This is a genomic window from Bacillus sp. JNUCC-22 (genome assembly GCF_018861275.1).
GTDB classification, from domain to species: domain Bacteria; phylum Bacillota; class Bacilli; order Bacillales; family Bacillaceae; genus Bacillus; species Bacillus velezensis.
This window is the reverse complement of record NZ_CP076408.1, coordinates 1,517,503-1,575,173: the sequence shown is the minus strand read 5'-3', so window position 1 is coordinate 1,575,173 and position 57,671 is coordinate 1,517,503. Positions and strand designations below refer to the sequence as shown.

General features: G+C 48.1%; 51 protein-coding genes, 2 riboswitches and 1 other annotated feature (2 of these 54 only partly in view). Of the genes, 1 reads left to right on the top strand and 50 read right to left on the bottom strand.

Features of this window, described 5'->3' with window-relative positions; all coding sequences use genetic code 11:
* The 7 genes from priA to JNUCC22_RS07905 all read right to left on the bottom strand — a co-directional run.
* Positions 1–1,264, bottom strand: the 5' portion of a protein-coding gene (gene priA / locus JNUCC22_RS07935; protein ID WP_216062253.1) for a primosomal protein N'. 1,148 nt of this gene lie to the left of the window's left edge; 1,264 of the gene's 2,412 nt are visible here — the first part of the coding sequence; the start codon lies at positions 1,262–1,264; the stop codon falls past the left edge of the window.
* Positions 1,261–2,481, bottom strand: a complete 1,221-nt coding sequence (gene coaBC / locus JNUCC22_RS07930; RefSeq protein WP_150941205.1) for a bifunctional phosphopantothenoylcysteine decarboxylase/phosphopantothenate--cysteine ligase CoaBC — start codon at positions 2,479–2,481, stop codon at positions 1,261–1,263. The genes priA and coaBC overlap by 4 nt, the downstream gene beginning before the upstream one ends.
* Before the next feature lie 90 nt (positions 2,482–2,571).
* Entirely contained in the window at positions 2,572–2,775 is a 204-nt protein-coding gene (gene rpoZ, locus JNUCC22_RS07925) for a DNA-directed RNA polymerase subunit omega (RefSeq protein ID WP_003154346.1), read from the bottom strand.
* Positions 2,776–2,778: 3 nt separating this feature from the next.
* Entirely contained in the window at positions 2,779–3,393 is a 615-nt protein-coding gene (gene gmk, locus JNUCC22_RS07920) for a guanylate kinase (RefSeq protein WP_003154347.1), read from the bottom strand.
* A 7-nt stretch (positions 3,394–3,400) separates the two neighbouring features.
* A complete protein-coding gene (gene remA, locus JNUCC22_RS07915) occupies positions 3,401–3,670 on the bottom strand; it encodes an extracellular matrix/biofilm regulator RemA (RefSeq protein WP_003154355.1) in 270 nt (89 codons plus the stop codon).
* 76 nt (positions 3,671–3,746) lie between these two features.
* A complete protein-coding gene (locus JNUCC22_RS07910; protein WP_007409745.1) occupies positions 3,747–4,622 on the bottom strand; it encodes a YicC/YloC family endoribonuclease in 876 nt (291 codons plus the stop codon).
* Positions 4,623–4,703: 81 nt separating this feature from the next.
* On the bottom strand, positions 4,704–7,376 hold the full coding sequence (locus JNUCC22_RS07905; RefSeq protein ID WP_216062252.1) for a calcium-translocating P-type ATPase, SERCA-type: 2,673 nt from the start codon (positions 7,374–7,376) through the stop codon (positions 4,704–4,706).
* 119 nt (positions 7,377–7,495) lie between these two features.
* Here JNUCC22_RS07905 and JNUCC22_RS07900 point away from each other — a divergent pair, with 119 nt between their 5' ends.
* The gene (locus tag JNUCC22_RS07900; protein WP_216062251.1) at positions 7,496–9,202 is read left to right on the top strand and encodes an Rqc2 family fibronectin-binding protein; all 1,707 of its coding nucleotides are present in this window, start codon (positions 7,496–7,498) and stop codon (positions 9,200–9,202) included.
* Positions 9,203–9,644: 442 nt separating this feature from the next.
* Here the strand turns inward: JNUCC22_RS07900 and JNUCC22_RS07895 are convergent, their stop codons facing one another.
* The 43 genes from JNUCC22_RS07895 to JNUCC22_RS07685 all read right to left on the bottom strand — a co-directional run.
* Complete coding sequence (locus tag JNUCC22_RS07895) at positions 9,645–10,133, bottom strand: precorrin-2 dehydrogenase/sirohydrochlorin ferrochelatase family protein (RefSeq protein WP_106080020.1); 489 nt, start codon at positions 10,131–10,133, stop codon at positions 9,645–9,647.
* Positions 10,114–10,899 carry a sirohydrochlorin chelatase gene (locus tag JNUCC22_RS07890; protein WP_007409741.1) on the bottom strand — a complete coding sequence of 262 codons (786 nt, stop codon included), beginning with the start codon at positions 10,897–10,899 and terminating at the stop codon, positions 10,114–10,116. The genes JNUCC22_RS07895 and JNUCC22_RS07890 overlap by 20 nt, the downstream gene beginning before the upstream one ends.
* Positions 10,900–11,673 (bottom strand): uroporphyrinogen-III C-methyltransferase, encoded by a 774-nt coding sequence (cobA, locus tag JNUCC22_RS07885; RefSeq protein ID WP_216062250.1) that lies wholly within the window; start codon positions 11,671–11,673, stop codon positions 10,900–10,902.
* A gap of 124 nt (positions 11,674–11,797) precedes the next feature.
* Entirely contained in the window at positions 11,798–12,391 is a 594-nt protein-coding gene (cysC, locus tag JNUCC22_RS07880; protein WP_003154363.1) for an adenylyl-sulfate kinase, read from the bottom strand.
* Positions 12,392–12,404: 13 nt separating this feature from the next.
* Positions 12,405–13,553 (bottom strand): sulfate adenylyltransferase, encoded by a 1,149-nt coding sequence (gene sat, locus JNUCC22_RS07875; RefSeq protein WP_039063057.1) that lies wholly within the window; start codon positions 13,551–13,553, stop codon positions 12,405–12,407.
* A 48-nt stretch (positions 13,554–13,601) separates the two neighbouring features.
* Entirely contained in the window at positions 13,602–14,666 is a 1,065-nt protein-coding gene (locus tag JNUCC22_RS07870) for a sulfate permease (RefSeq protein WP_007611311.1), read from the bottom strand.
* Between the two features lie 12 nt (positions 14,667–14,678).
* A complete protein-coding gene (locus JNUCC22_RS07865; RefSeq protein ID WP_003154369.1) occupies positions 14,679–15,380 on the bottom strand; it encodes a phosphoadenylyl-sulfate reductase in 702 nt (233 codons plus the stop codon).
* Positions 15,381–15,506: 126 nt separating this feature from the next.
* Positions 15,507–15,611, bottom strand: a riboswitch (SAM riboswitch).
* Positions 15,612–15,711: 100 nt separating this feature from the next.
* A complete protein-coding gene (gene pyrE / locus JNUCC22_RS07860; RefSeq protein ID WP_007611309.1) occupies positions 15,712–16,344 on the bottom strand; it encodes an orotate phosphoribosyltransferase in 633 nt (210 codons plus the stop codon).
* Positions 16,341–17,060 (bottom strand): orotidine-5'-phosphate decarboxylase, encoded by a 720-nt coding sequence (gene pyrF, locus JNUCC22_RS07855; protein ID WP_216062249.1) that lies wholly within the window; start codon positions 17,058–17,060, stop codon positions 16,341–16,343. The genes pyrE and pyrF overlap by 4 nt, the downstream gene beginning before the upstream one ends.
* The gene (locus JNUCC22_RS07850) at positions 17,029–17,964 is read right to left on the bottom strand and encodes a dihydroorotate dehydrogenase (protein ID WP_216062248.1); all 936 of its coding nucleotides are present in this window, start codon (positions 17,962–17,964) and stop codon (positions 17,029–17,031) included. The genes pyrF and JNUCC22_RS07850 overlap by 32 nt, the downstream gene beginning before the upstream one ends.
* Positions 17,964–18,734, bottom strand: a complete 771-nt coding sequence (locus JNUCC22_RS07845) for a dihydroorotate dehydrogenase electron transfer subunit (RefSeq protein ID WP_020955796.1) — start codon at positions 18,732–18,734, stop codon at positions 17,964–17,966. Before JNUCC22_RS07845 ends, JNUCC22_RS07850 begins: the two co-directional genes overlap by 1 nt.
* A complete protein-coding gene (gene carB, locus JNUCC22_RS07840) occupies positions 18,731–21,946 on the bottom strand; it encodes a carbamoyl-phosphate synthase (glutamine-hydrolyzing) large subunit (RefSeq protein ID WP_020955795.1) in 3,216 nt (1,071 codons plus the stop codon). Before carB ends, JNUCC22_RS07845 begins: the two co-directional genes overlap by 4 nt.
* Positions 21,931–23,025 (bottom strand): carbamoyl phosphate synthase small subunit, encoded by a 1,095-nt coding sequence (locus tag JNUCC22_RS07835; RefSeq protein ID WP_007409730.1) that lies wholly within the window; start codon positions 23,023–23,025, stop codon positions 21,931–21,933. The genes carB and JNUCC22_RS07835 overlap by 16 nt, the downstream gene beginning before the upstream one ends.
* Positions 23,022–24,308: a dihydroorotase gene (locus JNUCC22_RS07830; protein WP_169509891.1), complete on the bottom strand. Its 1,287-nt coding sequence runs from the start codon at positions 24,306–24,308 to the stop codon at positions 23,022–23,024. Before JNUCC22_RS07830 ends, JNUCC22_RS07835 begins: the two co-directional genes overlap by 4 nt.
* The gene (locus JNUCC22_RS07825) at positions 24,292–25,206 is read right to left on the bottom strand and encodes an aspartate carbamoyltransferase catalytic subunit (protein ID WP_216062247.1); all 915 of its coding nucleotides are present in this window, start codon (positions 25,204–25,206) and stop codon (positions 24,292–24,294) included. Before JNUCC22_RS07825 ends, JNUCC22_RS07830 begins: the two co-directional genes overlap by 17 nt.
* 142 nt (positions 25,207–25,348) lie before the next feature.
* Positions 25,349–26,659 (bottom strand): uracil permease PyrP, encoded by a 1,311-nt coding sequence (gene pyrP, locus JNUCC22_RS07820; protein ID WP_007409727.1) that lies wholly within the window; start codon positions 26,657–26,659, stop codon positions 25,349–25,351.
* Positions 26,660–26,813: 154 nt separating this feature from the next.
* A complete protein-coding gene (pyrR, locus tag JNUCC22_RS07815; protein WP_003154392.1) occupies positions 26,814–27,359 on the bottom strand; it encodes a bifunctional pyrimidine operon transcriptional regulator/uracil phosphoribosyltransferase in 546 nt (181 codons plus the stop codon).
* Positions 27,360–27,547: 188 nt separating this feature from the next.
* Entirely contained in the window at positions 27,548–28,462 is a 915-nt protein-coding gene (locus tag JNUCC22_RS07810) for an RluA family pseudouridine synthase (protein ID WP_039063050.1), read from the bottom strand.
* 1 nt (position 28,463) lies between these two features.
* The gene (gene lspA, locus JNUCC22_RS07805) at positions 28,464–28,925 is read right to left on the bottom strand and encodes a signal peptidase II (RefSeq protein ID WP_003154398.1); all 462 of its coding nucleotides are present in this window, start codon (positions 28,923–28,925) and stop codon (positions 28,464–28,466) included.
* A 101-nt stretch (positions 28,926–29,026) separates the two neighbouring features.
* Positions 29,027–29,398: a TraR/DksA family transcriptional regulator gene (locus JNUCC22_RS07800; protein ID WP_039063049.1), complete on the bottom strand. Its 372-nt coding sequence runs from the start codon at positions 29,396–29,398 to the stop codon at positions 29,027–29,029.
* A 150-nt stretch (positions 29,399–29,548) separates the two neighbouring features.
* Positions 29,549–32,314: an isoleucine--tRNA ligase gene (gene ileS / locus JNUCC22_RS07795; protein WP_007409724.1), complete on the bottom strand. Its 2,766-nt coding sequence runs from the start codon at positions 32,312–32,314 to the stop codon at positions 29,549–29,551.
* 51 nt (positions 32,315–32,365) lie between these two features.
* Positions 32,366–32,594: a binding site (T-box leader), on the bottom strand.
* Positions 32,595–32,655: 61 nt separating this feature from the next.
* The gene (gene divIVA, locus JNUCC22_RS07790) at positions 32,656–33,150 is read right to left on the bottom strand and encodes a septum site-determining protein DivIVA (protein WP_003154406.1); all 495 of its coding nucleotides are present in this window, start codon (positions 33,148–33,150) and stop codon (positions 32,656–32,658) included.
* A 94-nt stretch (positions 33,151–33,244) separates the two neighbouring features.
* On the bottom strand, positions 33,245–34,015 hold the full coding sequence (locus JNUCC22_RS07785) for a YlmH family RNA-binding protein (protein ID WP_061046801.1): 771 nt from the start codon (positions 34,013–34,015) through the stop codon (positions 33,245–33,247).
* A gap of 61 nt (positions 34,016–34,076) precedes the next feature.
* A complete protein-coding gene (locus JNUCC22_RS07780) occupies positions 34,077–34,355 on the bottom strand; it encodes a YggT family protein (RefSeq protein WP_003154408.1) in 279 nt (92 codons plus the stop codon).
* A gap of 6 nt (positions 34,356–34,361) precedes the next feature.
* Complete coding sequence (gene sepF, locus JNUCC22_RS07775; RefSeq protein WP_007409719.1) at positions 34,362–34,820, bottom strand: cell division protein SepF; 459 nt, start codon at positions 34,818–34,820, stop codon at positions 34,362–34,364.
* Positions 34,817–35,509, bottom strand: a complete 693-nt coding sequence (locus JNUCC22_RS07770; RefSeq protein WP_007409718.1) for a YggS family pyridoxal phosphate-dependent enzyme — start codon at positions 35,507–35,509, stop codon at positions 34,817–34,819. Before JNUCC22_RS07770 ends, sepF begins: the two co-directional genes overlap by 4 nt.
* A gap of 4 nt (positions 35,510–35,513) precedes the next feature.
* On the bottom strand, positions 35,514–36,350 hold the full coding sequence (pgeF, locus tag JNUCC22_RS07765) for a peptidoglycan editing factor PgeF (protein ID WP_014304972.1): 837 nt from the start codon (positions 36,348–36,350) through the stop codon (positions 35,514–35,516).
* Positions 36,351–36,504: 154 nt separating this feature from the next.
* Positions 36,505–36,756, bottom strand: a complete 252-nt coding sequence (locus JNUCC22_RS07760) for a YlmC/YmxH family sporulation protein (protein ID WP_003154415.1) — start codon at positions 36,754–36,756, stop codon at positions 36,505–36,507.
* Between the two features lie 60 nt (positions 36,757–36,816).
* Positions 36,817–38,097, bottom strand: a complete 1,281-nt coding sequence (locus JNUCC22_RS07755) for an acetylornithine deacetylase (protein ID WP_025284699.1) — start codon at positions 38,095–38,097, stop codon at positions 36,817–36,819.
* A gap of 76 nt (positions 38,098–38,173) precedes the next feature.
* Positions 38,174–38,278: riboswitch (TPP riboswitch) on the bottom strand.
* A gap of 4 nt (positions 38,279–38,282) precedes the next feature.
* Entirely contained in the window at positions 38,283–39,080 is a 798-nt protein-coding gene (locus JNUCC22_RS07750) for an ABC transporter ATP-binding protein (protein WP_160223036.1), read from the bottom strand.
* Between the two features lie 128 nt (positions 39,081–39,208).
* Positions 39,209–39,991, bottom strand: a complete 783-nt coding sequence (gene sigG / locus JNUCC22_RS07745; protein WP_003154420.1) for an RNA polymerase sporulation sigma factor SigG — start codon at positions 39,989–39,991, stop codon at positions 39,209–39,211.
* Between the two features lie 140 nt (positions 39,992–40,131).
* Positions 40,132–40,851, bottom strand: coding sequence for an RNA polymerase sporulation sigma factor SigE (sigE, locus tag JNUCC22_RS07740; RefSeq protein WP_007409714.1), 720 nt, complete (start codon positions 40,849–40,851; stop codon positions 40,132–40,134).
* A 57-nt stretch (positions 40,852–40,908) separates the two neighbouring features.
* Positions 40,909–41,838 (bottom strand): sigma-E processing peptidase SpoIIGA, encoded by a 930-nt coding sequence (spoIIGA, locus tag JNUCC22_RS07735; RefSeq protein ID WP_072589077.1) that lies wholly within the window; start codon positions 41,836–41,838, stop codon positions 40,909–40,911.
* 216 nt (positions 41,839–42,054) lie between these two features.
* Positions 42,055–46,350 carry a S8 family peptidase gene (locus JNUCC22_RS07730; protein ID WP_216062246.1) on the bottom strand — a complete coding sequence of 1,432 codons (4,296 nt, stop codon included), beginning with the start codon at positions 46,348–46,350 and terminating at the stop codon, positions 42,055–42,057.
* A gap of 271 nt (positions 46,351–46,621) precedes the next feature.
* Entirely contained in the window at positions 46,622–47,770 is a 1,149-nt protein-coding gene (ftsZ, locus tag JNUCC22_RS07725) for a cell division protein FtsZ (protein WP_003154424.1), read from the bottom strand.
* Positions 47,771–47,805: 35 nt separating this feature from the next.
* Positions 47,806–49,119, bottom strand: coding sequence for a cell division protein FtsA (gene ftsA, locus JNUCC22_RS07720; protein WP_007611286.1), 1,314 nt, complete (start codon positions 49,117–49,119; stop codon positions 47,806–47,808).
* Between the two features lie 549 nt (positions 49,120–49,668).
* Positions 49,669–50,457, bottom strand: coding sequence for a cell division protein FtsQ/DivIB (locus tag JNUCC22_RS07715; RefSeq protein ID WP_007409710.1), 789 nt, complete (start codon positions 50,455–50,457; stop codon positions 49,669–49,671).
* Between the two features lie 128 nt (positions 50,458–50,585).
* Positions 50,586–51,497: a UDP-N-acetylmuramate dehydrogenase gene (gene murB / locus JNUCC22_RS07710; protein WP_015388267.1), complete on the bottom strand. Its 912-nt coding sequence runs from the start codon at positions 51,495–51,497 to the stop codon at positions 50,586–50,588.
* Between the two features lie 25 nt (positions 51,498–51,522).
* A complete protein-coding gene (murG, locus tag JNUCC22_RS07705) occupies positions 51,523–52,614 on the bottom strand; it encodes an undecaprenyldiphospho-muramoylpentapeptide beta-N-acetylglucosaminyltransferase (protein ID WP_014417719.1) in 1,092 nt (363 codons plus the stop codon).
* Between the two features lie 116 nt (positions 52,615–52,730).
* A complete protein-coding gene (gene spoVE, locus JNUCC22_RS07700; RefSeq protein WP_003154430.1) occupies positions 52,731–53,831 on the bottom strand; it encodes a stage V sporulation protein E in 1,101 nt (366 codons plus the stop codon).
* A 58-nt stretch (positions 53,832–53,889) separates the two neighbouring features.
* A complete protein-coding gene (gene murD, locus JNUCC22_RS07695; protein WP_082997978.1) occupies positions 53,890–55,245 on the bottom strand; it encodes a UDP-N-acetylmuramoyl-L-alanine--D-glutamate ligase in 1,356 nt (451 codons plus the stop codon).
* Complete coding sequence (mraY, locus tag JNUCC22_RS07690) at positions 55,246–56,220, bottom strand: phospho-N-acetylmuramoyl-pentapeptide-transferase (protein ID WP_007409707.1); 975 nt, start codon at positions 56,218–56,220, stop codon at positions 55,246–55,248.
* 107 nt (positions 56,221–56,327) lie between these two features.
* Positions 56,328–57,671, bottom strand: partial view of a UDP-N-acetylmuramoyl-L-alanyl-D-glutamate--2,6-diaminopimelate ligase gene (locus JNUCC22_RS07685; protein ID WP_216062245.1) — the 3' portion only. It continues 129 nt past the right edge of the window; the window shows 1,344 of its 1,473 coding nt (coding positions 130–1,473); its start codon lies beyond the right edge, outside the window; the stop codon is at positions 56,328–56,330.

Sequence of the window (57,671 nt, the reverse complement as noted above, 5' to 3'; positions counted from 1 at the left end):
CGACCGGACAGCTGTGATGCTCGGCCCGGCGGATGGCTACGTCCTTTGCATGATACCGCGGCATTTCCTCCTGCTTATAGGAAGATTCGTGCTCTTCATCAATAATGATCATGCCGAGATTTTCAAACGGGGCAAAGATGGCCGATCTGGCTCCGACGACAAGCCGGACTTCCTTGCGCTGAATCTTCCGCCATTCATCGTATTTTTCACCTGTGGATAATCCGCTGTGCATGACCGCAACCTGTGAGCCGAAGCGGCCTTTAAAACGGTTGACCATTTGCGGTGTCAACGAGATTTCCGGAACGAGCACGATGGCTTCTTGTCCTTTTGCCAGCACTTTCTCAATGGATTGCAGGTAAATTTCCGTTTTGCCGCTTCCCGTGACGCCATGAAGCAGAAAGACGTGATGGACATGATCGGCTACAGCTTGTTTAATCGGCTCAAAAGCGGCCTGCTGCTCTTCTGTAAGAGAGAGCGGCTCTGTTTTTTTGAACATTCTGTCCTGATAAGGATCGCGGTAAACCTCCTCAAAGCTTTCCGTAAGAAGCCCCTTTTTAAGAAGCGTTTTCAGCGTCGCGGAACTGGAATCGGTCTTTTTGCAAAGTTCGGCCGCGGAAATCTTTGCTCCCCCGCCGATAAAATAAGTAAGCACGGCGAGCTGTTTAGAAGCCTGCTTTGTCAATGAATCTGCGTGCCGGGCGAGTTCTTCTTTGTCCGCCCCCGCTTCGATCATGCGGATCATTTTTTTATTCGTTTTTTGGGCGACTTTATATGTGACATCAATGCTTCCTTTGCGCACGAATTTTTGAAGTGACGAAAGAATGCTTTCATCGGTAGTATCCGAGTACAGAAGACTTTTTTGATTCCTGAAAAGCTGTTTGATGTCCGGTGTCAGCGCTTCTTCGTCAACGACTTTCAGCTCTTTCTCGTACTTCGCCTTCAGTGCGGCGGGCAGCATTGCCTGAAGCGCCGTGATTTTAAACGACAGCGTTTTGTCAGAAAGCCATGAAGACAGCTGCATCAGTTCCTCAGTCAGAACGGGCGTCAAATCAAGAAGCTTCTCGACTTCCTTCATTGAGCCGCCGTTTAATTCAGACGAATCTTTCAAACCGGTCACAAATCCTTGAAGCTTGCGCGGGCCAAACGGGACAATCACCCGCATGCCGACTTCGATCATCCCTTTTAAATGATCGGGAATTTTGTAATCAAAGGGTCTGTCAATGTTTTTGGAGCTGACATCGACAATGACTTCTGCTACATTCATACGGGTTTTCGGTCCTCGGCTTTCAAAGCGGTCATTTCCTTCAGCATTTCAAAGGAAACGTCAAGTTTAGACATAAGCGCAAGCTCCCGTTTTCTTCCGTCCCGGAAATAGAAGGTGACGACATTCGTATCCGTGCCAAATCCGGCCCCTTCTGCTTTCACATCATTCGCAACGATCATATCAAGGTTTTTCTGTTCGAGTTTTCTGCGCGCATAGCGTTCGACGTCTTGCGTTTCAGCCGCAAATCCGACCAGCAGCTGGTGTGTTTTCCGTTCGCCGAGTTCTTTCAGTATGTCTGCCGTACGGTTGAATTCGATCACGAGCGAACCGTCTTTCTTCTTCATTTTGTGATCAGAAACAGCCGCCGGCGTAAAATCGGCCACGGCCGCCGTCTTAATCACCATGTCGCATGAATCAAACACAGAAAGCACGGCTTCTCTCATATCAGCTGCCGATTGCACAGGAAGAAACTGATACAGCCCGACTGGCGGCTCTATTGACACCGGGCCTGAAATCAGCGTCACCCGCGCCCCGAGACGGACGGCGGCTTCAGCAGCGGCATAGCCCATTTTGCCGGTGGATTTATTTGTGAAGAAGCGGACAGGGTCCACGGCTTCGCGCGTCGGACCGGCCGTAATGACCATATGTTTTCCTTTCAGCGGCGCATCGTCTTCAGGCTCCTTAAAATGCTCTCTGACACGCTCAACAATAAGCTCCGGCTCCTCCAGCCTTCCTTTGCCGACATATCCGCATGCCAAATAGCCTTCACTCGGCTCGATAAAGCGGACCCCGTCCTGATAAAGCACAGAGATGTTCCGTTTCACCGCCGGATGATCATACATATGGACATTCATCGCAGGCGCCACCCAGACCGGGGCCTCAGCCGCCAGCACCGTCGTTGTAAGCATATCGTCAGCAATTCCGTTGGCAAGCTTGCCGATGATATTTGCCGTAGCGGGCGCGACAATAATTAAATCCGCCCAGTCAGCGGCATCAATATGAGAAATCACCTTCGGATTTTGTTCATTAAATGTATCTGTATATACTTCATTCCGGCTCAGCGCCTGAAATGTCAGCGGAGAAACAAACTCACGCGCGGACTCAGTCATAATCACTTTGACGTTTGCGCCGGCCTGAACCAGCTTGCTCGTGAGTGCGGAAGCTTTATAAACGGCAATTCCTCCGCTTACGCATAGCAAAATGTTTCGGTTTTTCATGAAGTCTTCTCCCCTTTATGAAAGCATTGGACAAATCCCAAACGGAAAAAAATAACAACCTATGTAGAGATAGGTTGCTACGTGTGCTTGTTATTCGCTGTCTTCTCTTTCAAACGAAAGCAGGCCCGCGTCAATTTCTTCTAAAGCTTTGCCTACATATTTGTGAGAAATGGTATGTTCAATCTGCTGGTCTTTTTTGATCTGCATTTCACGCGCGCGTCTTGCAGACACGGTCACCAGCGTATATTTAGAATCTAATTTATTCATTAAAGAGTCAATTGACGGATCTAACATAAGTTATTCTACCTCCAGCATTTTCTTATATCTCGGAGCGACGCGTTCACGTTTTAAGTGCTCGGCGAGAACGATTGCGTTAATCTTATCACAAGCCGTTTGGATATCGTCGTTTTCAACGACATAATCATACGCGTCCATCATTTCGATTTCAGCTTTTGCGGCATTCATTCTGTTTTCGATTAAATCGTCGGTTTCAGTCCCTCTTGTCACGATTCTGTTTTTCAGCTCAGAAAGACTCGGCGGCGCTAAGAAGATAAACAGGCCTTCCGGAAATGCATTCCGCACTTGGAGCGCGCCCTGCACTTCAATCTCTAAGAAGACGTCTTTTCCTTCTTGAAGCGTCTGTTCGACATAATCAACGGGCGTCCCGTAATAGTTGCCGACATATTCTGCCCACTCAAGCAGTTTGTTGTTTTCAATCATGCGTTCGAATTCATCTCTAGATTTAAAGAAATAATCGACGCCATCGACCTCGCCCTCTCTCGGGTTTCTCGTCGTGACTGAAATTGAGTATTCAAATTTCGTGTCCTGTTGTGAAAATATTGCTTGCCGAACCGTTCCTTTTCCAACTCCGGAGGGACCTGAGAGAACGATTAATAACCCTCTTTCTTTCATGCGGCAATTACCCCTGCCCTTCATCCATAATTTCTTCTTTCACAGAAAGTCTGTGTGCAACTGTCTCAGGCTGGACGGCAGATAAGATAATGTGATCACTATCCATGACGACAACTGCACGGGTTCTTCGTCCGTATGTAGCGTCTATTAGCATTCCGCGGTCTCTTGCATCCTGGATCATTCGCTTTATTGGCGCAGACTCCGGGCTGACAATCGAAATCATCCGATTGGCGGAGATGATATTGCCAAATCCGATATTAATCAGTTTAATCGTCATCTTCTACGTTCCCCCTGTAAAATAGACGTCTCTAGTGTAACCTGAAGAGGCCGTCTGTAAACAATACGCACAGTCGCTATTCTATATTTTGCACTTGTTCCTTCAATTTTTCAATAGAACTTTTCATTTCAACGACAAGCTTTGTGATTTGATGATCATTGGCTTTTGAGCCGATCGTGTTCGCTTCTCGGTTAAGCTCCTGAACAAGGAAATCAAGTTTGCGGCCGACTGCCCCGCCTTCTTTTAATATATCACGGAATTGAACAAAATGGCTCTTCAATCTGGTAATTTCTTCCGTTATATCAGAACGATCGGCGAAAATGGCGCATTCCGTGATCAGCCTGCTTTCGTCGAGCGCATCCTCCGTCCATTCCTTCATTCGGGCGTAAAGACGCTCGCGGTATTGAATAACAACGGCCGAAGCGCGCTCTTTCACCTGTTCGGACAGCGTCTCAAGCCGCTCAATGTGCAGAAAGCAGTCTTCCGCCAAAAGCCGTCCTTCTTTTTCCCTCATGTCACAAAGTTCCTTTACAGCCAGCTCAGCGGCTTCCCTGATGACTTCTTCAAGCTTGTCATCACGCATCTGTTCTTCGTGTATCTGCGCAATATGTTCAAATTTAAAGAACTCCATTGCATCGGGTTCTGCGGCCAGGCTGTAGCGCTCTTTCATGACGCGTGCGGCGCTCACATATTCATCAAGGAGCTCCCAATCGATGTTCAGGCTTCTTTTTATGAGCGCGTCACTGTTTACAGTGAGAAACAGCTCTACTCTTCCGCGCTGTATATGCTGCAATATCGTTTGTTTCAGCTTATCCTCTACATATAGCAAAGGCCGTGGCAGGCGGGCGTTCACTTCTTTGAACCGATAATTGACGGATTTCAATTCAACGGTTGCCGAGAGATCGCCTTTTGTGCTGCTTGCGCTGCCGAAGCCTGTCATACTCCGTATCATATGAAACACCCAATTCTTTCCCGTTATCAAAATAAAAGGGCAATAGACATGCTATTACCCCTAAGATTATATCATATGGAATTATTTTTTTCTTGTCAAAAGTGAACCCGCCAGCAAAAAAGTAGGTATGCCCGACATACCGATAATCAGCATCCAATCGCCCGGCGTAATCGGCACTGTTTTGAAAATCGGCTGCAGCGGCGGATAATAGATGACGATGACCATCAGGAAGATAGAAGAAATGATGGCCCCGAGCAGATAGATATTTTCAAACGGATTCCGGGAGAAAACAGACGTTTCGCTCCGGCAGTCAAACACGTGTATAAGCTGAGCCAGGACAAGAGTCGCGAATGCAACAGTCTGTGCGTAGGGCAGATTTTCAGGATTGCGGTGATAGACGATGATAAACGCTAAAATGGTTGCAGCTCCGATTAAAAACCCTCTTGATACGACTTTCCAGCCCAGTTTTCTCGCAAACACTCCTTCTTTCGGATGCCGCGGCTTCCGCCTCATCAGGTCTCCTTCCGGCTGATCCATACCGAGGGCCATCGCCGGCAGCCCGTCAGTGACTAAGTTCACCCACAGTATCTGAATTGGAACGAGCGGCAGCGGCAGAGCGAGAAGCATCGCAAACAGCATCACTAAAATTTCACCGACGTTGGAGGCGAGCAAATAACGGACGAATTTTCTTATATTTTCATAGATATTCCGTCCCTCTTTTATGGCTGATTTAATCGTAGCAAAGTTATCATCTACCAGAATGAGAGAAGAGGCTTCCTTTGCCACATCCGTTCCCGTCACGCCCATGGCAACGCCGATATCTGCCTGCTTTATGGCCGGCGCGTCATTAACCCCGTCTCCCGTCATGGCGACGACGTGTCCGTTTTTCTGGAACGCTTTGACAATTTTCAATTTATGTTCAGGCGACACGCGTGCGAAGACGTAGACATTATCGACCGTTTCGATAAGTTCTTTCTCCGTAAGCTCATTCAGCGTCTTGCCGTCCATCACACGCCCCTTTTTCGGAAGAAGACGCAAATCTTTTGCAATGGCCTTTGCCGTTTCGACGTGATCCCCTGTGATCATAACCGTTTTAATGCCGGCTTCACGGCATTCTTTAATCGCCTGTCTGACCTCCGGACGGGGCGGATCAATCATGCCTGACAAGCCGAGTATCGTCAGATTTTTTTCCGCCTGCTCCATTGTCGGCTTTTCTCCGGGCTTAAGCGGTTTATAAGCAATCGCGATCGTACGCAAAGCTTGCGACGCCAGCTCTTTCAGAACCGCTTCCGTTTCTGCTTTCTTTTCTCCTGAAAATGGCGCGCTTCTTGCGCCGTACATCAAATGTGACGAGCGGTCAATCAGCACATCGGGCGCTCCTTTAGTGATGACGAACTGCTTTTTTTCCTGATCCTCTACAATGACGGTCATCATTTTGCGGACGGAGTCAAACGGAAACTCGGCAACCACGCGGTAGTGCCCGCTGAGCCAATCGTTTGAATAGCCGCCCTTTCTTGCAGCCGTCAGCAGCGCTCCTTCTGTCGGATCGCCGTCGAGTACATAATGGCCGTCTTTCAGTGCGATTTCGGAGGTGTTGCACAACGCGCCGAAAACCAGCATCTGTTCAAGAATCTTCTCATCTTTCGGCTTGATTTCCCGCTCATCTCGGGTGAAAACGCCCTCCGGCTCATAGCCGATGCCTGACACTTTAAATGTTTTTCCCCCTGACCACATATGGGTGACGGTCATTTTGTTTTGTGTCAGCGTGCCGGTTTTATCAGAACAAATGACAGAGGCGCAGCCCAATGTTTCAACCGCCGGGAGCTTTCTGACAATTGATTTTTGTTTGATCATGCGCTGGACGCCGATTGATAATGCCACCGTAACAATGGCGGGAAGCCCTTCCGGAATCGCGGCGACGGCCAATGACACCCCGGCCAAAAACATGCTGTAAAGCTCATGTCCCTGTAAGACGCCGACTGCAACGACCAATACCGTTAAAAGGAGCGCGACGATAATTAAAATTTTGCCGAGCTCTTCAAGTCTTCGCTGCAGCGGTGTTGAAAGGCTGCCGGCGGATTCCAGCATATCGGCGATTTTCCCCATTGCCGTATTCATTCCTGTACCGACGACGACGCCGACACCGCTGCCGCGCGTTACGATCGTACCCATAAACGCCATATTGCTGATGTCGCCTAACGAAACATCCGGCTTTCTCAGTTTATCAGCTTGTTTAACCACCGGAATTGATTCCCCGGTCAGCGCCGATTCCTCAATTTCAAGGCTTTTCGCTTCAACGATCCGCACATCCGCGCCAATCCGGTCGCCGCTTGAAAATTTCATGATATCGCCGGGAACGAGCTCCTTGGACTGAATTTTCTTCCAGCTCCCGTCCCGCAACGCTGACACATACGGCGTTGACAGCTCTTTTAATGCATGTAAAGACTTTTCCGCCCGCCGCTCTTGAAAAAAACCGAGAACCCCATTGACAAATACAATCGCCATAATCGCTACGGCATCTACATATTCGCCTAAAAACCCGGATATTAAGGTTGCCGCCAGCAGCACGAGCACCATAAAATCTTTAAATTGGGCGAAAAACACGGCGATCGCCGGTGTCCTCTTGCCCTCCTGAAGCTCGTTCGGTCCGTGCTTTTCAAGGCGTTTTTTCACCTCTTTTTCGGTCAACCCCTGTTTAATGGACGTATTTGTTGCTTTCAGCAAATCGGTTTGTCCCATTTCATGAAACTTCATTCTTCTCGTCCACTCCCCTGCCTCGCTTTAGAGATGTCACTCTGTAAACAAGCTTATTCTGACTCGTCCCTTTTCATGCTATAATTATCGAATGCAGGAAGAAGGAAAGGGTGTTTTATATGTCTTTTGATGGCATGTTTACATACGGAATGATACATGAATTAAACAGCCGGATCGCCGGAGGACGGATTACGAGAGTCCATCAGCCTTTTAAGCACGATGTGATATTCCATATCCGCGCTAACGGAAAAAACCATAAATTATTATTATCGGCGCATCCGAGCTATTCACGGGTGCACATGACAAACCAGGCCTATGAAAATCCGAGCGAGCCGCCGATGTTTTGTATGCTGCTCAGAAAGCATATCGAAGGCGGATTTATTGAGAAAATAGAACAGGCCGGATTAGACCGGATTATGATATTCCGCATAAAAAGCAGAAATGAAATCGGCGACGAAACCGTCAGAACGCTGTATGTTGAAATTATGGGGCGGCACAGCAATATTATTCTGACTGACGGAGAAGGAGCCATCATCGACGGGCTGAAACATTTATCTCCGTCGATGAACAGCTACCGGACCGTTCTGCCGGGATATGATTACAAGCTTCCTCCCGCTCAGGAAAAAATTTCGCTGCTTGCCGCGGATGAAGAGGACGTTTTGCGTTATCTCAGTTTTCAGGAAGGACGGCTTGACCAGCAGATCGTCAGACACTTCTCCGGTGTTTCTCCGCTGTTTGCAAAAGAAGCCGTGCACAGAGCGGGCCTCGCTAACAAAATAACGCTGCCGAAGACGCTGATTGAAATGTTCCATGCCGTGAAAGATTGCAGGTTTACACCGAACATTACGACAGCCGGCGGAAAGGAATACTTTTATCTCCTGTCTCTCACACATGTAAACGGAGAAGAGCGCACCTTTCACTCACTGAGTGAGCTGTTGGACCGGTTTTATTTCGGCAAGGCGGAACGCGACCGCGTCAAACAGCAGGCTCAGGATCTCGAGCGGTTTGTCGCAAACGAACGGAAAAAGAACGCCAATAAGATAAAAAAGCTGGAAAAGACGCTCGACTACTCAGAGAATGCGAAGGAATTCCAGCTATACGGCGAACTGCTGACGGCAAATTTGTACATGCTGAAAAAAGGTGACAAAGAAGCGGAAGTCATCAATTATTATGATGAAGAAAGTAAGACATTGACCATCCCTTTAAATCCGAACAAAACACCGTCAGAAAACGCGCAGATGTATTTTACTAAGTATCAAAAGGCGAAGAATTCCGTCGAGGTGGTAAAAGAACAGATCCGTCTGGCCGAGGAGGAAATCGCTTATTTCGATCAGCTGATCCAGCAGCTCTCCTCCGCCTCCACAAAGGATATTCACGAAATAAGGGAGGAGCTTGTGGAAGGCAAATATCTGCGACCGAAACAGCAGCGAGGACAGAAAAAACAGAAGCAGCACGTTCCTGTTTTGGAGCAATATGAATCTTCACGGGGATTGACGATTCTTGTCGGCAAAAACAATAAACAAAATGAGTACTTAACGACAAAAGCTGCCGCAAGGGATGATTTATGGTTCCACACGAAAGACATTCCCGGTTCCCACGTTGTGATTAAAAGCAGCGATCCGGATGAACAATCCATACTGGAGGCGGCTGCGATCGCCGCTTATTTTTCCAAGGCGAAAGATTCCGGCTCCGTTCCCGTTGATTATACAAAAATCAGACACGTGAAAAAGCCAAACGGCGCAAAGCCCGGATTTGTCACCTATGACAGCCAGCATACCGTATTTGTCACACCTGATGCCGACCTTGTCATACGGCTGAAAAAATAAACGCACCTCCAAGCTGAAACCCGCACTCAGCTTGGAGGTGTTTTTTATTACGTATAAACGGAGACGACACTCTCCCAGCCGTCAGAACCGATCTTTACAATATCTGATCAGTTTCCCGTCATGTCTGCCTGATCCGCCGGGGCCGTCTCTGATTAAAACGGTCACACCTGATTTGGCGGCGGATACTGTCACCTTCCCTCGTCAAACCTGAACACATCCGGCCCAGTTAATATAATCATGCCGGGTCTCTGACCTTTCCTTTGTATGCGGGCGGAATCCAGGCGGCATTGGGATCAGATAGATATTCCGCATCACTTCGCAATCCTGACCGCTTGTCGGCATATACCGTTCAAACTGCCCGCTTTCGTTTTGAATTGTTCACATTCGGGGACTGTGAGGACATTATAAAAAACACCCTGCCTGATGACAGACAAGGTGTTTTTTATGGTCTTCTTCTTTTCTCAAATAATCGATCCACTTCTTCAGCCAAATCAGCAGTAATGAGAGGCTCTAAGTCCTCAGCCAGTCTTTTCGTATGTGCCGGGCTTGCGCCGCTTGTTGATACGGATACTTGAATGCGCCCTTTGCGGATGATCTTCGGCATATACACGCTGCCCTGTTCAGCATCGCTTACACAATTGACCAGCTGCGTTTCAGAAGCGCTCGCGGCTATCTCCTGATTCACGCTGCGGTCATTTGTCGCGGCAATGATGAAAAAAGCGGGCGCGAGATCCTTCATTTCAATTTTACGGGAAACCCAGCGGATGCGCCCTTCATCCGCCAGCTGTTTAATTTCAGGCAGGGCATCGGGACTGATTACAGTAATATCCGCGTCTTCCGGAAGCACCGTTTTGAGCCTTCTTAAGGCAACATTACCTCCGCCCGCGATGATAATTCTTTTTCCGCTTAAATTAATGTGCAGAGGCAGCATACTGTCCCCCCTTAAAATCAAACTGACCGCCGGGGTTTCGAACAGCTTCTGACACACGGTTCAAAAACGCCTGCTTAATATGCGGGTGAAAACCTAAGTATGAAGCGAGATGAACATTTTGATTGACCGTTTGAAGCTTTTGAACTTCCCGTTCAATCTCAGTCATTAAAAGCCCGGTAAACAGAAGATATGGAACGATAAAAACGGGTGCTCCGTCATCCTCTTCAAGGCCGGCAAACACTTCTTTATAGTGCGGATCACATGCTGTTAAAAAACAAGGGATGACTTCTTTAACAGGTGTAATCGCCTCAAGTTTTCCGGCAATCTCACTGACTGCGTTCTTAACTGCCGGATCTGTGCTTCCTCTTCCGATCAGCACCACTTTCGCCTGCTCAATGGGCACTCCGGTATCTTCAATGCGATGATGCACCGCTTTTACGACTTCATCGTCCACTCCGATCGGAACACCATATGTCACTTTTATATCGGGATGCAGGGCCGCCGCACGGGCGATTTCAGCCGGAATGTCATGTTTTGCGTGGGCAGCGGTCAACAGCAGCAAAGGCACGGCCGCAATATGAGTGGCGCCTTGTCTGACACATGCTTCAAATCCCGCTTCAATAGACGGTTCCTGCAGTTCTAAAAAACAAATTTCCTGAATGGGAGCGTCAGCGTGCGGCATGCACCCTTTTAAAAACGCCGCCGACTCTGTCTGCGCTTTTTTCAGCCTGCTTCCGTGCCCGATGTATAAAATCGCCTGCTTCATTTACAACGCCTCGCTCAAATCCAGATTTTTCTGATCAGATGCATACCAGTCCAGTTTGCAGTGATAATTGACGACATCACCGATAACAATTAAGCTCGGGTTTTTGATTTCTTCTTTTATCACTGTGTCTGAAAGCGTGCCGACGGTGCAGACGACTGTTTTTTGCCTGTCCGTCGTTCCCCAATGAATAAAGGCTGCCGGGGTGCCGGCGTCTCTGCCGTTTTCCAGCAGCATTCTTTCAATCTGCCGGATATTTTTAATTCCCATATAAATCACCAGCGTATCAATGCCCGTCGCCAGCGCTTTCCATTTTTCTTCAAAGTCGTCTTCTTGTTTATAATGCCCCGTAACGAATGCGACATTGGAGCTCGCCTCTCTGTGCGTCACCGGAATGCCGGCATAAGCAGCAGCCGCGATTCCTGATGTAATGCCGGGAACGATCTCAAACGGAATGGCGTTTTGTGCGAGAGCCTCCGCTTCTTCGCCTCCGCGACCGAAAACAAACGGGTCGCCCCCCTTGAGCCTTACAACGGTTTTCCCCTTTTTCGCATACTTCACAAGAAAACGGTTGATCGTATCCTGTTTCATAATGTGAAAATCCGGGAGCTTGCCGCAGTAAATCAGATCCGCTTCTTCTCCGGCGTACTGTAAAATCTCTTTGTTTACCAATCTGTCATATAATATAACGTCCGCTTTCTGTATGGCTTTCATTGCCTTCACCGTTAATAAGTCCGGATCTCCCGGACCGGCTCCAACGATAAATACTTTCCCCATAGCATGTCTCCCCGATCCGTTTTGAAATCTTCCCAGAACAGCCGCGAGGCCGCACTTCAGCTATTTTACCATATCCCGCCATTGCGGGGGATATCCGGCTGATTGCGCGGCCTTTTTGGACCTATTATGCTAAGCTGTTTTTCACAAAGTCAACCAGTCTTCCCGTGCATTCTTCGCGTTCAAATTTGCCTGAATCAAGTACGAGCTCAGGCGCTTTCGGCTCTTCATACGGTGAGTCGATCCCCGTAAAGAACGGAATTTCACCATTTCTTGCTTTTTTATATAAACCTTTCGGATCGCGCTTTTCACATATATCGAGGTCGCATTTCACATAGATTTCATTAAATTCGCCCTCCGCCACAAGCTCTCTCACCTGATCTCTGTCCTCACGGAACGGAGAAATAAAAGCCGTGATGACGATGGTTCCCTGCTGAACGAAAAGCTTCGCCACTTCCCCGATGCGGCGTATATTTTCCTTGCGGTCATCATCGGAAAAACCTAAGTCCTTGTTTAAGCCGTGGCGGATGTTATCACCATCAAGCACGATGACTTGATAGCCTTGTTCAAACAGCTCGCGCGCTGCGGCGTTTGCAATCGTGGATTTTCCTGAACCGCTTAAGCCCGTCAGCCAGAGGATAGAGCTTTTATGCTTGTTTTTCTGCTGGTATTCTTCTTTCGTTATTGAGGCTTCATGCCACACGATATCACGATTTGTCACTCTATTTTCCTCCTTAAGAAACGCCTGCTTCTTCTTTCGTTTTCAGCCCTTTAATCAACACCTCGACAACTTCAGGACGGCTGAATTCCGCCGGCGGCATGACGCCGCTTCGCAGCATTTCTCTGACCTTTGTTCCTGACAGAATGACGTGGTCTTCTCTGTCATGCGGGCATGTTTTGGCCGTTCCCATGTTGCCGCATTTCCGGCAGAAGAAGCTGTGCTCGAATTTCATCGGTGTAATCCCGAGTTCATCCGCTGTAAATTGATCAAACAGCTCTTGGGCTTCATATGTGCCGTAGTAATCACCGACGCCGGCATGATCGCGGCCGACGATAAAATGCGTGCAGCCGTAGTTTTTGCGGACAAGCGCGTGGAAAATGGCTTCTCTCGGCCCCGCATACCGCATAGCCGCCAAAAATACGCCGAGGAACACGCGGTCTTTCGGATAATAATGATCGAGCAGCACCTGGTAGCTTTCCATTCTGACATCCGCCGGAATGTCATCTGATTTTGTTTCACCGACGAGCGGGTTCAAAAACAGGCCGTCAACCGTCTCAAGCGCAGTTTTTTGGATATATTCGTGGGCGCGGTGGACCGGATTTCTCGTTTGGAAACCGACAATGGTTTTCCAGCCCTTTTCTTCGAAGCTTCGTCTTGTATCGGCAGGTTCAAATGTAAACTCGGGAAACTGCTTTGACGCTTTTTTAACTAATGTGATCGGCCCGCCGACATACGTATCGCCGCGTGAAAATAATTTTTTCACGCCCGGATGCGCGGCATCATCGGTTTTATATACGTGAACGGCTTCTTTTTGTTTATCCGGCGTATAAATATCTTCGATGTCGACTACGCCGTATGTTTCTCCGCCGTAAGTCAGTTTCACCGTGTCGCCGACGGCAAGCTCAGCCGCTTTTTCTGAATCGACCGGAAGCGTGATCGGCAGGGACCAGACAACCCCGGATGCCAGACGCATATTTTCAACGACTGACACGTAATCTTTTTCTGTGAAAAATCCTTCAATCGGGCTGTACCCCCCGATCCCGATCAGCTCTAAATCAGCGAACGAAATCAAATCAAGCTCAATTTCTTTTTGGACGGATGTAAGATCATACTGCTCATTTACCCGATTAATTAATGTTCCTCCGTGCGGTGCTAAACTCATAATACATGATTCCTCCCAGTTAACAGATAAATAAACTCAGATTAATAGTTAAATGCCTCCGCCTTGTTCATGGACAGAGCGTTTCTCTTTTCGGATGGCTTTCATCAGACTGGCGGCTCCGCCAGCTGCCAAAAGCACGCTGGCCATCATAAAGATGGAATAGTAATCTCCTTTTAACAGCAGGGAGACAAGCAAATACGAAATCGACAGTGACAAAAACGGTGAAACGACCCATACTTTGAGCATCGTTTTCACGACTTCTTTATGAAAAACGTTCGGCCCGTTTTTGGCCATTCCGATACCGATAATTGATGATGATGTGACTTGCGCCAATGGGACCGGCAGACCGAAGACGGAACTGATAATGACAAGCCCCGCGCCGGTTCCTGAAAGCAGTATGCCTTCTCCGGCTGAAAATCTCGTAATCTTTTTCCCGTTGGTTTCAAGCACTTTGCGTCCTAAAAGCAGAGCGCCGAGAGCGACAAAGATGCCTCCGTACAGCGTTCCTTTGGACACGCTGAGCACGCCCGCAGCAACCAAAGGGCCCACCGCATTTGCGACATTGTTCATTCCGGCTGAAAAAGCTTCCCAAAACCCCGCAATCAGCAGCACAATCCCTAAAATCTTCTGTTTCCGATTCGAAATGACTCGAATATTCAGAGAACTGAATACCTTCGAGACGAGAAACGTGAAACAGAACGCGACGAACGGTACGAGCACCCAAAAACTCACGATGACTAAAAGATGCTGTAAAAACAATACTTTGTACGCGACGCCGACACCGACAATCGCCCCGACAGTGACCTCACTCGTCGACAGCGGAATGCCGAGCACATTCGCCGTGAATAACGATAGCGCCGCCGATCCGATAATAATGCAGACAATGGTGAGCGTAATGGTTTGTTCGGGAATGATTCCGCCGCTGATCGTCTTAACGACTTCACCGCCGCCGATAACCGCCCCTGACAGGACTCCGACCGCGCAGATGATCAGCGCATACGTTTTCTTTTTAACTGCGCCGGACCCGTAAGCGACTCCCATTGAAGCCGCGGCTCCGCTGGCTCCGATATTCATGGCAAAAAACAGGCAGAATAAAATAGCGGCTAATTCCATCGTGCAGCTCCTTTATTCATGCAGTCCGCATTCTGTTTTCGCCATGCCGTTCCATCTGCCGCTCCGCAAATCTTCCGCGGTAAACGCAGGTGAAGTGCACGGTTCACAGCCGATGCTCGGATACCCCTGATCGTGGAGGATATTGTAATCCAGCTCATGCTTGGAAGTATATCTCCAGATGTCTTTCCATGTCCAATGGATCAGCGGGCATACTTTAATCGATTGAAACTTGTCGTCTTTATTCAGGAAATTCGTGTTCGCCCGGCTCGGCCCTTGATCCCGGCGAAGACCGGACAGCCATGCCGGATGCCCCGCGAGCGCTTCTCTTAACGGCAGAATTTTTCTGATGTAGCAGCACTGGTTCGGTTCTCTTTCCCACAGTTTATCTCCGTGAGCCTCGGCCTGTTCCTCAAGAGTAAGGCTTGGTTTTTTCAAGATAATGTTCAGCCCCGGATAACGTTCTTTCACTTTTTCGATCGTTTCATATGTTTCTTTAAAGTGAAGACCCGTATCGAGAAACACGATTTCCGCGTCTTTCTTTACTTTAGAAATTAAATCGATCAGGACGATGCCTTCAATCCCGAAGCTGCACGCGTAAACAAGCTGGTCTCCGTAGTGGCCGTATGCCCATTTTAAAACGGACAGCGCGCCTTTATAGGAATCGTCTTCCGGAAATGTAATCGCCGGCTCTTCCCATGTGTCATACGTTAGCATTTTTCCTTTCCTCCTCCCGGAGACAATCAAACAGCTGTTGTTTTCTGCCGGTTGTCTTATCCCTCAATCTTTTTTCATATAAAAAACTTTCAATCCAGCGGAATGAAAGACAGTGACCCGGTATAGCCCTTATCTTCAAAATGCTGTGCATTTTTCTGGATGCGGCACCTTGCATGACACGCAGGTTGCCGGGCGTCATCGGTCCAGTCCCTCAGCCGCTCTTGATAAGCTTTTTAGATTTGTACTAAATTTTAGCACAATTCTAACAGAAGTCAACCCGAGTTTTTTGATAGGAATAATAAAACAGGCCCTGAGGCCTGTTTTATTGTCATTATTTTTTAAACCAATCTTTTGACTCGGGATTCAATTTCCATGATTTCAGTTTTTCAATGTCAGCTGAATGAATCGTTCCGTTTTCAAGCGCGACTTCAATCAGCGTGTCATAATCCGTTAACGAGTAATAAGGAAGACCCGCTTTTTTAAAGGCTTCTTTTGCTTTCGGCAGTCCGTATGTAAAAATGGAAATGACGCCGAGGACTTCCGCGCCCTCTCTTTGAAGGGCCGCCGCAGCTTCAAGCACGCTGCCCCCGGTAGAAATCAAGTCTTCAATCACGACTGTTTTTTGTCCTTTCTTAATGGCGCCTTCTATTTGATTTCCTTTGCCGTGCGCTTTCGGTTTGCTTCTGACGTAGCACATCGGCGCGCCTGTACGGTCTGCGAGAAGCGCAGCATGCGGAATGCCCGCCGTTGCAGTGCCCGCGATCATCTCCGCCTCGGGGAAATGCTCTTTCAGCAGTTTGCCGAGCCCGTCCGCCACATCATTTCTCACTTTTGGATACGACAATGTCAGACGGTTGTCACAATAGATCGGTGATAAAATGCCGCTCGCCCACGTAAACGGCTCATTCGGGCGTAAAAAGACAGCTTCAATGTGTAATAGATGTTTTGCGATAGCCTGTTTCATCGGCGAACGCCCTCCCATTCCAGTTTAATTGCTTCATATGCTTCAACGGGGTTTTCCGCTTTTGTAATTGAGCGGCCCACGACGATGGCTGACGAACCGTTTTCTCTCGCAAATGACGGAGTCGCCGTCCGGACTTGATCGTCAGCTGCGTCACTGGCCGTGCGGATGCCCGGCGTGACTGTCAGAAATGAAGACCGGACCGCTTCATAAATGGCTTTTGTTTCATGTACCGAACATACCACTCCGTCCAGCCCACACTCTTCCGCCATTTTGCCGTAATGCACAACCGTTTCTAACAGCGGCTTATGCAGCAGAAGCTCTTCCTTCGCCACCTGCTCTGAAGTGCTGGTCAGCTGAGTCACCGCGATTAAAGACGGGCGTTTTCTGCCTGCCGGCGTGCCTTCTTCAAGCCCCTCAAGGGCCGCGCGCATCATGCGTGCGCCCCCTGCCGCATGCACATTGACGAGATCAACGCCGAGGCCGGCCAGCCGCTTCATCGCTTTATTGACCGTAGTCGGGATATCATGAAGCTTTAAATCTAAAAATATATCACAGTTCCGTTCTTTTAATTGGTGAATGATGGTGGGGCCTTCCTGATAAAAAAGCTCCATCCCCGTTTTGACAAAAAGCCTTTCCTTTTCAAACAAATCTAAAAACGCTAAAGTCTCTTCCCCTGATGCAAAATCAAGCGCGATGATGGGCAGATTGTTTTTCATGTTTCCAGCTCCTTCCGATGCATTCACTTACAGATTGAAAGCCGTGTTGGCTCAGTACACGGGGGAGCTGTTCTATGATTTCCGGGCAGACGAACGGATTGACGAAGTTTGCCGTGCCGACGGCAACCGCACTCGCTCCCGCAAGAAGAAATTCTAATGCATCCTCTGCGGTCTGAACGCCTCCCATCCCGATAATCGGGATTTGAACGGCCTGGCTGACTTCGTATACCATCCGGATGGCGACCGGTTTGATCGCCGGGCCTGACAGTCCGCCCGTTTTATTTGCTAAGATCGGCCGTCCCGTCTTGAGATCGAGCCTCATCCCGATGAGTGTATTAATCATCGTCAGACCGTCAGCACCGGCCGCTTCAATCGCTTTAGCAATTTCGGTTATGTTTGCGACATTAGGCGAAAGCTTCACATACACAGGCACTGCGGAAACTTCTTTCACCGCTTTTGTCAGTTCGGCCGCCATGACGGGATCAGTACCAAAAGCAATCCCCCCCGTTTTGACATTCGGACATGAAATGTTAAGCTCAAGCGCATGCACATTCGGCGCTTGGCTGATGTGCTCGGCCACTTCTTTATAGTCGTCCACCTGAGAACCGGCGACATTTGCGATAATCGGCGTGTCAAATTGTTCGAGCCAAGGCAGCTCATGATTGAGCACATGCTCAAGGCCGGGATTTTGCAGACCGATGGCATTCAGCATTCCCGCGCTTGTCTCCGCCACTCTCGGCGTCGGATTTCCGAAGCGGGCTTCGTTCGTCGTTGCTTTAATCATAATGCCTCCGAGGCATGATAAATCGTAAAAACCGGCATATTCTTTCCCGAAACCGAAACATCCGGAAGCGGGGATGATCGGGTTTTTCAATTGGAGACCCGGCAGATTCACCTCTAACATTACAGCGCCACCTCCTCAGCTTTAAATACCGGCCCGTCAAGGCAGACCTTTACATAGGATGTATCGCTTTCACCCGTACGGCACACGCAGGCGAAGCAGGCTCCGATGCCGCAGCCCATCCGCTCTTCCATCGAAAGATAAACCTCTTTATGGCCGTACTGCTGCTTCAGAGCTTTCAGCATCGGTGTCGGTCCGCAGCTTAGCAGGACATCGAATTCGAGCTGCTTTTCACGGATGACATCGGTGACAAACCCTTTCTCTCCATATGTACCGTCAGCCGTTGCCACATAGGTGTCTCCGTACGCACGACATTCCTGTTCGTAAAAAACATCCTTTGCTGATTGAAATCCAAGCACATGAATGACGTTTACGCCTTTTTCCGTCAGGCGCTTTGACAGTTCCTGCAAAGGCGGAACCCCGACTCCGCCTCCGACTAACAGCGCGGTTTTGCCGGGTTCAATCCGCCGGACGGGGAACCCGTTGCCGAGAGGGCCGAGAACGTCTATCCTGCCGCCCTCTTTTTTCCCGGACAAAAGACGCGTTCCCTCACCGTCAGCTCTGTAGATAACGGATACTTCATCCGCTTCGAAATCGACGTCCGCAATGCTGAGCGGTCTTCTTAATAGCGGCGTGACCGCGTCACTCACCTTCAGATGTAGAAATTGACCCGGCTCGGTAAGGTGCCGGACAAGCTCTCCTTTCAGCACCATCTTATAAATCCGGTCGGCAATTTCTAAGTTGGATTGAACAGTCAAATGCGCTTTCTTCATATCGTGACTGCCGCCTTTTGATTGGTTTCGGATGCAGGCATATGATCCGCCCGGAATGTCATGCTTTCCAGTACCCGCAAAATGGCTTCGGCCGTATCTAAAGATGTCAGGCAGGCGACTCCGTTCTCAACGGATTCGCGGCGGATTCTGAAGCCGTCTCTGGCCGGCTGTTTGCCCTTTGTCAGCGTATTGATGACAAATTGCGCTTCGCCGTTTCTGATCACATCGAGCAGATTTTTCCCTTCTTCGCCGATTTTTCCAACGACTTGAGCCGGAATCTGAGCGTCTTTCAAATAAGCCGCCGTTCCTTCCGTCGCCAAGATTTTATAGCCGATGGCGTGGAACCGCTTCGCGATCAGCAGTCCTTCTTCTTTATCTTTATCGGCAACAGTCAACAGCACTGAGCCGTAGTTCGGGATTTGAATGCCAGAAGCAATCAGCGCTTTATAGAGCGCTTTTTCCAGGGTTGAATCTTTGCCCATGACCTCTCCCGTCGACTTCATTTCAGGGCCTAACGTAATATCTACTCTTCTCAGCTTCGCGAATGAGAAGACAGGCGCTTTCACGAATACCCCCTGCTGTTCAGGCTGCAGCCCCTCTTGATAGCCGAAATCAGCAAGCTTTTGGCCGAGAATGACCTTTGTCGCCAGATTCGCCATCGGAATCTTTGTGATTTTGCTTAAGAACGGCACGGTTCTGCTTGACCGCGGATTTACCTCAAGCACATACACTTCACCTTGCGACAGTACGAACTGGATGTTCAGCAACCCGATGATGTTAAGGCCTTTTGCCAAGGCTACAGTGTATTGTTCGATTTTTTTCTTAATGTCTTCGCTTAAAGACTGAGGCGGATAGACGGCGATTGAATCCCCTGAATGGACGCCGGCCCGCTCGATATGCTCCATAATTCCCGGAATAACGACTGTTTCGCCGTCAGATACGGCATCGACTTCGATTTCTTTCCCCGTCAGATAACGGTCGATTAACACCGGATGCTGCGGGTTGATTTTGACCGCATTTTTCATATAGTGAAGCAGCTCTTCTTCGTGATAGACGATTTCCATCGCCCGGCCGCCGAGCACATACGAAGGGCGGACAAGTACCGGATAGCCGATGGATGCGGCAATTTTGACCGCTTCGTTCACCGACACAGCGGTTTTTCCGAGCGGCTGCGGCACATTCAGCGCCTCAAGCGCCTGCTCAAACTTATCCCGGTCTTCCGCACGGTCTAAATCTTCAAGTGATGTGCCGAGGATTTTGACGCCGCGGGCGCTCAATTCTTCCGCAAGATTGATCGCCGTCTGGCCGCCGAATTGGACGACAACGCCTTCCGGCTGTTCCAAATCGATGATGTGCATGACATCTTCTACCGTCAGCGGTTCAAAATACAGTTTGTCTGATATGCTGAAATCAGTGGACACCGTCTCAGGGTTGTTGTTGATAATAATCGCTTCATAGCCTGCCTGCTTGATCGCCCAGACAGAATGAACGGTCGCATAGTCAAATTCGACGCCCTGTCCGATACGGATCGGGCCGGAACCGAGGACGACGACGCTTTTTCTTGATGTAACCTCAGACTCGTTCTCTTCCTCATATGTGCTGTAAAAGTACGGGGTTTCTGATTCGAATTCCGCCGCACATGTATCCACCATTTTATATACAGGCTTGATGTCTGCTTCTTTTCGCATTTGATACAGCTCTTGTTCCGGCATATTCCATTCCCGGCTGATATATTTGTCGGAGAAACCGAGTTCCTTCGCTGTCTGAAGGACGGCGAGGCTGCCTTTTTCCGCTTTCAGCTCTGTTTCAAAAGCGACCAGCTTACAGAGCTTGTGCAAAAAGAATACGTCAATTGCGGAAAACTCATGAAGCTGCTCCACTGTATAGCCTCTTCTGAACGCTTCAGCAAGATAAAACAGGCGTTCATCCCCGGCTTTTCTGATCCGTTTTTCCAAAAGTCCGTCAGAAATCTCTTCCGCATCCTTCAGTTCCAGGTGATAGACATCGGCTTCAAGTGAGCGGACCGCCTTTAACAGCGATTCTTCAAGGGTGCGCCCGATGGCCATGACCTCTCCGGTGGCTTTCATTTGCGTCCCGAGCCTGCGGTTTGCCGACTCAAATTTGTCGAACGGCCAGCGCGGGATTTTAGAAACGACATAGTCAAGCGCGGGCTCAAAAGCCGCATATGTTTTTCCCGTTACGGGATTCATCATTTCATCAAGAGAAAGCCCGACTGCGATTTTCGCCGCAAGCTTTGCGATCGGGTAACCCGTCGCTTTTGAGGCGAGGGCAGATGAGCGGCTCACCCGCGGATTCACTTCGATAATGTAATATTGGAAGCTGTCGGGATCGAGCGCGAGCTGAACATTACAGCCGCCTTCAATGCCGAGCGCGCGGATCAGCTTTAATGAAACATTGCGCAAAAGCTGGTATTCCCGGTCGCTCAAAGTCTGGCTCGGGGCAACGACGATGCTGTCGCCCGTATGGATGCCGACCGGATCGATATTTTCCATGTTGCAGACGACGATCGCGTGATCTCTGCTGTCTCTCATGACTTCATATTCGATCTCTTTGTAACCGGCAATACTTTTTTCCAGAAGGCACTGATGGACGGGGCTGAGTTTTAATCCGTTTTCGACGATCTCTTTCAGTTCTGCTTCATTCGAGCAGATGCCGCCGCCCGTTCCGCCTAATGTGTAAGCGGGGCGCACAATAACCGGAAACCCGATCCGGCCGACAAATTCCTCGGCTTCCTGTAAAGTGCGGATGATCTCACTTTCCGGCACCGGTTCATTCAGCTCATTCATCAGCGTACGGAATAAGTCGCGGTCTTCCGCCTGCTGGATGGCGGACAGCTTTGTGCCGAGCACTTCCACCCCGCATTCCTCAAGAACCCCGAGTTCAGACAGCTCAACGGCAAGATTCAGTCCGGTCTGGCCTCCCAGAGTCGGCAGGATGGCGTCCGGCCGTTCTTTTCTGATAATACGCGTGAGAAACTCCGGCGTCAGCGGTTCTATGTATACCCGATCAGCCATTTCCGTATCCGTCATAATCGTTGCCGGATTCGAGTTGACGAGAATGACTTCATAGCCTTCTTCCTTTAAAGCGAGACACGCCTGTGTGCCCGCATAATCAAATTCCGCCGCCTGTCCGATAATAATCGGGCCTGATCCGATCACTAAAATCTTTTTAATATCTACGCGTTTTGGCATACCGCTTCCCCTTCTTTCTCAGTTGTTTCGATCAAGTCAATGAATCTGTCAAATAAATGATTGGCGTCTTCCGGCCCCGGTGAAGCTTCAGGGTGGTACTGAACCGTAAATGCCGGCAATGTTTTATGCTTGAGTCCTTCGATCGTTTGATCATTGATCGCAATGTGCGTCACTTCAAGCTCTGTCTCATCTATTGAAGAAACTGTATATCCGTGGTTTTGGGCGGTTAAAGCGACTTTCCCTGTCGCAAGCTCTTTAACCGGATGATTGGAACCCCTGTGTCCGAATTTCATTTTTTCCGTTTCCGCTCCGGATGCCAGTGCAAATAATTGGTGGCCGAGGCAGATTCCGAATAACGGCACCTTCCCGAGTATGCCTTTTATCATTTCAATGGCTTCCGGCACATCTTTCGGATCTCCGGGTCCGTTAGAAAGCATGATGCCGTCCGGCTTGAGCTGAAGCACTTCTTCCGCCGTTACATTGTACGGCACAACGATAACATCGCATTTTCTTTTGTTTAACTCTCTTAAAATGCCGTGCTTCATACCGAAATCGACGAGTACGATGCGTTTGCCGCGGCCCGGACTCGGATATGCCGTTTTCGCAGATACTTGAGCGACTTGATTTCTCGGCAGTTCCGTTTCTTTCAGCCTTGCAAGAACCTCTCCGACATTCTCCTCACTTGAAGCAAACGTTCCTTTTAATGCGCCGGCCGTGCGGATCATTCTTGTGAGCTTTCTCGTGTCAATCCCTTGTAAGCCGGGGATATTTTTCATTTTCAAATACTCGTCAAGCGTGTAAGCCGAACGCCAGTTGGAAGGCAGCTCGCACAGTTCTTTTACGATCAGCCCTTTTACAAAAGGAGTGATGGATTCAAAGTCATCTCTGTTAATTCCGTAGTTGCCGATCAGAGGATACGTCAGCGTCACGATCTGCCCGCAGTAAGAAGGGTCTGATAAAATTTCCTGATAACCGGTCATTCCCGTGTTGAATACGACTTCACCCGCGGTATGCTCCAGGCTCCCGAATGCTTCACCCTCAAATACCGCTCCATTTTCCAGCACTAGTCTTCTTTTCATTTGACGAGTCTCCCTTCTTCGTATGCAAGCTTACCGGCAGCCATCGTTGCAACAGGCCAGCCGAAGCACTTCATCTTGTTGAATGGCGTATTTTTTCCTTTAGATAAAAATGTATCTTTGTCAATGGCTGCTTCTTTTTCCAGATCAATCAGGGTGATGTCAGCCGGCGCCCCCGGTGCAAGCGTTCCGTACGGAAGATCAAATGCCTCGCAAGGTTTTACCGTCATGAAATCAACCAGCTGCTTCAGCGTCCACGCCCCGTTTTTCACAAAATGTGTGTACAGAAGCGGAAAGGCTGTTTCTAAACCGACGATACCGAAAGGCGCAAGCTTCATATCCGTGTTTTTCTCTTCTTCTGTATGCGGCGCATGGTCAGTGGCGATGAAATCAATCGTACCGTCTAAAAGCCCTTCAATCAGCGCCTCTCTGTCCTCTTTGCTGCGAAGCGGCGGATTCATCTTAAAATTGGTATCAAGTCCCGGGATATCTTCGTCACAAAGCAGCAGGTGGTGCGGCGATACTTCCGCCGTCACGCGGATTCCCGCTTTTTTTGCGTCTCTTACGGCTCTGACGGACTCTTTCGTGCTGATATGACACACGTGGTAATGGCAGCCCGCCGCTTCCGCCAGCAGCACGTCACGGGCGATATGTACCGCTTCACAAATGGAAGGTATGCCGTTCAGGCCGTTCGCTTTTGAAAAAGAACCTTCATGCACGCTCCCTCCGTAAATAAGCGAGTTATCCTCACAATGAGCGACAATCGCTTTATTCATTGAAGCCGCCCGTTTCATGGCTTCATACATCATTCCGGCCGTCTGAACGCCGACGCCGTCATCGGTGAAGGCGAATGCGCCGGCTTCATGAAGCGCCTCAAAATCTGTCATTTCTTCGCCGGTTTGTCTGATCGTAATGGATGCGTAAGGAAGAACCCTGACAGATGAGGTTTCTTTGATCCGGTTTTGCAGCCATTCCATCTGCTCTTTCGTATCCGGCACCGGTCTTGTATTCGGCATGGCTGCGACTGTGGTAAAGCCGCCTCGCGCCGCGGCTTTAGAGCCCGTCTCAATGGTTTCTTTTTTCTCGCCGCCCGGTTCTCTGAAGTGAACATGAAGGTCTACGAGTCCCGGTGAAACGAACAGTCCGTCAGCGTCGATCACCGTTTCTCCGTCTTTCGCTGTCAGAAGCCCGGTTTCCGAAATGAATTCACCCGTTACCCGGATATCCTGTGCCACTTTTTCTCCCTGTTCATTTAACATCCAGCCGTTCCTAATGAGATAAGACATAAGCCGCTTCTCCCCTTTTCACATTGGTTTGCAGTGCTCTTTTTAAGACTGCCATTCTGATATACACGCCATTTTCCATTTGTTTAAAGATTCTTGATTTTCCGCATTCCACTAATGTTGTGTCAATTTCGACTCCTCTGTTCACCGGTGCGGGATGCATGATGATGGCATGCCGCTTCATGCTCTCCGCCCGCTTTGCGGTCAGCCCGTATGCTTCCAGGTAGCCTTTTTGGTCGGCTTCTGTCTGATGCCTTTCATTTTGGATGCGGAGCAGCATGACGACATCTGAAGCTTGTATGGCTTCATCCGTCTGTATACAGGTGCCGAAGGCGTTTTTCTCATCCTGCCATTGCGGCGGACCAGAAAACAGCACGCGTGCGCCGAGCCTTGTCAGCACCTCGGCATTTGACCTTGCCACCCTGCTGTGTTTGATATCGCCATGAATGGAAACCGTCAGGCCCTGAAAGGTCTCAAATTCCTCTTGAATCGTCATTAAATCGAGCAATGACTGAGTCGGGTGCTGGCCGCAGCCGTCGCCGGCGTTTAAGATCGGAATATTGACTCTGCCGGTCAGATCTTTGTAATATTCATCCGTGCTGTGCCTGATGACGCAGGCGTCCGCTCCGATTGATTCCAGAGTTTTGACCGTGTCGTATAAGGACTCGCCTTTTTGAACGCTTGTGCTCGTATCGTCTAAGCTGAGCACGTTCATCCCGAGTTTCTTTTCCGCCACTTCAAAGCTGAACCGCGTTCTCGTGCTCGGTTCAAAAAACAGATTCGCAACAAATTTTCCCGCGAGATCGGGGCGGACTGTTCCCTCTTTTATCGCTTTTGCCTCACGCAGCAGTTCTGTAATTTCAGCTGCGCTCAGTTCAGACATCGCCGTTAAATGATTCATGTTTTTCTCCTCCGTTTCCGCTTGAAGGCCGTAAAAAAACACCCCGGTCTATAGACTCGGGGTGCGGTTAAAGAGAGAAGCAGCGTACAGCTTCTTCCCGTTATAACCCTTCCAAGCCTCTCTGGACTTTCTTTAAAAGGTTTTACATATGATTTTGTTTTTCTGATGCAATCGCGTCTTCTTCATTTGCATGCGGCAGGATAAGGTTCAGGATGACTCCGACGATTGCCGCAAGCGCCATGCCGGATATTTGGAACCCGCCTTTTGATACTTGAATAAAAGCCCCTCCGACACCGATCACGAGGATGACGGATGTGATAATTAAATTTCTCTTGTTTTCATAATCAATGTTGTTGTCAATCAGCATTCTTAAGCCGCTGGAGGCGATAATTCCGAAGAGCAGGAAGGAAACGCCTCCCATAACCGCGGACGGAACAGAGCTGATCAGCGCTGATACTTTTCCGATAAATCCGAAGCACAGCGCAATCACACCCGCGCCGCCGATGACAAAGACGCTGAAAACTCTCGTAATTGCCAGGACACCGATGTTCTCGCCGTATGTCGTCGTCGGCGGGCCGCCGATTAACGAAGCGATAATCGTCGCTACGCTGTCCCCCATTATGGAGCGGTGCAGTCCCGGCTTTTTAATGAAATCCTGTCCGACGACTTTACTCAGCACCATTTGGTGGCCGATATGTTCTGACATCGTCACGAAAGCGACCGGCACCATCGCAGCCGCAATGCCCAACGTCACTGACGGCGTATAGTCTTTGAAAGGGATGATAAATTCAGGAACGGCGAACCATTTTGCATCAATGACCGGCTGGAAATTGACGATGCCCTGTGTCAGCGCAAACAGATAGCCGCCTATAATGCCGATCAATACCGGAATCAGGCTTAAAAATCCCCGTAAAAAGATGGCGCAGATAATGGTGATGGCCAAAGTGACGCCGGCTACACTGAAATGTTTCAAGCTGTAGACGAGTTCCTTTGCATTCGGATCGGCATACATTGCCATATTGACGGCTGTGCTTGCCAGTCCGAGGCCGATGACGATGATGACCGGCCCGACGACCACCGGGGGCAGCAGCTTCATCAACCACCCCGTTCCAAGCTGCCTGATGAGAAGCGCGATCAGGCCGTACACAATTCCCGCCAGGAAAGCGCCGACCATGGCAGCCCCCGGCCCTCCCGTCGCCTTCACCAAGATAATCGGTGATATAAAGGCGAATGATGAGCCGAGATAAGCGGGAATCTGGCCTTTTGTCACCAAGAGATAGGCGAGTGTCCCGATTCCGCTCGTGACAAGCGCCACTGCCGGGCTCATTCCGACCAGTTTCGGCACGAGTATGGTTGAACCGAACATGGCGAATAAATGCTGCAGGCTGAATGACAGCCAAGACAATGGATTGGGGACGTCCCTGACTCCCAGGTTTACTTTTTTCTTACTCATGGCGTTTTCCTCCCGGTTGACTTTCAAATGGTATAAAAAAACCTCTTTGCTTTTTGCGCAAAGAGGCATACAAAACCCGGCCGCGTCGATCCGCCCGGCTTTGTGTTTTAAAATCCTCTTTGCAAACTCTCTGGAATGCATTTAAAAAGGGTGATTATTCATTTTCGTAAATGGCGACCATATCAGTCTGATCAACTTCGCTCAGCTGAACCATCACTTTTTCAGCTTTTGAGGTCGGAATGTTTTTCCCGATATAGTCCGCTCTGATCGGCAGCTCCCGGTGCCCTCTGTCGACAAGCACGGCAAGCTGTATCGATGACGGCCGCCCGACATCAACGAGGGCATCCATCGCAGCTCTCACCGTCCGGCCGGTATAAAGCACATCATCAACCACAATGACCTTTTGGTCTGTGATATCGGCCGGAATGTCCGCGCCTTTTACAAGCGGCTCTTCATTGCTCGTTTTTTTCGTCAGGTCGTCACGGTAAAGGGTGATATCGATTTCCCCGACGGTGACCGGATTCCCTTCAATCTGTTCGATCCGCTCGGCCAGCCGCTTCGCTAAATAAATGCCTCTTGTTTTAATCCCTACAAGAATGCAGTCATTCATTCCTTTATTCCGTTCGATCATTTCATGGGCTATCCTTGTCAGCGCCCGCCTGATCGCCTGTTCGTCGAGAATAACAGCTTTTTGATTCACTCGTGACACCTCTCCATTCGTATATAAGAAGAAAAAACCCCTCCTGCCAGAGCATAGAGGGGTTCCTTTCCAGGACGAAGACACACGTGTATCTCTTCTGTCCTATCCGTTATCCTTCTCAGCCTCTCTGGACTGTGTTAAAGAATCTATTCAGCTTGTTTTTATTATTTCAGAAAAGAAAGTCGCTGTCAATGGCTATTTCTCAAATGTTCAATGAGTTTTTTCATATCTTCAGGAAGGGGCGCTTCAAACTCCATGTATTCTCCCGTCCGCGGATGATCAAAACCTAATATTCCGGCATGAAGCGCCTGACCATTGAAATCAATGGTTTTTCTCGGTCCGTACTTCGGATCGCCTGCCAAAGGAAACCCGATATATTTCATATGAACACGGATCTGATGCGTTCTTCCGGTCTCAAGACGGCACTCTACGAGCGTGAAATCTTGAAAACGCTCAAGCACGTGGAAATGCGTGACGGCGTTTTTGCTGCTTTCTCTTGTTACGGTCATGCTTTGACGGTCTTTTTTATCTCTTCCGATCGGAGCGTCAATCGTTCCGTCATCATGTGAAATCACCCCGTGGACAACCGCTTTGTACTTTCTGGTCACGGTTTTATTGACGAGCTGATTAACGAGTGATTCATGCGCCATATCGTTTTTAGCGACCATTAACAGACCGGAAGTATCTTTATCAATCCGGTGGACGATTCCCGGGCGCATGACGCCGTTAATGCCGGAAAGGTCGTTGCAGTGAGCCATCAGTCCGTTTACAAGCGTCCCAGTCACATGGCCGGGCGCCGGGTGTACAACCATGCCCCGCGGTTTGTTCACAACCAAGACGTCCTGATCCTCATAGTAAATGTCCAAATCCATCGGCTCTGCAAGCACGTCCAATTCTTCCGGTTCAGGAATGGTGACGTTTACCTGATCGCCGGGCTGCATTTTATAATTCGCTTTTACGGATTTGCCGTTAACGGATACCAATCCCTCTTTTACCCATTGCTGCACTTGAGTGCGTGACCAGTTTTCTCCCGTTGAAGCCAAAAATTTATCAATCCGTTCGCTCTTTTGTTCAGGCTGAACGGTTATCTCAAATTGATTCATGTTATTGCTCCTTCTTTTTCCCGCTGTCAAACAGCATATGAATAAATAAAAGTATTACACCGACGCACAGTGAGGAGTCCGCGATATTAAAAATCGGATAGTGATAATCCACGATGATGACATGAATAAAATCCACCACTTCCTGGCGCGCCGCCCGGTCTATAAAGTTTCCGGCCGCACCGCCCAGCATTAAGCCGAGAGAAATTCCGAGTAACATCTGCCCTTTTGCATAACGCTGTATGTAATAAACGATTCCGATAATCACGGCGATGGTAATGACGTAGAAAAACCACATTTGGCCGGCTAAAATCCCCCACGCCGCTCCCGTGTTGCGATGAGATGTGATATAAAGCACCTGATCGATGACAGGTATGCTTTGTCCCAATTCCATATGGCTGACGACAAGCCATTTGGTCAATTGGTCGGCAATAATAATAAAAAGAGCGATTAGATAATAAAGCACACACGTTCCTCCAGTATACAGTTACTTTTATCCTTTATGAATTTTATCAGTAAAAGATGCCAGAGTAAAGGCAGATCATAAGCGCATGCAAACAGACGCTGTCACTCATACAGCGCCTGATCATATTCATAATCTCCGGGTTCCCAATATGGAAGGGTTTTCTTTTCAAATTGAGCGGGATAATAAAAATCATCAGCGGTTCTGGCCGTCGGCAGCACCGCAAGTTTTTCAATCGGAATGGGGTCGCCTGTTTTTTCACAATAACCGTACGTATTGTTTTCAAACTTAGACAGGGCAAGAAGAACGTCCTGAAGTTCTTCTTTTATATGATAGATCAGAGTTGCTTCTTGGTCGTTCATTGAAGGTTCAACAGATGCTGACATTTGAAAGCAAGAATATTCGAATAATCTTGATTGAAGTTCTTCTTTCATCATGAGAAGCTCCGTGTGGATTGCGGTCAGTTGATCATTCATTCATCACAACTCCTGCTCTTGATGTTATAGCTTTATTGTTGCCCCCAGGGCGCCATTTGAAGCCCATAAGATTTTTCCTGTCGTTCTAATCGATGACATTAGTGGCATGTAAAAAAAGCGCCCGGCTGTCACCGGGCGCTTTCTCATTCATTATTTTTGATAATATTTTTCAACGATTTCCGCATTGCGCAGTGATAGTGTCGGATATTTCGGATTGGCTCCGACATCTTTAGAAATTACGCGGGAACGTTCACACATCTGGCCTTCCGCTTTTTCTACGGTCATTTTTCCTGTTGTGAAGCTTTGCGCGTTTTCCGGTGCTTCACTTTCGTCTCTTACTGTCAGTTCTGAGACGATAAACAGCTGCGCGATGTTTTCTTTAATGGATGACAAGAGGTCGCGGTTTTCTTTGTTCGGATACAAAGTCAGGCTCGCTTCCAATGATCTTCCGATAATTTTTTCGTTACGGGCTGTTTCCAAAGCTTTCAGCACGTCGTTTCGAAGCTCCATGAAGCGGTCGAACTTTTCTTCTGTCGCTTGACTGTCCGGAACAGCGATGGTTTCCGGCATATCTGTCAGCTGCACGCTCGCTTCTTCAACAAATGATAAGTGAGACCACATTTCATCCGCCGTATGCGGGAGAATCGGCGCCGTCAGCTTCACTAACGCCAGCAGCGTTTCATAGAAGACGGTCTGCATGCTGCGGCGGTCCGGATGGTCCGCATGCTCGATGTACACAACATCTTTTGCAAAATCAAGATAGAAGGAGCTGAGCTCGATCGTACAGAAATTGTGAATGCTGTGATAAACAACCGCAAATTCGTATTCATCGTACGCTTTTTTCACCTTATCGATCAGCTTATTCAGCTTGATCAGCATATATTGATCCACTTCGCGGAGATCTTTTACATCAACGGCATTGACGCTTGGATTGAAATCGAACAGGTTGCCGTGAAGGAAGCGGAACGTGTTGCGGACTTTCCGGTATACTTCCGCGACCTGCTTCAGAATATCTTCAGAAACCGGGTGATCGGCCTGATAGTTTACGGAAGATACCCATAAACGCAGAATTTCAGCTCCAAGCTGTTTTGCGATTTTTGTCGGGTCAATCGTATTGCCGAGTGATTTACTCATTTTACGGCCGTTTGCATCAAGTGTAAATCCGTGGCTTAATACGCCTTTATACGGCGCTTTGCCGGTGACTGCAACAGCGGTGGAAAGAGATGAGTTAAACCAGCCGCGGTATTGGTCAGAGCCTTCAAGGTATAAATCAGCCGGACGGACAAGATCATCACGTTCTTCAAGAACGGCCTGATGGGAAGAACCTGAATCAAACCACACATCCATAATGTCTTGCTCTTTCGTGAAGATTCCGTTCGGGCTTCCCGGATGTGTAAATCCTTCCGGCAGAAGGTCTTTTGCCTCTCTTTCAAACCAGACGTTTGAGCCGTGCTGTTTGAACAGCTCAGACACGTGTTCAATCGTTTCGTCAGTGATGATCGGCTCACCGTTTTCTGCATAAAATACCGGGATCGGAACGCCCCAGACGCGCTGTCTTGAGATACACCAGTCACCGCGGTCGCGCACCATGTTGTAAAGGCGCTGTTCGCCCCACTCCGGCACCCACTTCGTTTGTTTGATGGCATCAAGCAGATCGGATCTGAAATCTTTAATTGACGCAAACCATTGCGCTGTCGCTCTGAAGATGGTCGGTTTTTTCGTTCTCCAGTCATGCGGATAGGAGTGTGTAATAAACTCGAGTTTCAAGAGCGCGCCGTTTTCTTCAAGCTTCTCCGTGATCGGTTTATTGGCTTTATCGTAAAACATTCCTTCAAAGCCCGGCGCTTCGTCGGTCATGTTTCCTTTTTCATCAACAGGGCACAGTACTTCTAAGCCGTACTTTTGGCCGACGATAAAGTCATCTTCCCCGTGGCCCGGGGCAGTATGAACACAGCCTGTTCCGGCATCGGTTGTGACGTGGTCACCGAGCATGACGAGTGAATCTCTGCCGTACAGCGGATGTTCTGCAGTGATGTATTCTAATTCTCTGCCTTTATATGATGCGACAACTTCGGGATTTTCAAAGCCGCATGCCTCCGCTACGTTTTCGATCAGTTCAGCTGCCACTACATAACGCTTGTCTCCAACCTTGATGACATTGTATTCAAGATCAGGATGAACGGAAATTCCGAGGTTGGCAGGCATCGTCCACGGCGTCGTCGTCCAGATGATGAAGCTTTCTCCGTTTTCCAGAACGCCTTTACCGTCTTTCACCTTAAACGCAACATAAATAGACGCGGAACGTTTGTCCTGATATTCAATTTCCGCTTCTGCTAAGGCAGATTCACTGGAAGGCGACCAGTTGACCGGCTTCAGACCTTTATAAATATAGCCTCTTTTCGCCATCTCGCCGAAAACGCGGATCTGCTGCGCTTCAAATTCAGGCTGAAGCGTAACATACGGGTTTTCCCAATCGCCTCTGACGCCGAGACGCTTGAATTGTTCGCGCTGTCTTTCGATCTGCTGCCATGCATAATCTTCGCAAAGCTTGCGGAAATCAGCGACGGACATTTCTTTCCGGTTTACTTTTTTGTTTTTCGTCAGCGCCGTTTCAATCGGCAGTCCGTGCGTATCCCAGCCCGGCACGTACGGTGCGTTGTAGCCGCTCATTGATTTATAGCGGACGATGAAGTCTTTCAGGATTTTGTTCAGGGCATGGCCCATGTGGATGTCTCCGTTTGCATAAGGAGGTCCGTCATGCAGCACGAATTTCGGGCGGTCTTTCGTCCGTTCTTGAACAAGACGGTAAATGTCCTGCTCCTCCCAGTCTTTTTGCATGTCCGGCTCACGATTTGGCAGATTTCCGCGCATCGGAAAATCTGTTTTCGGCATTAACAGCGTATCTTTGTAATCCATTTTCATTCCTCCACAACATTTTTCAGAAAATAAAAAAAGCCCTCTCATCCCATAAGGGACGAGAAAGCTTATCTCGCGGTACCACCCTTTTAGAAAAAACGGATCATCCGTCTTTTCCTCTCGAACATCGTAACGTGATGGAACGTCCTTTCCTACTCTCGGTTCAGAAAGGAAACTAAAGGGCTGATCTGCATGATTCCGGCCATCCCGGGCTTTCACCTTCCCCGGGTCGCTTTATAGCCTGTTTTGAGTCATGCCGGTCCCTTTCAATCGTCTTTTCATCTGAATTTATGAACGTATTATATTCGAACGGGCCGGAGAATGTCAAGAAAATCAGAAAATTATTCTTTTTCCTCAAATACCGCGTCGACTTCGTATTCCAGCAGATGATCCCAATCATCGTTCTTCAGCAGATCGAGCTGCGCTTCAATCAGCATTTGGAAACGTGTTCTGAAGACTTTAGACTGTTTTTTCAGCTCTTCGATTTCCATTGCGATTTTTCTTGATTTGGAAAGCGACTCATTGATGATGCGATCAGCATTTTTTTCTGCTTCACGGACGATCAGCTTCGCTTCTTTCTGCGAGTTGCGCTTTACGTCTTCTGCGGCTTCCTGGGCTACGAGAATTGATTTATTCAGCGTTTCTTCGATATTGGCAAAGTGGCCGATTTTTTCGTCCAGCTCGTTCACTTTCGCCTCAAGCTCCGTTTTTTTACGGAGTGCGATTTCGTAATCTTTTCTGACCTGCATTAAAAATTCATTTACTTCATCTTCATCATATCCGCGAAAACCTTTTGTAAACGTTTTGTTATGGATATCATTCGGCGTTAATGGCATATTGCCACCTCCATTTTTACATTTCAGTACGGTTATCTAGTTCACATTATAAAACAAATACGGCACAGATGGAGAAAAAAACTGAAAAAACGACTCATTTTTGCCGTTCAAATGTAACTTTCCATTTGTCTTTTTTCGTTTTTCCGTCAACTTTTGCCAAACTGCATCGTCCGAAGCCGCGAATCGAGAGCATGTCCCCTTCAGCAACCTGATAAGACGGATCTTCAATGGCTTTCCAATTCACCTTAACGAGCCCGTTTTTCACAAGCGCCTGCGCTTTCTGCCGGGATTGCCTGCTCATTGAAGCGCAGACGGCGTCGAGACGCAATGAAGAAACCGTGTCATCCCTTATTTCGACATCTGAAGCGGGAATGTGAAGAGCGGAAAGCTCGATTTTCTCAAGCTTTACCGGCGCTTTGCCCGCCTTGGTCAGCTGAGCGCTGACAAAATCGGCGATTTCACCGGAGACGATCAGCTGCACGGCTTCCTCTGAGAAAATCAGATCGCCGTATTTCTGCCGCTTTAAGCCGATCCCCATTAATGATCCGAGAAGAGAGCGGTGGTCAATACTGACGAATTTTTCAGCGTATTGAACGTCAAAAGCCCGAAGCTCAAAATCATCCTGTTCAGGTTCCATATATTCAGGGTATAAAATCGCGCGTTTGCGCTCAGCTCTGTCATATCCTCCGAAAAACGCAAGACCGCAGGCGTCGCCGATAACGGCTTTTACAATGACCTGTTCTCTGGGATCTAAGAAATCAGTCAGCTTCATCCGATACTGGTCCAGGACAATCTGTTTCCATTCAAGCGCCTGATCAATAAAAGGCCGCTCGTCTTGTCTGAAGTGCTGGTAAATATCGCTCATGTTCTTTCCTTTCTATGTAAAGAGGCTTGGCTGGTGCCAAGCCCGTATCAAACTGTCGCATTCAAGTATACATTGCGATCATGCGGTATAGGCCCCAAAGTCCCGTCGTGGCAAACCGAAGCACGATAATCGCTACAATCGGGGATATATCCAGCATGGCAATGGGCGGAATGATCCTTCTGAACGGCTCTAAATACGGTTCGCAAATCGCTGCGAGAAACCGTCCGACCGCCGTTTCTCTCGTACTCGGCACCCATGACATAAAGATATAGATGATCAGGGCAAACGAGTAGATGTAAATTAAATAACTCAGAACGGAAAAAATTTGATAAAGAATCATCCTGCTTTACCACCTCTGATGTTCGTCTTCATTTATAAGCTCCGAAATCGTGCCGGAAACGTCGACATTATCAGGCGTGCACAGAAAAATATCTGAACCGATTCTCTGAATGTCGCCGCCGATGGCGTAGACGGTACCGCTTAAAAAGTCGACGATTCTTTTCGCCTGATCATGCTGGATGCGCTGCAGATTGACGACAACCGCCCGCCTGTTCTTTAAATGATCGGCGATTTCCTGCGCTTCCGCATATACACGCGGTTCACTCAACACCACTTTAGAGGATTTCTGAACACTTTGCAAGCTTACTACGTTCTGCTTGCCCTGCGGCTTCTGAGCGTAAGCAGGCTGTTTATCTTTCTGCTGTTCATGCTCTTCCGGATGATCCTGCTCCGTTTCAATGTATTCGTACTCGTACTCCTCCTCATCCATTGAGAAAAAGTTTTTCAGTTTATTTTTCATGCTCATTTGTTTACACCCCCCGGTTCATTTCCGACTAATGAAGAGCCGATTCTGATAAAAGTTGCGCCCTCTTCAACAGCGATTTCATAATCATTTGACATGCCCATTGACAGTTCCCGGCACGGTGCGTTTGTCTGATGCAGTTTTTGCACCTGATCCCTCAGATCACGCAATTGCCGGAAGCAGGCTCTGATCGTTTCTGTATCGTCTGTCAGGGGAGCCATCGTCATCAGGCCCTCTACAGAAATGTTTCTAAACTCAGAAAGCTCTCTGATAAAGGGGATGACCTCCTCTGTTTTTAAACCGTGCTTAGACGGCTCAAGCGAAGTATTCACCTGCACAAAACAGCGAACCGCATGCTGCGCCCGTTTTTCAATCTCTTTTGCCAATGACAGTCTGTCTAAGGAATGAATATAAGATACACGGTCAACGACGGCCTTCACCTTTCTGGACTGAAGACTGCCGATAAAGTGCCACTCCGGGCTGCCTTTGATGACTTCCTGCTTATGGATAAGCTCGGCATCCCGGTTTTCTCCCAGACTTGTAATACCGGCATCAACGGCCTCTTGAGCCCTTTCGGCTGATACGTATTTTGTAACCGCGATGACGGTAACATCTTCGGGGCTTCGGCCCGATCTGTTACATGCTTCGTTTATTCTTTCGTTTATATGTCGTAATTGATCAGCAACACGCAAGATCTTACGCCTCCTTCATTCCGATAAAGGACATCATGCGTCCCGTTTTCCCTTTGTCGCGGCGGTGTGAAAAGAATAGTTCACGCTCTCGTTCGGTGCATAAACCGCTGACTGAAATGTTTTCTTCCGGAATGCCGCAATGTATCAGAAGAAGACGGTTGACCTCTTTTAAATCAAGCTGATACTGGCCTTTTTCCGTTTCGCATATGGCGGATTCAGCCGTAAAAGGCAGCGCCCGCACTTCATTGATGACGCGGTCGTCGACTGTATAGCTTCCCGCGCTGATGGACGGACCGATGACAGCCTGAATATCTGTTAAACGGGAGCCTTCTTCGTTTACCCAGCGTTCCGTCATGATGCGTCCGATTTGTTTGACCGTCCCCTTCCATCCGGCATGGGCAGCGCCGATAATGGATTTCACCGGGTCATAAAAATACAAGGGCACACAGTCCGCAAAACAAAGGGCCAAAAAAAGATTCGCATCTTTCGTGTAGAGCCCGTCCGTCCCGCGGAATGCGGAAGAATAGTCTCTCGCTCCTTTTCCTTTATCCCCGGCTGTCACGCGCCGGACGCGGTTTTCATGTGTCTGGTCGGCGAACACCCAGGAATCCAGATCAGTACCGCATAAGGACGCTATGACTTCACGGTTTGTCACAACATCATGAGCTTCGTCCCGGACGTGCAATCCGGTATTTAATGACTCATACGGAGGATTGCTGACACCGCCGTTTTTCGTTGTGAATCCGGCGATGACCTTTGTGTTAAGCTGATTCACACAGTTCCAGTCTTCTATCATGAGTGCCGAGGGGGTGGTAAGACTAAACGGGTGATATGTATTCATGGAGATCCAACCTTTCGACAAACATTAAAAAAGCGTAATTTCCCACTCATTTTAACACAATTTTAAGCATACGTTTAGCGGCTGATTGAAAAATGAGATAAATAAATGTGCCGGAAACATTGAGATTTCCGGCTTTTTACAAGTAAAGGGAGGATTACGCTCCCCCCTTTGGTTCGTTTACACGCACTAAGATGACATCTTCCCCAATTTTAACTATATTTCGCCAAGGAATGATCATTTCCTCTTCTTTTCCGAAAAAACCGAGAACTTTTCCGCTGCCGCCTAAAATAATCGCCTGAATTTTTCCCGTTGTCACGTTAATATCAATATCACCGATGCTTCCGAGTTTTTTTCCGTTCGACACGTTTACCACATCTTTTATTTGAAATTCAGATATGCTGATCATCCGTATCACGCCCTTTGCCCGTTCTTTTTCCTATTATATGAACGGCCGGGCTGAACCTTGTCACATCGGGCAATCTTTTTTGCGGCTGCACCAGCCGAGGATAAATCTCAGCATAATTTTCGTATAGTCCATAAGCTCATCAACGGACACTTCCTCGTTTACGGAGTGGGCGTTTTTTAAATCGCCGGGACCGTATATGACGCTCGGAATCCCGGCATGATAAAGCCACCCTCCGTCAGTTACGGTTTGGGAAACATCAATGACGGGCTCCTGTTTTCTGACGGCTGAGTGTGATGCAGCCAAGACAGAAACTGCCGGATGATCCGGGTCGATTTCCAGCGCCGGGAACACCTCTCCTCTGTCTTCAATCATCGAAGATCCGCCCCATTTGAACACCGGCCTGTTTTCTTTGAGCCACAGATCACTGTCAGCGACACGATTAATATAGTCTTCGATTTCTGCGGCTGCTTGTTCGTGCGTTTCGTTCGGATAAAAGTGGACGGTGATCCATAACCGGCATTCATCGGCGACAAACGCTGCGTGTCTTCCGCCTTCAATGACGGCAGGGTTGATCGTATTGGTGCCGGGCGCAAAGCCGGGGTAGCTTTTCGTTACCGCCCAGTGGCGCTCCAGCTCTCCCAAGGCAGTGATGATTTTCGCCATTTTTTCGATGGCGCTCGCTCCGAATGTGCCTCCGCCCGCATGAATCATATTGCGCCTCATGCCGTCATGAAATGTTTGTTTGCTTTTCAATTCTATCCAGCCGGTGATGACTCCGCCCTGCCCTTGAATATGCAGGCTGCTCGTATCCGCGACAACGGCAAAATCCGCGTGATAGCCGCGTTTGCAGCATTCCAGCGTCCCCGCCTCACCGACTTCTTCTCCGATTACAGACTGTACAATGAGGTCGCCCGGAAGCTTAATGCCGGCATCATGGATCAGCTTCAGAGAGAAAAGAACACACGCCAAACCCCCTTTCATATCAGCGGCGCCCCTTCCGATCAGCATGCCGTCTTTTACGTGCGGCTGAAACGGGTCAGAGTGCCAGTCTTCGCCCCCGGCTTCTGCCACATCAATGTGTCCGTTTAAAATCAGGCTTTGATGCCTGCTTGAATCTGTCCCTTTTAAAACACCGACTACATTCGGATCTTCCGGATACACATCCCACATATCGACCGAGCAGCCCGTTTCTTTTAAAAATCCGGCCACCCACTTTTGGGCTTCTGCCGTATTTCTTGCTGGCGGGGCCGGAGTGGGAAAGGCTATCAATCTTTCAGCAATATGTATGAAGTCGTGCCGCCGTTTCTCCGCCTGGTGTAACAGCATATCAATCTGATGCATTGGAAATCTCCCCTTTGGCTGTATCAAAAAAACCGTTTCATTCATGAAATGAAACGGGTAAAAAACGGGTCTTCCTCCGCTTTTTTCACCGCTTCCCTCCGCCGGCATGATCCGGATCAGGTCCTTTAAGGGTTGAGACAACGTCTCTCTCAGCCGCATGGCAGCACCCCCAGGGTGAATTTATGTTATTTTACGGATGATGCCTCTTTTGCACGTGTTAAAAACGGGCGGCCATTGTTCCATAAGACATTGACAGGCATATCGAAAAACGCTGTAAGCCGCTCGTCAGAAAGCATGTCCCTGATTTTCCCGGAGGCGAACACCTCGCCCTGTTTTAAAAGCAGCGCCTGATCAAACACCGGCAGAATTTCTTCAGCGTGATGGGTGACATAAAGGATGGACGGCGCATTTTCTTTTTCGGCGATCGACGTAATCGTGTCCAGCAGCTGCTCCCTTGCCATAAAATCAAGACCCGTCACGGGTTCGTCCAAAATCAGCAGTTCCGGATCAGCCATAAGCGCCCGCGCAATCAGCGCTCTTTGTCTTTCCCCTTGTGATAATGTTTCATACCGTCTGTCGGCGTAACCGATGGCGCCCAAATCCTTCAGAAGTCCGATCGCTTTTTCCCTTACCTGCTCACTCGGAGTTGCGTACAGCCCGATTGAGGCGTACGCGCCGCTGAGGGCGATTTCAAAAGCGGAGTCCGCGGCATATAATTTGTGCTGAAGACCTGCCGAAACAAGACCGATTTTCCTTCTGAGCCTGTCACCGAGCTCTGTTTTGCCGAATTGATGGCCGAGCACCTGCATCTCTCCTGAAGTGGGGAAGTAATAAGAGCATAACATATTCAGCAAAGCCGTTTTTCCGGCTCCGTTTAATCCGTACAGCACCCAATTTTCGTTTTTCTCGACGCGCCAGTTAATATCTTTCAAAATCCATTTCCCGTTTCTTTTTAATGACACACTGTCCAGCTGTAAAATCATTGCAGTTTCCCCCGTTTGCTTTGTTTAAATTTTCTAAAAACTTTTACACATTAGAATACATTACTTTTTTGCAAGCGTAAACCATCGCATGAAAAAAGCCTTTAAACAAGGTTTAAAGGCTTTTTCCGTTATTGATGGATATTCTTATTCATTTGTTTAATGGCTGCCTTTTCAAGCCTTGAGACCTGAGCTTGGGATATGCCGATTTCTTCAGCGACTTCCATTTGGGTTTTCCCTTGGAAAAAGCGCTTTCGCAAAATCATTTTTTCCCGTTCGTTCAGTCTTCTCATGCCTTCTTTCAGAGCCAGCTCCTCAATCCATTGTGTATCCTTATTGCGCTCATCGCTGATCTGGTCCATCACGTAAATCGGATCGCCGCCGTCATTATAAATCGGCTCAAACAGTGAAACCGGATCCTGGATGGCGTCAAGGGCAAACACAATTTCTTCATGGGGCACTTCAAGAACTTTGGCGATTTCCTCTGCTGTCGGCTCCCTGCTTGTCTCACTGATTAACCGCTCTCTTACTTGAAGCGCTTTATATGCGATATCGCGAAGCGACCTCGAGACGCGGATCGGATTATTATCCCGCAAATATCTGCGGATTTCTCCGATGATCATCGGTACAGCGTATGTTGAAAACTTAACATTATGGCTTAGGTCAAAATTATCAATGGATTTCATTAGTCCGATGCAGCCGACCTGAAATAAGTCATCAACATACTCTCCTCTGTTGTTAAACCTCTGAATGACGCTTAAGACAAGGCGCAGATTGCCGTTTACAAGCTTTTCCCTCGCTGAATCATCGCCCTCATCCTGTAATTGCCTAAACAGCTTTCTCATCTCTTCATTCTTGAGCACCGGTAATTTGGAGGTATCCACCCCGCAAATTTCGACTTTATTTCTTGACACGTTTTTCCCTCCCACTAGGAGCTGCTGTACAACGTTAAGTATCTCCTCGGGTGGGAAAAATATGCACCGCCATTTTACAGAAATAAACATCCGGCTGCGGCAATCCTTGCAGCAGTAAGGGCTGTCAGATGGAAAAAATTTTACACCATTTTGTTAAACTCTTTTCTCAGTCTTTTGATAATCCGCTTTTCGAGCCGGGAGATATAAGATTGTGAAATCCCCATCATGTCGGCTACATCTTTTTGGGTTTTTTCTTCTTCTCCGACAAGCCCGAAACGCAGTTCCATAATCTGCTTTTCTCTTTCGTTTAATTGCTCAAGCGCTTTTTTCAAAAGTTTTTTATCCACATTGGCTTCAATGTCTTTTGTAATAATATCATCATCTGTGCCGAGCACATCCGAAAGCAGCAGCTCGTTTCCGTCCCAATCAATATTCAGCGGTTCATCAAAGGACACCTCTGAACGGATTTTATTGTTTCGGCGCAAGTACATTAAAATTTCGTTTTCGATACATCGCGACGCGTAGGTGGCGAGTTTGATTTTCTTTTCCGGATTAAAAGTGTTTACCGCTTTGATCAAACCGATGGTGCCGATGCTGATTAAGTCCTCGATGTTGATGCCGGTATTTTCGAACTTGCGGGCAATGTAAACGACAAGACGTAAGTTTCTCTCAATCAGGATGGCCCGCGCCGCCTGATCCCCGCTCGGCAGCTTTAATAAGAGCACCTGCTCCTCTTCTTTAGACAAAGGCGGCGGCAGCGCCTCGCTTCCTCCTATGTAATACACTTCATCGCTTTTCAGTCCGAGTTTCATCAGCCATTTATACCACAAATATGTCAGACGCAGCTTAAGTTTTTTCATCTTCCTCCCCCTTCTAAATACAACGCGTTTTGAGTATGATGAATAACAGACTTTTCGTCAGGAAACATGTTTTACAGCCTTCCCTGTCAGCATCTTCGGATGAACGATTCCGTCAAATTCACCGTCCGCGGATAATGGTTTTGTGCTGATGCCGATCAGGCATTTTTCACAAGCGATCATTTCGTCTTTTGTTAAAATCGTGACGTAATCCGGCTTTAAACAGAGTAAAAATTGATTGTCCTGGCCGACGCCCCTGTATGGAATCAGCCTCAGCTTATCCGCATGGCGGAACGAATCATCAAGCTGCTCTATCACTTCAAGCGGACTGGCGGATTTGATGAGGTCCGTTTCCTTTTCGCTGAGAATCAGAGCGAATTTGTCAATGTGAAGGATCATGACCGGCGTTTTCGTCAGCGGATCATACAGCTGATTCCCGGAATCCACCAATCCTTTCGCGCGGATTGTCTGTCCGCTGAATTCCGCCTGCACCATGACAAGTTCATCGTACTGAATGGACTTCGTCTCGATGTCTTCAATTCTCTTTTTCGAGAAAAACCATATGGCCGGAAATCCGATAACTACAAACATCCAGCTGATCGGGTCGCCGAATCCGGTCTGGATTGTGACCATTACCCCTTGCTGCACAATTGATTCTGTCTGCAGCAGGGAATGTACGCCGATCATTCCCCCGCCGACGAGAAAAGTCGCGAAATAAAAGGCGAACAAATTTTGAAAAAAGTATCGGAACCGTTTAAAGCCAAAAGCCGTAAGCACGATGACTACTGAAAACGCCATTTTTCCCGCCGGATGCTCCACAAAGGGAGAAACAGGCGTAAACATCAGAAGCACAATGGCTGACCCGATGAAACCGCCGGCGGCCACTCTTCTTTTTTTTACCTGGCGTTTTAAAATAAAGGCGGTCAATAAAAGCAAAAGAGAATCAAAACAAAAGTTCAACAGCCAAATGACATCCAGATAGATTTTCACATCTGACCCCTTTCCTCTTTTGTCTTACTTATCTGTTTCTCTCTCTTGTTTCATAAGTATAAAGCAAGCTCTGTGGGAAAGTCTGTCAATTAATGTTGAGGGTAAAGTACAATTTTTAAGGGATAACCGTTTTATTTGTCGAGGGCCGAAAGGGTTGCTTTCCTATTGTCCGTTTCAACTAAAAAAGCGCTGCCGTGATCTGGCAGCGCTCTGTTTTTACTCATTGATATAAAGTTTTCCTTTAGCCGTCTGTCTCGTTTCATTTCCGTAGTCATCTCTTGCGATAACGTCAATTTTTGCTCCGCTTGCTTTGATGGAAGAGGTCGCCGTCCAGTAACCCTCATATCGTCCCGGAGAAATTTCTCTCAGCGGAAGCTCTGTTGCGTTTTGGCTCCCTGCCCGGGCGTTTGTCAGAGGCAGACGGATAACGAAGGAAGCGTCTAATTTCTTTCCGCTTGAAAAAGCGATTTTCACTGATTCTCCGGCTTTTAATTCCTTATCCGCTCCGGGAACCAATCCGGAAATGACGGGAGCATTGTAATTGACATCGATTACCGTCTTTTTCGTTGTTTTGTTACCCGCTTCATCTGAGGCCGTGACCTTGATCTCATTGCTGCCGTTTTCCAGAAGGGTTCTCGCTTGATAAGAACCGTTATTTACTTCAGCTTTTTTTCCGTTCACCTTTACCCATTCTAAATGGGCGTCGTGCACTTTTCCTTTTACGGTCACTGCTTCTTTATTTGTTTTATCACCTTTTGCCGGACTGTCAATCGTCACATCCGGCTTATCCTCATCCAGTATGACCGTGACAGGGCGTGACTCATCGGTTGACCCGCTGTCTGTCACAGATGCCGCCGTCAGCCGATTGGCATCTTCAGTGAGTGTGACGCCGGCCTGGAAATTGCCGTCTGCATCTGCTTTCGTTTCTGCGGCGGTTTTACCGTTATTGGTAAGACGGACAGCGGTTTTTGGTGAAGCCGTTCCCTTCACCGTGATTGACTTCTTGTTTGTAAATGACCGGTCTTCAGGCGACGTTATGTCAGGCACAGAAGCTTCGTAGTCGACCAAAGCCCTGATCATAAAGTTTCCGTCTGATTTATCGGTTTTAGACCAGCGGCCGTCGAGGTATTGCCAGTTTCTGTTCGAGTACGGACTGCCGTCATCAGATGACAGGGCAGGTGTATAAGGATCGGGTTTCGTCTGGCGGAACACAAGATAAAAATCCTTTCCGACCGCGATTCCTTTTGAGCTGAGATCCACTTTGGTCCATTCGCCGTTTCGAAGCGCTTCAGCTTGGAACGGGCCGGCAATTTTGCTGCCCGGAGCTCCATCAGGGCCGGATGCATCATATACTTCTGCTTGAAATTCGGTACCGCCCGGATCAGGCCAGTCGGCGCCCCAAAATTTAAAAAGGCCTCCCGTCAGCATACCGTGTTCTTTTCCGTCTTTGAGCGTCATCTTAACGGCAGATTTGCTGCCGGCTTTAAAATATGACAGCGCGGCTTCTTCCGTTCCGTTATCATAGGCAATTTCCCCTTCATAACCGATATACGGCTTAAGCTTGACGTTTTTTTCAGCATCTCCTTTGATGTCAACGGAAAATTCGCTATTGTAAAAGCCTTTTGCCGCTACTTTGATTGTGTAGGAGCCTTCGTACGCCTTAAGCGAATATTCCCCTTTATCGTTTGTCACCGCCGGTTCAATTGCGGCATCCTCAGCCACATAAAGCGCAGCCCCTTTTACCGGTTCGCCTGTTGACTGATTGGTGATGGTTCCTTTTAGCGTGCCGGACGGCATTTGCTCCAGTGTAAAGTCTGCCTGTGCGGTTTTGTCTGATTGAATAGAAACTTGTTTCGAAGCGGACTTAAATCCGTAAGCCTCGGCTTTCAGCGTATAGCTTCCCGCCTTATGCGACAGGCTGTAGCTTCCGCTTGCAGGGTCGGAATATACGGATTTCCCCGTCTCGGCGACACTGATTTGCGCTCTGAGAGGGAGGAGGTTTGTTTCACGTTTTACTCTTTTTCCGGGTGATTTCACTGCCGGTTTGGCCTGTTTCGGACTGACGGCTTTTTTCTTCAGGTGGCCGGGAGGTGTTTGTCTATTGTGTTTACTTTTTTTAGCCGCCTTGCCGAGAGGGCTGCTTGAAAGCCGGACATCATCGATATACCATCCGTCTTCATTCAGTACTTCGTCTGACTGCATATTAAACATGAGCTTTATGTTTTGGCCTTTATACGCAGATAAATCTGCCTCTTCATCGTTCCATCCTGCGGAGTCACCATTGTAAACGGCCGCCTGCTCCCAATTTGATTTTCCTTCCGGAAGAACGAACACATACCCGTAATCAAAAAATTCTTCGAGCTTGTGCCAGCTTTTAAATTGCAAAAACAGCCGTCCTGTTTCCGGAACTTGAATCGGAGGCATCACCAAATTCATGTTGGCTGAATCGGCATAAGGGCCGGACAGATTCGTCGCATACACTTTATCTCCGGAAAATGCGGCGCCGGGCCCTGAACCCGGGATACCCCATTCCCATTGGTCATGTGTCCCGTAACTGGACCAGCCCGCCGGCTGTGATTCAAAATCCTCTTTGTATCCCGCCGTAATGCTCGGTTTCACGTCAGCCCGGTACGTATCAGATTCTACAGAATGACCTCCGAAATCTTTTATGGTCCATTTATAACTTACCTTGCTTCCCGTTACATCCGGAATCTCCGCCTGGTATGTTCCCTTTTTTTCATCACCGCTTTTTTGAACGGCGGCTGTCGTTTTCCACTTTCCTTCATCAAACTGATAGGAAAGGATGACTTCAGTTACGCTTACATCGTCTTCTGCTGTAACCGTTAACGGAAGGTTTGCCCCTTTGTAAGCCGCTGAGACCGGTTCATGGTGAAAGCTCGGCGGATTGTGATCTTCGCCCGCAGAAGAGACCTTGCCTTCTACGCTTCCGATTCCGTCCGTTACGGCAGAAACGGCATCAAAAGCGTTAACGAGACCGTGGCCGTAACCGTTATTCGGTGATTCCGGAAAAACGGAATCTGTCAGCTTTTCGGCGGTGCGCGTCAAAACGTCTTCCATTTCATCGACCGTAATAGAGGCGTTCGCCTGCCTTAACAAAGCCGCCGTCGCCGCCACATGCGGCCCGGCCATTGAAGTTCCGTCCCAGCCGCCTTCGTATGTTCCTCCAGGAATCGAAGAACGGATATTCACTCCCGGAGCCGAAATGTCCGGTTTTGTTTCATGATACGGTGAGGGGCCTTGAAGTGAGAAATCAGCGAGTTTCTTGTCGATGTCGGTCGCACCTGTCGCAAATGCTTCAGGATAATTGGCCGGGTTTGCGATTGAACCCGGTCCTCCCGGTGTAAATAAGTCTTCATTTCCCGCAGAGAATTCCGGGAAAATCCCTGCTGCTCTCCACGCATTCACCATATCTCGGTACCACTCGTCCATTCCCGAACCGCCTGCCCAGGAATTATTAACAACATCCGGCGCCATCTCGGGATGCGGCGTGCCGTTTTTATCTTTAGGCGCGAGCACCCATTCACCGGCATCCAAAATATCGGCATCAGTTCCTCCGTCACCTGAAAATGCTTTTACTGCGATCCATTTCGCCCCCGGAGCCACACCGATTTGATTTGAGCCGTCAGGTTCTGAACCCGTCATGGTCCCTGTTACATGAGTGCCGTGTTCAAGATCATCGTAGGGAGCGTCTTTATGGGACACGGCATCATACCAGTTCATTTCATGATTCGGCGCTGCGGGATTTTCAGGATCGTAACCCCGGTATTTTTCTTTAAGCGCCGGATGATCCCACTGAACTCCCGTATCAATGGAGGCGACAACCGTGCCGGTTCCGTCGTATCCTGAAGCCCAGGCCTGCGGCGCATCAATTTGGCTGATATTCCATTCGATGCCTTCCTTTGCTTTGATCTCTTTTTGTTTTTTCTTCATTTGAAAAGGAGCTTTTGATTGTCGTTGAGTAAGCTGACGTTTTTCATTCGGAAGAACTTTTTCTACTTCAGGAAATGAGGCGGCTTTTTCCATTACCTCTTTCGAAGCAGTGACTGCCATTCCGTTAACAATATAATAGGAATGGATGTGATCAGCCTTGCCTTTCTTTTTTTGTTTTTCCAAATATGTTTTCAGATTCTGCTGCGCATCATGAGCCGCCAGTTTTAAAGAAGAAACGACGGCTGACCGCTTTTGATATTCGGTTTTTGCTGCGGAAAGCGATTGAGACTTGGCGTTTTTTTCTGCTTCTTTGACCGCTTTTTTCGTATTGGCTTTCTCTTTAAATTTGATAAGAAACGGGACTTTATCATTTTTTTCAAAACGCTTCTTGACTGAATCGGAAATCTTATGCTGAATGCTCTTAGAGGAAGAAAGATCTTTGGTGAAAGAAACTGCCCCCGGTGTGCTGTTCGCTCCGGCTGCACCCGGAAACAACAGGGAACTGACGACAATCGCGCTTAAAACGGAGCCTGTCCATCTGTTTCTTGTTTTTTTCTTCAATCGTATCCCCCCTTATTTGGTAACGCCCTATAAAATGTGTATCCCTCCTTCATAATTGGAATCGTTTGTTATTTCGATGCTGTACGTTAAATGTAGACAATCTTCCATCCAGATATTGTCACATTCTGTAGAAAGCCGTATGAAATTAAAAAACAATCAATTCGTCATAGGTATAAAGTTTCTTTTTTCACTGTATAGATCATGGGGATAGGAAGGAAGACTGTGCACAAAAGAAAAAGGACAAAACCATGTGGTCTTGTCCTTTTTTACATCAGCCGCGTTTGTTGCGGTTTCTTAAAAATGTAGGAATGTCGAGGGCATCATCCGCCGGCTGTGATGTATGGCGGTTCACCGTGTTTTGATGCTGTGTTTCTTCTCGTTTCGGCTCGCGTTTCGCAGCGTTTTGGCTTTGAGACTTCAATCCTTGGTTTAAAGTCGGACGCTGCGGTTTTGAGTCATCTTTTTCCTGTTCGATAAAACCGGTCGCAATAACGGTGACGACGATTTCATCTTTCAGATTTTCATTGATAACTGAACCGAAAATCATGTTGACATCAGGGTCAGATGCAGAAGCGACGATGTCGGCTGCTTCCTGCACTTCGTAGAGGCTCAGGTTTGTACCTCCCGTAATGTTCATCAAAACACCTTGCGCTCCGTCGATTGCCGCTTCCAGTAACGGACTGGAGATCGCCTTTTTGGCGGCTTCAGCAGCACGGCTTTCGCCCGTAGCGATCCCGATACCCATCAATGCTGAACCTTTGTTGGACATGATGGTTTTGACATCGGCAAAGTCCAAGTTGATTAAACCAGGCGTCGCTATGAGGTCAGAGATACCTTGCACCCCTTGGCGAAGCACGTTATCAGCTTCACGGAATGCTTCAAGCATCGGTGTGTTTTTATCGACAATTTCAAGAATGCGGTCATTCGGAATAACGATCAGTGTGTCAACGGCTTCTTTCATTGCCGTGATACCGCCTGCAGCCTGCAGCTGGCGTTTTCTTCCTTCAAATGTAAACGGTCTTGTTACGACACCGACAGTCAAAGCGCCTAAGTCCTTTGCGATTTGCGCGATAACCGGTGCGGCTCCCGTTCCGGTACCGCCTCCCATTCCGGCTGTAACGAACACCATGTCAGCGCCTTTCAGCGCTTCTTCGATTTGTTCCTTACTTTCTTCAGCGGCTTTTTTGCCGACTTCCGGATTCGCTCCCGCTCCGAGACCGCGGGTCAGCTTTTCCCCGATCTGCATTTTCACTTCCGCTTTTGACAGGTTAAGAGCTTGCGCGTCCGTGTTTACCGCAATGTACTCTACACCCTGCACTTCATTTTCAATCATTCGGTTGACCGCGTTATTACCGCCGCCTCCTACTCCGATTACTTTAATTGATGCTAAGCCGTCTATGTTTGTTTCGAAATCCAACATGCTAAATCCTCCTAATCTGCCGAATGACTATCAATCTATTCCCAAAACATGCTTAATAGTTTTTTCATTTTGCTCGGTTTGTTGTGTTCGGCTTGTGTTTTTTGTTTTGCTTTTGGACGCTGCTGCGCCTCTGGCCGCTGATGATGTTCTTCTTCGTGAGAGACCGCGATTTCCTGCACGGCTTCTTCCGGCATATGAAAGCCTATTTTTCTTCCCTGAATTCTGGCATTTCGGCAGGCAAATTGTATCAAGCCGACACCCGTCATATACTGAGGGTCTCTTACACCGATATAATTCGGGCTTGCGACCCTTACATTGTGCCTCAGCACTTCCTGTGCCAATGAAAGCACTCCGGGCATTGCGGCCTGTCCGCCGGTCAGCACAAAGCCGCCGGGCAGATCTGTAATTCCCATATGCTCAATTTCGGATGCGGCAATCTCAAGAATCTCTTCCACTCTTGCTTCAATAATATTGGCAATTTCCTGCTGTGTAAAAGATTGCTTTTGATTCGTTCCTATGACGGTGACTTCAAATACTTCATCTTCTGAAGCCTCATCGTAGAATGCATGTCCGAATTGTTTTTTTACTCTTTCAGCCTCTTCGGTGGAAGTGCGCAATCCGATCGATACATCTTTCGTGATGTTTTCGCCTCCGAGCGGAATGACGGCTGTCTCCTTCAGGTGCCCCTGTTCAAATACCGCCACCGTCGTCGAGCCGCCGCCGATATCAATCATGGCGACTCCGAGGTTTTTTTCGTCTTTTGACAAAGCCGCCGAACCGGCCGCAAGCGGCTGCAGGCAGATATCAGTAATTTCAACGCCCGCTCTCTCCACACAGCGAAGTAAATTATGTAAGATCGTTTTGGAGCCGGTAATCAGCGTGCCTTCTACTTCCAGGCGCACGCCGAGCATTTTTTTCGGATCGGTAATTTCGTCTCTTCCGTCAACGATAAACTGTTTAGGAACGACGTCAACGATCAGCTGCTCATGCGGAACTGACACGACCTGTGCCGCTTCCATTACCCTGCGGACGTCTTCAACGTGAATTTCTTTGTTTTCACTGGAAACAGCGACAACGCCGTTCGTATCTTGAATATGAATATAATTTCCATTAACGCCGACAATGGCTTTTTTCAGCGGAAAACCTACCATTCTTTCAGCTTGGTCAAACGCTTTTCTTATAGAATGAACGGTTTCATCTATATCAACGATTGAGCCTTTTTTCAACCCTTCAGACGGTACATTTCCCACTCCGATAATGTTAAGGGAATCATCTGTCATTTCTCCGACGATCACTTTTGTATTGGACGTACCGATGTCAAGACTGACGTAAAGTTCATTGTTGTTCATTCTATGGCACCTCCTCACATTTCGATCAAATTCTATTCTATTATTTGCGGAACAACAATACAATGAATGTGGCTTTACAAGTGTGTAACAAAAACAACAGCATCAACAAATTCTTATCTGATTTCTCACAATTTATGTTTAATGAAACTATTCGTTATATTCTATGTATATCCTCTTTTATATCGCATTTTTTTTATTTTTTTTAGAGACGGCCCACCTTACCGTAAGATTTCTTGTCACGGTGTCATACTGTGCAATCCAGATGCAAATATATCCGCTTTCCCTTAGTCTACACTAAGATGAACCTCCAGAAAAGCTATAGATATTGCCAGAAACATCCGAAAAAAGAAGAAACAGGAGGAAAATTCCAAATGTAATGCTCACTGCAGAAGACACGCCCATTGCATTGAGAATTTTCCGCTTGTCCGGCAGCCATATCCCGGGCAAAAACAAACATAGTCATAATGATTCCGCTATCGGTTATATCGGCTGCCCCGCTGATTGTAATAGATTCTTTTGAACCGCCTTTAAATTAGTTCTTTAGAACTATTAATCATTTTCTTTTTTCTTGCCGGATTTACCTTTGTTAAATTCTTCAAAATACGTAGCGACTTCTAAGTGGATAATCCCCTTTTTCCCGCCATCCAGCTGGGAAACGATAGAAGGATAGGTCTTCATCCGGCCGGCAAACGTTTTAATAGAAGCGGTAACTACATACCCGTCGTTCATATACAGCTTGATCCGGTCCTGATCCATTTTTACCGGTGTATAATAGATTTCAGAAATCGACTGCTTAAGCGAACCGGAAAGCTTATCAAGCTGCTCCGCCATTTTGACCCGCTTTTTCGCGTTTGTCCAGTCAACCAAAATCGGGCCCGCGTCATCCGGCGTGACTTCGTTCGGCAGCACAGTGCCGTTTTCGAGCACTTCATAATACACATCATGTCGCTGCAGATACGCGATCGTCTTGTATTCTTCAATGTGAATGCTGACTTTGTTAGGAAATACTTTTGAAAGTTCCGCCTTTTTCACCAGCTTATTCTGCTCAATCTTTTCTTCTGTTTGTTTCTTGTTCAGACTCCAGAACTCGGTTTGTCCGTTATGTATATCAGAAAGCGCGTTGATCTCTTTTACAGACACGTTTTCGTTTCCGGAAACGGTGACAGAAGACACTTTGCTGATCGGCATCTGCAAGTACACGATGATCAGCACCATCATAAAAAAGAGCACAATGAATGAAATCAGCCGGCGGTTTGCTTTTTGTTTCCGCTGCTCTTTGATTTTCGGAATCCGCTCTTCAATATTTACGATTTTTTCTCTTTCATGATTTGGGTTCACTGCCTGTCCACCTCACTAAGAATGAAACAGCTTGACATTCGTCTGATTGAAAAACAAACGGCATGCTGTGATGCCGTTTGACATTTGTTAAAAGTATATCACATGAGCTCATGTAATCAGAGAACCTTTTAACGATTCCCTCCGATGATTTCAACTTCTGTATGCATGTCAACATCATACTGCTCACGGATTGTCTTTTTCACATATTCAATCAGGTCGAGAACGTCCTTGGCAGTCGCTCCGCCGGCATTGACGATAAAATTCCCGTGCATTTCGGACACTTTCGCTCCGCCGATCTGATGTCCTTTTAATCCCGCTTTTTCAACGAGGTTTCCGGCATGATTCGGCAGCGGATTTCTGAATATGCTTCCGGCGCATGGGCTTGAATACGGCTGCGTATTTTTTCTGTAATCTTTGTTCTGCTGCATTTGCGCCGTAATGGCTTCCCGTTCCTTTTGCTCAAGCTGAAGAACTGCCTCGAGACAGACACCGGGGCGTTTTTTCTGTAAAACAGACGTTCTGTAGCTGAAATCCATCTCTTCGTTCGTCAGCCATTCGATTGTGCCGTCTTCAAATAAGATACGGGCTTTCACAAGAATCTCACTCATATCAGATCCGTGCGCCCCGGCATTCATATAGACGGCTCCGCCGATTGATCCGGGAATGCCCGCTGCAAATTCGAGACCGGACATTCCTTTTTTACTCATGGAAGTCGCAAGCCGGACGACCGAATAGCCGCCTCCGACCGTCACCTGATCACCGTCAATCTCCAAATGATCCAGACCCGCGCCCAGTTTGATGACAACTCCTCTTATGCCTTCATCAAGCACGAGCAGATTTGAACCGCGGCCGATAACCGTCCATGGCAGATCATGTTTTTTCACAATATCCATAATATCTTTGACCGCTTCCACACGGTTGGGGATGATCAAAATGTCCGCCGGACCGCCGATTTTCATCGTTGTATGGTTCGCGAGCGGTTCTTGTTCCAGCACTTTGCCGACTTCGCGGTCTCTTAATTCCTGAATTACGTTCTCCATCATAAACCTCCGCATTCCATTTGCTCTATTTTTTTATGTCTTCCATGATACTGTACAGTCTGGCTGCCGCATCCGGAACACCGAGTGATTTTGTCCGCTCACTCATGTCTTTTAAGGTTTCTTCATTCATGACGATTTTGTCCAGCGCAGCGATCAGTTTTTCTCCGCTGAGCTCGGTTTCCTTCAGTACGATTGCAGCGTCATGCTGGCTGAGCGCCTTCGCATTGACTTCCTGGTGATTGGCTGTCACATACGGGCTCGGAATAAGCACGCTCGGAATGCCGAGAGCGGTGATTTCCGCAATCGTCGTCGCTCCGGCTCTGGCCACAATGACATCAATTGATTGTAAGTACTCCGGCATTTGGTGCAAAAACGGTTTTGTCACCATATTATCAGCGGCTTTTCCGCCTTTCAGCTCAGCCGTTACCTTCTCGTAATGCACTTCCCCGGTAATATAAAGCACTTGGTAAGGCCTCGTTTTCAATTCTTCCTGCATATCTATAACGGCACGGTTAATGGGAGCCGCGCCTCTGCTTCCGCCGAAAATGAGCACCGTTTTTTGATTGTCTTTCAGCCCGAACTCAGTTAACGAGCGGCCTGTCTTAATTGAGACGACTTCAGAGGCTCTCGGGTTTCCCGTAAACACAACTTTTTCAGCAGGAAAATGCGATTTTGCCTCTTCAAAGCAAATTGCCACCTTATTAACATATTTCGAGAGAAACTTATTTGTGATGCCGGGCAGGCTGTTTTGCTCATGAATGATCGTCGGAATCCCCATTTTTGCCGCCGCGTATACAACCGGACCGCATACATAGCCGCCTGTACCGATAACGGCATCCGGTTTAAACTCTTTTAAATATGATTTGCTTTTCGTCACGCCTTTTAAGAAACGCATGACGGTTTTTACATTTTCAAAAGAAAGTTTTCGTTTGAAACCTGTAATTTCAATGGCGCGGAACGGGATATTTTCCCGTTCAACAATTTTTTTCTCAAGACCGTTCTCTGTTCCGATATACAAAAATTCCACATCCGGATGCCGGCGCTGAACTTCTTTAATAAAGGCCAGGGCCGGATAAATATGTCCTCCGGTTCCGCCTCCGCTTACTGCAATACGCATTCGTATGTCCCCCTTAATCACATAGCGATAACCCTGTTTTTTAGGACAGGGTTATTGATGTTGTCTGTTTTTTTATAGATAACGAATAAATCATGAGTGATGAGGCAAGATACAGATCAATACCTCGAGTACCGGCTGACATTTAAAAGCACGCCGACCGCTGCGAGCATCAGCGTCAGTGATGAGCCTCCGTAGCTTAAAAACGGCAGCGTAATTCCTGTTACCGGGATCAGCCCCGTCACAACGCCGATATTAATCATGACTTGAATAGCTATCATAGAAATAATACCGATGGCGACAAAGCTTCCGTATAAATCCGGCGCGCCGAGGGCAATCCTGACGCCCCGCCATAATAAAATACTGAACAGCAGCAATATGAGCGAACCGCCGATAAAGCCGAGTTCCTCAGATAAAATAGCAAAAATGAAATCGGTTTGCGGCTCCGGCAGGTAAAAAAACTTTTGCCGGCTTTGACCCAGCCCCATTCCGAAAAGTCCGCCCGGACCTACGGCATAGAGCGACTGAATGATCTGAAATCCGCTTCCAAGCGGATCCTCCCACGGGTTTAAGTAAGAGGTAATCCGTTTAATCCGATAAGGAGCGGACAGAACTAGTGCCGCAAATCCGCTTAAACCGATGAGTCCGAGGAACGCAAAATGAGCGATTCGCGCACCGGAAACAAAAATCATCACGATGCACGTGCCCACCATTACCGTCCCCGTTCCCAGATCCGGCTGGCACATAATAATAATAAATGCAGAAAACACGATTCCGAGCGCGGGAACGAATCCGCGTCTGAATGACGTAATATTCTTCTGTTTTTCAGAAAGAAATTTAGCCAGAAACGCAATCATCGCGAGTTTCATAAACTCCGAAGGCTGAATGCTGAACGCTCCCACTCCGATCCAGCTTCTTGAACCGTTCCGCACCATTCCGACTCCCGGAATCAGCACAAGCACAAGCAGAAAAAAACAAATGATCAGAAGCAGCTTCGACCATGTGCGCCATGTCCAATAATCCACATTCATAATGAAAAACATGGCAATGACGCCGATTCCCGCAAACAGCAGCTGCCGTTTCGCGAAGAAAAACGAGTCGTCAAATTTATAATCCGCCCATACCGCACTTGCACTGTAGACCATAATTAATCCTATTGTTAAAAGCAATAACGTAATGATAACTAATAACAAATCAGGCGCTGTTTTTTTAGTAGTCAAAGCAATCGACACCCCAAGCATAAGTCATTTAGGGCTGCCGATGAACAGAGACAAGCCCTTACTTAAGCATATGCACGGCATCTATAAACATGTCACCGCGTTCTTCAAATGTTTTGAACTGATCCCAGCTTGCACACGCGGGTGACAAGAGGATGACGTCTCCTTCATTTGAGAGCGCAAACGCCGCAGATACTGCTTGTTCAACATTATCGACACGTTTGACATGTTGTATTCCCAGCTCATTGCCCAGTTTTTCTATCTTCGGCGCTGTCTGTCCGAACGTCAGGACCGCTTTGACATTGTCCATATACGGTTTCAGGTCGTCAAAACCGTTGCCGCGGTCCAGTCCGCCTGCAAGCAGAATAACCGGAGCTTTGAACGCGGAGAGCGCTTTGCTTGTGGCCAAAATATTCGTCGCTTTGCTGTCATTATAAAATTTACGATTCTGGATCGCTGTTACATACTGCAGACGGTGTTTGACACCGGTAAAGCTTGTCAGCACCTTCTGAATCGCTTTATTAGATGCGCCCGCCGTTTTGGCTGCGGCTACAGCGGCTAATATATTTTCTAGATTGTGCGCGCCCGGCAGTACGATGTCATCAACAGGCAGAATCGCTTCATCGCCGAACATCAGCATTCCGTCTTTAATGAATGCGCCGCTTGACAGTTCCTGATGAACTGAAAACGGAACGATGCCGGCTTTTCCGCTTTCGGCAAGCCGCACGACTGTTTCATCGCTTTGATTCACGATGGCCGTATCACTCTCAAGCTGATGAAGATACACGTTCTGCTTGGCTTTTTCATAGTTTTCACGGCTGTGATGGTAATCCAAATGAGCGTCGAACACATTTAAAATCAGGCCGATTTCAGGTCTGAACGCATGAGTCCCCATAAGCTGGAACGAAGAAAGCTCTGTGACGATCCATTCATCACCGTCAGCATGATAAGCCACTTCACTGGCGACAGTGCCGATATTCCCTGCGATCAGCGTCTTTATCGAATCAGCTTTCAGCATTTCATAAATCAGGGTCGTCGTTGTTGTTTTCCCGTTTGAACCTGTAATGCCGATGAATTTTGCATTGGTGATATAATACGCAAGCTCGATTTCCGTCCAGACCGGGATGCCTCTTCTTTGCGCTTCCTCCACCATGATATTTTCATACGGGATTCCGGGATTTTTGATCAGAATGGTAATGTGATGCTGATCAAAAAGTGACGTCGGATGCTCACCGCAGATGACTTCAATTCCTCTTTCTGAAAGCCTTTGGGCAGGTTCGTTCTCTTCAAAGGCTTTTTGATCATTCACGACGACGTTAATGCCTTTTTCATGAAGAATCGACGCAGCCGCATATCCGCTTTTCGCCAGTCCGAGGACCAGAAAGTTTTGTTTTTGCAAAAAAAGTTCGTTTTCCACTTATAACCACACCTCGATGTAAATTCCTAAAACGGCAAGCAGCAGTCCCGCAGTCCAGAATGTGACGACAACTCTCCATTCAGACCATCCGACCAATTCGTAATGGTGGTGAAGCGGACTCATCTTAAAGATTCGTTTTCCTGTCGTTTTAAAGCTGATGACTTGTAAGATAACAGATAAGGTCTCAATAACAAATACTCCGCCGATAATGACGAGCAGAATTTCAAGCTTCGTCAAAATGGCAACGGTCACGATCGCTCCTCCGAGCGCAAGCGAACCGGTATCCCCCATAAATACCTTGGCGGGATGGGCGTTGAATACAAGAAAACCGAGAACGGCGCCGACAACGGCAACCGAGAAAATCGCAACGTCATATTGTGACTGGTTCCACGCAAGGATGGCGAAAGCGCCGAATGCGATAGCCGCGGTACCGGACAAGAGACCGTCCAGACCGTCTGTCAGATTGACGGCATTTGAACCTCCGACAAGCATAAAGAGAACAAGGATAAAGTATCCCCAGCCGAGATCGATTGACAGATGTGTGCCCGGCACCCTGATGCCGGTTGAAAAATGGCAATAATGATATACTCCGTAAAATACAATGGCAATAATGATCTGGCCGATCAATTTCTGCTTCGACGTCAATCCGAGATTCCGTTTCATTACTACTTTAATATAGTCATCCAGAAAGCCGAGCAGGCCGTATCCGATCGTGACAAACAGCAGAAGAAACATTTCCGCGCTCAGATGCGAAAATTTCTGCGTCATGACAATCGCCGTAATGGCGATGGATACGATAATCATGACTCCGCCCATCGTCGGCGTCCCTGATTTTTTCATATGTGATTTCGGTCCCTCTTCCCTGATACTTTGGCCGAATTTTAAACGTCTTAAAAACGGGATAAGAATCGGAGATATCAGAACACTGATTAAAAATCCCATTATTATTGTAAATAAAATCACTTGCTCAAGCATTGCTCTTTTCTCCTCCCGTTTCGTTCAAACGACATACGTATTTATCATATTCACATTGTGTCCCCGTAATTCTATTCATTTCCCTCATTCTAACACTCTTTCCTGTTTTACTTTTTATTCAGCTCAACAATAGCTCTTCCCGCTACTTCGGCGTCATCAAAGTCGAATGTTTCATTGCCGATCTGCTGATAGGTTTCATGCCCTTTCCCGGCAATCAGAACCACATCTCCCTTTTTCGCGTTGGCAATGGCAAAAAAGATAGCCTGCTCGCGGTTTGCGATACTGTGATAGTAGGTGCCTTCTACCCCTCTTTCCATATCTCTTAATATGGCCAGCGGGTCCTCGCTTCTCGGGTTATCTGAAGTGAAAATCGGTTCGTCGGCAATCCGCACCGCAATTTCCGCCATTTTCGGGCGTTTCGTTTTGTCCCGGTCTCCGCCGCATCCGACGACGACGAAAAGCTTGCCTTCTGTCATGTCTTTACATGTATTCAGAACGTTTTCCAGACTGTCAGGCGTGTGCGCGTAATCGACGATCACAGGAAACGGCTGATTATGATTCACCAGTTCAAACCGGCCTCTGACACCTTGCAGCTCTTCAAGAGCGCTTGTGATCGTATCAAACGGCAGTCCCGCTGCGATCGCTGTCGCCGCTGCAGCCAGTACGTTATACACGTTGAAGCGGCCGACGAGTGAAACCGTGATCTGCTTTGTTCCTTTTGGCGTAACGAGTTCAAAGCTTGTGCCTTGCGCAGAGATCTCGATTTGTTTCGCCATGACATCGGCATCGTTCTCGATTCCGTATGTAAGGATGTGCGCCGCCGTCACTTTTTCAAAATAAGCACTGGCTTTGTCATCTGCGTTTAAAACGGCCCGCTTCGGCTTTTCATGGTTAAAGGAGCTGCCCAGCTGGGAAAACAGGAGGCTTTTAGCCTGTCTGTAGTCTTCCATCGTCTTGTGATAGTCTAAATGGTCCTGCGTCAGGTTCGTGAATACGGCGATATCATAATCGCAGCCGTGAACCCTGCCGAGTGACAGGGCGTGAGAAGACACTTCCATAATAGCTGTGTCAACATGCTCATCATTCATTTTCTTGAACGTTTTTTGCAGTGTGACGCTTTCGGGCGTTGTATTTTTGACCGGGAATGTCTCATCCCCGATTTTAATGTACATCGTTCCGATTAAACCGGTCTGTCTTCCCGCTTTTTTGAAAATCTCATCAACCATGTGCGTCGTTGATGTTTTGCCGTTTGTTCCGGTGATGCCGATAAGCTGAAGCTGCTTTGTCGGCTGCCCGTAAAACGCGTCAGAAAGAACGCTGAGCGCCCGCTGTGACCGGCGGACGATAATGACAGGAACATCGACGTCAAGCTCTTTCTCGGCAACGATGGCCGCTGCGCCGTTTTCTGCGGCTTTTTGGGCAAAATCATGTCCGTCTACCGTATACCCTTT

Excerpts from the sequence above, each read along its gene's own strand:
- JNUCC22_RS07905 (WP_216062252.1), bottom strand. The coding sequence starts at position 7,376 with ATGAAGTTTCATGAAATGGGACAAACCGATTTGCTGAAAGCAACAAAT.
- JNUCC22_RS07845 (WP_020955796.1), bottom strand. The coding sequence starts at position 18,734 with ATGAAGAAAGCGCATTTGACTGTTCAATCCAACTTAGAAATTGCCGAC.
- JNUCC22_RS07785 (WP_061046801.1), bottom strand. The coding sequence starts at position 34,015 with ATGAGCGATATTTACCAGCACTTCAGACAAGACGAGCGGCCTTTTATT.
- JNUCC22_RS07870 (WP_007611311.1), bottom strand. The coding sequence starts at position 14,666 with ATGGAATTAGCCGCTATTTTATTCTGCCTGTTTTTTGCCATGAATATC.
- JNUCC22_RS07780 (WP_003154408.1), bottom strand. The coding sequence starts at position 34,355 with ATGATTCTTTATCAAATTTTTTCCGTTCTGAGTTATTTAATTTACATC.
- sat (WP_039063057.1), bottom strand. The coding sequence starts at position 13,553 with ATGAGTTTAGCACCGCACGGAGGAACATTAATTAATCGGGTAAATGAG.
- coaBC (WP_150941205.1), bottom strand. The coding sequence starts at position 2,481 with ATGAAAAACCGAAACATTTTGCTATGCGTAAGCGGAGGAATTGCCGTT.
- JNUCC22_RS07810 (WP_039063050.1), bottom strand. The coding sequence starts at position 28,462 with ATGAATCAATTTGAGATAACCGTTCAGCCTGAACAAAAGAGCGAACGG.
- JNUCC22_RS07760 (WP_003154415.1), bottom strand. The coding sequence starts at position 36,756 with ATGATCAGCATATCTGAATTTCAAATAAAAGATGTGGTAAACGTGTCG.
- ileS (WP_007409724.1), bottom strand. The coding sequence starts at position 32,314 with ATGGATTACAAAGATACGCTGTTAATGCCGAAAACAGATTTTCCGATG.
- murB (WP_015388267.1), bottom strand. The coding sequence starts at position 51,497 with ATGGAGAACGTAATTCAGGAATTAAGAGACCGCGAAGTCGGCAAAGTG.
- JNUCC22_RS07825 (WP_216062247.1), bottom strand. The coding sequence starts at position 25,206 with ATGAATCATTTAACGGCGATGTCTGAACTGAGCGCAGCTGAAATTACA.
- rpoZ (WP_003154346.1), bottom strand. The coding sequence starts at position 2,775 with ATGTTAGATCCGTCAATTGACTCTTTAATGAATAAATTAGATTCTAAA.
- JNUCC22_RS07910 (WP_007409745.1), bottom strand. The coding sequence starts at position 4,622 with ATGATACGGAGTATGACAGGCTTCGGCAGCGCAAGCAGCACAAAAGGC.
- divIVA (WP_003154406.1), bottom strand. The coding sequence starts at position 33,150 with ATGCCATTAACGCCGAATGATATCCATAACAAAACGTTTACAAAAGGT.
- remA (WP_003154355.1), bottom strand. The coding sequence starts at position 3,670 with ATGACGATTAAACTGATTAATATCGGATTTGGCAATATCATCTCCGCC.
- JNUCC22_RS07900 (WP_216062251.1), top strand. The coding sequence starts at position 7,496 with ATGTCTTTTGATGGCATGTTTACATACGGAATGATACATGAATTAAAC.
- sigE (WP_007409714.1), bottom strand. The coding sequence starts at position 40,851 with ATGAAAAAACTTAAGCTGCGTCTGACATATTTGTGGTATAAATGGCTG.
- cobA (WP_216062250.1), bottom strand. The coding sequence starts at position 11,673 with ATGGGGAAAGTATTTATCGTTGGAGCCGGTCCGGGAGATCCGGACTTA.
- JNUCC22_RS07755 (WP_025284699.1), bottom strand. The coding sequence starts at position 38,097 with ATGCATCAGATTGATATGCTGTTACACCAGGCGGAGAAACGGCGGCAC.
- mraY (WP_007409707.1), bottom strand. The coding sequence starts at position 56,220 with ATGCTTGAGCAAGTGATTTTATTTACAATAATAATGGGATTTTTAATC.
- JNUCC22_RS07865 (WP_003154369.1), bottom strand. The coding sequence starts at position 15,380 with ATGCTAACGTATGACACATGGGAAGAGCCGGCGATTACATTTCCGGAA.
- pyrE (WP_007611309.1), bottom strand. The coding sequence starts at position 16,344 with ATGAAACAGGCTATCGCAAAACATCTATTACACATTGAAGCTGTCTTT.
- JNUCC22_RS07835 (WP_007409730.1), bottom strand. The coding sequence starts at position 23,025 with ATGAAAAGAAGACTAGTGCTGGAAAATGGAGCGGTATTTGAGGGTGAA.
- gmk (WP_003154347.1), bottom strand. The coding sequence starts at position 3,393 with ATGAAAGAAAGAGGGTTATTAATCGTTCTCTCAGGTCCCTCCGGAGTT.
- JNUCC22_RS07750 (WP_160223036.1), bottom strand. The coding sequence starts at position 39,080 with ATGATTTTACAGCTGGACAGTGTGTCATTAAAAAGAAACGGGAAATGG.
- JNUCC22_RS07890 (WP_007409741.1), bottom strand. The coding sequence starts at position 10,899 with ATGAAGCAGGCGATTTTATACATCGGGCACGGAAGCAGGCTGAAAAAA.
- ftsA (WP_007611286.1), bottom strand. The coding sequence starts at position 49,119 with ATGAACAACAATGAACTTTACGTCAGTCTTGACATCGGTACGTCCAAT.
- JNUCC22_RS07895 (WP_106080020.1), bottom strand. The coding sequence starts at position 10,133 with ATGCTGCCTCTGCACATTAATTTAAGCGGAAAAAGAATTATCATCGCG.
- pgeF (WP_014304972.1), bottom strand. The coding sequence starts at position 36,350 with ATGAATACATATCACCCGTTTAGTCTTACCACCCCCTCGGCACTCATG.
- JNUCC22_RS07850 (WP_216062248.1), bottom strand. The coding sequence starts at position 17,964 with ATGTTAGAGGTGAATCTGCCGGGTCTCCAATTGAAAAACCCGATCATC.
- sepF (WP_007409719.1), bottom strand. The coding sequence starts at position 34,820 with ATGAGCATGAAAAATAAACTGAAAAACTTTTTCTCAATGGATGAGGAG.
- pyrF (WP_216062249.1), bottom strand. The coding sequence starts at position 17,060 with ATGAAAAACAATCTGCCCATCATCGCGCTTGATTTTGCATCAGGGGAA.
- carB (WP_020955795.1), bottom strand. The coding sequence starts at position 21,946 with ATGCCAAAACGCGTAGATATTAAAAAGATTTTAGTGATCGGATCAGGC.
- murG (WP_014417719.1), bottom strand. The coding sequence starts at position 52,614 with ATGCGTATTGCAGTAAGCGGAGGCGGAACCGGAGGACATATTTATCCG.
- JNUCC22_RS07800 (WP_039063049.1), bottom strand. The coding sequence starts at position 29,398 with ATGAATGATCAACTGACCGCAATCCACACGGAGCTTCTCATGATGAAA.
- pyrP (WP_007409727.1), bottom strand. The coding sequence starts at position 26,659 with ATGAGTAAGAAAAAAGTAAACCTGGGAGTCAGGGACGTCCCCAATCCA.
- JNUCC22_RS07830 (WP_169509891.1), bottom strand. The coding sequence starts at position 24,308 with ATGTCTTATCTCATTAGGAACGGCTGGATGTTAAATGAACAGGGAGAA.
- ftsZ (WP_003154424.1), bottom strand. The coding sequence starts at position 47,770 with ATGTTGGATTTCGAAACAAACATAGACGGCTTAGCATCAATTAAAGTA.